59 protein-coding genes (2 of these 59 cut by a window edge) are annotated in these 55,430 nt (G+C 66.2%); 30 read left to right on the top strand and 29 right to left on the bottom strand.

The features are described 5' to 3' along the window. Positions 1-905, top strand: partial view of a quinone-dependent dihydroorotate dehydrogenase gene (locus G510_RS0101760; protein ID WP_029152191.1) — the 3' portion only. The gene continues 109 nt to the left of window position 1, outside the view; 905 of the gene's 1,014 nt are visible here — the last part of the coding sequence; the start codon falls outside the window, past its left edge; it ends in the stop codon at positions 903-905. A 6-nt stretch (positions 906-911) separates the two neighbouring features. On the opposite strand, the gene G510_RS0101755 is transcribed toward G510_RS0101760, so the two are convergent. Continuing rightward, positions 912-1,478, bottom strand: a complete 567-nt coding sequence (locus tag G510_RS0101755; RefSeq protein WP_029152190.1) for a DUF3043 domain-containing protein — start codon at positions 1,476-1,478, stop codon at positions 912-914. Between the two features lie 48 nt (positions 1,479-1,526). On the opposite strand from G510_RS0101755, the gene G510_RS0101750 reads away from it, so the two are divergent. The 6 genes from G510_RS0101750 (at position 1,527) to G510_RS0101725 (ending at position 7,092) form a co-directional block, all read left to right on the top strand. Then, positions 1,527-2,948 carry a dipeptidase gene (locus tag G510_RS0101750; protein ID WP_029152189.1) on the top strand — a complete coding sequence of 474 codons (1,422 nt, stop codon included), beginning with the start codon at positions 1,527-1,529 and terminating at the stop codon, positions 2,946-2,948. 68 nt (positions 2,949-3,016) lie between these two features. After that, positions 3,017-3,382: an iron-sulfur cluster insertion protein ErpA gene (erpA, locus tag G510_RS0101745; protein WP_029152188.1), complete on the top strand. Its 366-nt coding sequence runs from the start codon at positions 3,017-3,019 to the stop codon at positions 3,380-3,382. 158 nt (positions 3,383-3,540) lie between these two features. Further along, on the top strand, positions 3,541-4,446 hold the full coding sequence (gene ctaC, locus G510_RS0101740; RefSeq protein ID WP_029152187.1) for an aa3-type cytochrome oxidase subunit II: 906 nt from the start codon (positions 3,541-3,543) through the stop codon (positions 4,444-4,446). A gap of 2 nt (positions 4,447-4,448) precedes the next feature. After that, entirely contained in the window at positions 4,449-6,167 is a 1,719-nt protein-coding gene (ctaD, locus tag G510_RS14995) for an aa3-type cytochrome oxidase subunit I (RefSeq protein WP_051216154.1), read from the top strand. Continuing rightward, positions 6,168-6,587, top strand: coding sequence for an aa3-type cytochrome oxidase subunit IV (gene ctaF, locus G510_RS0101730; RefSeq protein WP_029152186.1), 420 nt, complete (start codon positions 6,168-6,170; stop codon positions 6,585-6,587). It begins immediately after the preceding gene. A gap of 166 nt (positions 6,588-6,753) precedes the next feature. Continuing rightward, positions 6,754-7,092 (top strand): DUF6804 family protein, encoded by a 339-nt coding sequence (locus G510_RS0101725; RefSeq protein WP_029152185.1) that lies wholly within the window; start codon positions 6,754-6,756, stop codon positions 7,090-7,092. A gap of 4 nt (positions 7,093-7,096) precedes the next feature. Here the strand turns inward: G510_RS0101725 and G510_RS0101720 are convergent, their stop codons facing one another. Both G510_RS0101720 and G510_RS0101715 read right to left on the bottom strand, forming a co-directional pair. After that, entirely contained in the window at positions 7,097-7,885 is a 789-nt protein-coding gene (locus G510_RS0101720) for a PaaX family transcriptional regulator (protein ID WP_036321472.1), read from the bottom strand. Next, positions 7,882-8,472: a GNAT family N-acetyltransferase gene (locus G510_RS0101715; RefSeq protein ID WP_029152183.1), complete on the bottom strand. Its 591-nt coding sequence runs from the start codon at positions 8,470-8,472 to the stop codon at positions 7,882-7,884. The genes G510_RS0101720 and G510_RS0101715 overlap by 4 nt, the downstream gene beginning before the upstream one ends. A 29-nt stretch (positions 8,473-8,501) precedes the next feature. On the opposite strand from G510_RS0101715, the gene G510_RS0101710 reads away from it, so the two are divergent. After that, entirely contained in the window at positions 8,502-9,524 is a 1,023-nt protein-coding gene (locus G510_RS0101710) for an alpha/beta hydrolase family protein (protein WP_245563208.1), read from the top strand. 111 nt (positions 9,525-9,635) lie between these two features. Here the strand turns inward: G510_RS0101710 and qcrB are convergent, their stop codons facing one another. The 4 genes from qcrB to ctaE are packed head-to-tail and all read right to left on the bottom strand — an operon-like array spanning position 9,636 to position 13,845. Then, positions 9,636-11,303 carry a cytochrome bc1 complex cytochrome b subunit gene (gene qcrB, locus G510_RS14990; RefSeq protein ID WP_084644145.1) on the bottom strand — a complete coding sequence of 556 codons (1,668 nt, stop codon included), beginning with the start codon at positions 11,301-11,303 and terminating at the stop codon, positions 9,636-9,638. Continuing rightward, positions 11,300-12,358 carry a cytochrome bc1 complex Rieske iron-sulfur subunit gene (gene qcrA, locus G510_RS0101700; protein ID WP_084644156.1) on the bottom strand — a complete coding sequence of 353 codons (1,059 nt, stop codon included), beginning with the start codon at positions 12,356-12,358 and terminating at the stop codon, positions 11,300-11,302. The genes qcrB and qcrA overlap by 4 nt, the downstream gene beginning before the upstream one ends. A gap of 35 nt (positions 12,359-12,393) precedes the next feature. After that, a complete protein-coding gene (gene qcrC, locus G510_RS0101695; RefSeq protein ID WP_029152180.1) occupies positions 12,394-13,194 on the bottom strand; it encodes a cytochrome bc1 complex diheme cytochrome c subunit in 801 nt (266 codons plus the stop codon). Positions 13,195-13,215: 21 nt separating this feature from the next. Continuing rightward, positions 13,216-13,845 (bottom strand): aa3-type cytochrome oxidase subunit III, encoded by a 630-nt coding sequence (gene ctaE / locus G510_RS0101690; protein WP_029152179.1) that lies wholly within the window; start codon positions 13,843-13,845, stop codon positions 13,216-13,218. Positions 13,846-14,059: 214 nt separating this feature from the next. Here ctaE and trpD point away from each other — a divergent pair, with 214 nt between their 5' ends. The 4 genes from trpD to ilvA all read left to right on the top strand — a co-directional run bounded on the left by trpD (position 14,060) and on the right by ilvA (position 18,238). Beyond that, positions 14,060-15,121 (top strand): anthranilate phosphoribosyltransferase, encoded by a 1,062-nt coding sequence (trpD, locus tag G510_RS0101685; protein ID WP_029152178.1) that lies wholly within the window; start codon positions 14,060-14,062, stop codon positions 15,119-15,121. 66 nt (positions 15,122-15,187) lie between these two features. Beyond that, positions 15,188-15,754, top strand: coding sequence for a LemA family protein (locus G510_RS0101680; RefSeq protein ID WP_029152177.1), 567 nt, complete (start codon positions 15,188-15,190; stop codon positions 15,752-15,754). A 40-nt stretch (positions 15,755-15,794) separates the two neighbouring features. Next, positions 15,795-17,000, top strand: coding sequence for an AI-2E family transporter (locus G510_RS14985; protein WP_084644144.1), 1,206 nt, complete (start codon positions 15,795-15,797; stop codon positions 16,998-17,000). Further along, positions 16,997-18,238 carry a threonine ammonia-lyase gene (gene ilvA, locus G510_RS0101670; RefSeq protein ID WP_029152176.1) on the top strand — a complete coding sequence of 414 codons (1,242 nt, stop codon included), beginning with the start codon at positions 16,997-16,999 and terminating at the stop codon, positions 18,236-18,238. The genes G510_RS14985 and ilvA overlap by 4 nt, the downstream gene beginning before the upstream one ends. 67 nt (positions 18,239-18,305) lie before the next feature. Here the strand turns inward: ilvA and greA are convergent, their stop codons facing one another. Together greA and G510_RS0101660 are read right to left on the bottom strand one after the other, a co-directional pair. Then, complete coding sequence (gene greA, locus G510_RS0101665) at positions 18,306-18,791, bottom strand: transcription elongation factor GreA (protein ID WP_029152175.1); 486 nt, start codon at positions 18,789-18,791, stop codon at positions 18,306-18,308. A 55-nt stretch (positions 18,792-18,846) separates the two neighbouring features. Continuing rightward, the gene (locus G510_RS0101660; RefSeq protein ID WP_029152174.1) at positions 18,847-19,239 is read right to left on the bottom strand and encodes a DUF4307 domain-containing protein; all 393 of its coding nucleotides are present in this window, start codon (positions 19,237-19,239) and stop codon (positions 18,847-18,849) included. Positions 19,240-19,310: 71 nt separating this feature from the next. Here G510_RS0101660 and G510_RS14980 point away from each other — a divergent pair, with 71 nt between their 5' ends. Next, positions 19,311-19,613 (top strand): hypothetical protein, encoded by a 303-nt coding sequence (locus G510_RS14980; protein WP_051216148.1) that lies wholly within the window; start codon positions 19,311-19,313, stop codon positions 19,611-19,613. Here G510_RS14980 and trhA read toward each other — a convergent pair. Beyond that, positions 19,597-20,286 carry a PAQR family membrane homeostasis protein TrhA gene (trhA, locus tag G510_RS0101650; RefSeq protein ID WP_029152173.1) on the bottom strand — a complete coding sequence of 230 codons (690 nt, stop codon included), beginning with the start codon at positions 20,284-20,286 and terminating at the stop codon, positions 19,597-19,599. The two genes, G510_RS14980 and trhA, sit on opposite strands and share 17 nt — an antisense overlap. 137 nt (positions 20,287-20,423) lie before the next feature. On the opposite strand from trhA, the gene G510_RS0101645 reads away from it, so the two are divergent. Both G510_RS0101645 and phoH2 read left to right on the top strand, forming a co-directional pair. Continuing rightward, on the top strand, positions 20,424-21,209 hold the full coding sequence (locus G510_RS0101645; RefSeq protein ID WP_029152172.1) for an isoprenyl transferase: 786 nt from the start codon (positions 20,424-20,426) through the stop codon (positions 21,207-21,209). A gap of 180 nt (positions 21,210-21,389) precedes the next feature. Then, positions 21,390-22,730: an RNA 5'-3' helicase PhoH2 gene (phoH2, locus tag G510_RS0101640; protein WP_029152171.1), complete on the top strand. Its 1,341-nt coding sequence runs from the start codon at positions 21,390-21,392 to the stop codon at positions 22,728-22,730. A gap of 59 nt (positions 22,731-22,789) precedes the next feature. Here the strand turns inward: phoH2 and G510_RS14975 are convergent, their stop codons facing one another. From G510_RS14975 to xseA, 6 genes are all read right to left on the bottom strand, one after another. Then, positions 22,790-25,183: a PhoX family protein gene (locus tag G510_RS14975; protein WP_084644143.1), complete on the bottom strand. Its 2,394-nt coding sequence runs from the start codon at positions 25,181-25,183 to the stop codon at positions 22,790-22,792. 177 nt (positions 25,184-25,360) lie between these two features. Beyond that, entirely contained in the window at positions 25,361-26,749 is a 1,389-nt protein-coding gene (locus G510_RS0101630) for a class II fumarate hydratase (RefSeq protein ID WP_029152170.1), read from the bottom strand. Next, complete coding sequence (locus G510_RS0101625; RefSeq protein WP_029152169.1) at positions 26,746-27,426, bottom strand: carbonic anhydrase; 681 nt, start codon at positions 27,424-27,426, stop codon at positions 26,746-26,748. Before G510_RS0101625 ends, G510_RS0101630 begins: the two co-directional genes overlap by 4 nt. Further along, entirely contained in the window at positions 27,423-28,079 is a 657-nt protein-coding gene (locus G510_RS0101620; RefSeq protein ID WP_029152168.1) for a DUF4245 family protein, read from the bottom strand. The genes G510_RS0101625 and G510_RS0101620 overlap by 4 nt, the downstream gene beginning before the upstream one ends. Then, the gene (locus tag G510_RS0101615; protein ID WP_029152167.1) at positions 28,079-28,300 is read right to left on the bottom strand and encodes an exodeoxyribonuclease VII small subunit; all 222 of its coding nucleotides are present in this window, start codon (positions 28,298-28,300) and stop codon (positions 28,079-28,081) included. The genes G510_RS0101620 and G510_RS0101615 overlap by 1 nt, the downstream gene beginning before the upstream one ends. A 10-nt stretch (positions 28,301-28,310) precedes the next feature. Next, complete coding sequence (gene xseA, locus G510_RS0101610; RefSeq protein ID WP_029152166.1) at positions 28,311-29,603, bottom strand: exodeoxyribonuclease VII large subunit; 1,293 nt, start codon at positions 29,601-29,603, stop codon at positions 28,311-28,313. Positions 29,604-29,656: 53 nt separating this feature from the next. Between xseA and G510_RS0101605 the strand changes: the two genes are divergently transcribed. Both G510_RS0101605 and G510_RS14970 read left to right on the top strand, forming a co-directional pair. Next, a complete protein-coding gene (locus G510_RS0101605; protein ID WP_084644142.1) occupies positions 29,657-30,697 on the top strand; it encodes a 4-hydroxy-3-methylbut-2-enyl diphosphate reductase in 1,041 nt (346 codons plus the stop codon). Next, complete coding sequence (locus G510_RS14970; RefSeq protein WP_051216146.1) at positions 30,694-31,239, top strand: DUF6264 family protein; 546 nt, start codon at positions 30,694-30,696, stop codon at positions 31,237-31,239. Before G510_RS0101605 ends, G510_RS14970 begins: the two co-directional genes overlap by 4 nt. Before the next feature lie 68 nt (positions 31,240-31,307). Here G510_RS14970 and fbaA read toward each other — a convergent pair whose 3' ends face one another. Next, positions 31,308-32,339, bottom strand: coding sequence for a class II fructose-bisphosphate aldolase (gene fbaA, locus G510_RS0101595; RefSeq protein WP_029152164.1), 1,032 nt, complete (start codon positions 32,337-32,339; stop codon positions 31,308-31,310). A 171-nt stretch (positions 32,340-32,510) separates the two neighbouring features. On the opposite strand from fbaA, the gene glpX reads away from it, so the two are divergent. Both glpX and G510_RS17760 read left to right on the top strand, forming a co-directional pair. Beyond that, positions 32,511-33,512, top strand: a complete 1,002-nt coding sequence (gene glpX, locus G510_RS0101590) for a class II fructose-bisphosphatase (protein WP_036321466.1) — start codon at positions 32,511-32,513, stop codon at positions 33,510-33,512. 25 nt (positions 33,513-33,537) lie between these two features. Beyond that, on the top strand, positions 33,538-33,738 hold the full coding sequence (locus G510_RS17760; RefSeq protein WP_084644141.1) for a UDP-N-acetylmuramyl pentapeptide phosphotransferase: 201 nt from the start codon (positions 33,538-33,540) through the stop codon (positions 33,736-33,738). On the opposite strand, the gene G510_RS14965 is transcribed toward G510_RS17760, so the two are convergent. Beyond that, positions 33,719-34,936, bottom strand: coding sequence for a DNA recombination protein RmuC (locus G510_RS14965; RefSeq protein WP_036321463.1), 1,218 nt, complete (start codon positions 34,934-34,936; stop codon positions 33,719-33,721). The two genes, G510_RS17760 and G510_RS14965, sit on opposite strands and share 20 nt — an antisense overlap. Positions 34,937-34,998: 62 nt before the next feature. Between G510_RS14965 and ychF the strand changes: the two genes are divergently transcribed. The 5 genes from ychF to G510_RS0101545 all read left to right on the top strand — a co-directional run bounded on the left by ychF (position 34,999) and on the right by G510_RS0101545 (position 39,784). Beyond that, on the top strand, positions 34,999-36,090 hold the full coding sequence (ychF, locus tag G510_RS0101575; protein WP_029152161.1) for a redox-regulated ATPase YchF: 1,092 nt from the start codon (positions 34,999-35,001) through the stop codon (positions 36,088-36,090). 1 nt (position 36,091) lies between these two features. Beyond that, complete coding sequence (locus G510_RS17360) at positions 36,092-36,526, top strand: DUF3021 family protein (protein ID WP_084644140.1); 435 nt, start codon at positions 36,092-36,094, stop codon at positions 36,524-36,526. Positions 36,527-37,147: 621 nt separating this feature from the next. Further along, positions 37,148-38,695 carry a recombinase family protein gene (locus G510_RS0101560; RefSeq protein ID WP_029152159.1) on the top strand — a complete coding sequence of 516 codons (1,548 nt, stop codon included), beginning with the start codon at positions 37,148-37,150 and terminating at the stop codon, positions 38,693-38,695. Between the two features lie 125 nt (positions 38,696-38,820). Further along, a complete protein-coding gene (locus G510_RS0101555) occupies positions 38,821-39,360 on the top strand; it encodes an antirestriction protein ArdA (RefSeq protein ID WP_029152158.1) in 540 nt (179 codons plus the stop codon). Between the two features lie 184 nt (positions 39,361-39,544). Next, entirely contained in the window at positions 39,545-39,784 is a 240-nt protein-coding gene (locus G510_RS0101545) for a hypothetical protein (protein WP_029152156.1), read from the top strand. Here the strand turns inward: G510_RS0101545 and G510_RS14955 are convergent. Beyond that, positions 39,772-40,017: a helix-turn-helix domain-containing protein gene (locus G510_RS14955; protein WP_051216143.1), complete on the bottom strand. Its 246-nt coding sequence runs from the start codon at positions 40,015-40,017 to the stop codon at positions 39,772-39,774. The two genes, G510_RS0101545 and G510_RS14955, sit on opposite strands and share 13 nt — an antisense overlap. Before the next feature lie 148 nt (positions 40,018-40,165). On the opposite strand from G510_RS14955, the gene G510_RS0101535 reads away from it, so the two are divergent. Further along, positions 40,166-41,056: a hypothetical protein gene (locus G510_RS0101535; protein ID WP_029152155.1), complete on the top strand. Its 891-nt coding sequence runs from the start codon at positions 40,166-40,168 to the stop codon at positions 41,054-41,056. 62 nt (positions 41,057-41,118) lie between these two features. Here the strand turns inward: G510_RS0101535 and G510_RS0101530 are convergent, their stop codons facing one another. The 3 genes from G510_RS0101530 to G510_RS0101520 form a co-directional block, all read right to left on the bottom strand. Next, positions 41,119-42,462, bottom strand: a complete 1,344-nt coding sequence (locus tag G510_RS0101530) for a plasmid recombination protein (RefSeq protein WP_029152154.1) — start codon at positions 42,460-42,462, stop codon at positions 41,119-41,121. A 319-nt stretch (positions 42,463-42,781) separates the two neighbouring features. Beyond that, entirely contained in the window at positions 42,782-44,227 is a 1,446-nt protein-coding gene (locus G510_RS0101525) for a P-loop NTPase family protein (RefSeq protein WP_245563206.1), read from the bottom strand. Between the two features lie 393 nt (positions 44,228-44,620). After that, positions 44,621-44,926, bottom strand: a complete 306-nt coding sequence (locus G510_RS0101520; RefSeq protein ID WP_029152152.1) for a helix-turn-helix domain-containing protein — start codon at positions 44,924-44,926, stop codon at positions 44,621-44,623. Between G510_RS0101520 and G510_RS19050 the strand changes: the two genes are divergently transcribed. Continuing rightward, positions 44,925-45,503 (top strand): hypothetical protein, encoded by a 579-nt coding sequence (locus G510_RS19050; RefSeq protein ID WP_342664714.1) that lies wholly within the window; start codon positions 44,925-44,927, stop codon positions 45,501-45,503. The two genes, G510_RS0101520 and G510_RS19050, sit on opposite strands and share 2 nt — an antisense overlap. 6 nt (positions 45,504-45,509) lie before the next feature. Here G510_RS19050 and G510_RS0101515 read toward each other — a convergent pair whose 3' ends face one another. The 6 genes from G510_RS0101515 to G510_RS0101490 form a co-directional block, all read right to left on the bottom strand. Next, complete coding sequence (locus G510_RS0101515) at positions 45,510-46,094, bottom strand: acyltransferase (protein WP_036321457.1); 585 nt, start codon at positions 46,092-46,094, stop codon at positions 45,510-45,512. A gap of 94 nt (positions 46,095-46,188) precedes the next feature. Next, positions 46,189-47,157 carry an NAD-dependent epimerase/dehydratase family protein gene (locus G510_RS0101510; protein WP_029152150.1) on the bottom strand — a complete coding sequence of 323 codons (969 nt, stop codon included), beginning with the start codon at positions 47,155-47,157 and terminating at the stop codon, positions 46,189-46,191. A gap of 31 nt (positions 47,158-47,188) precedes the next feature. Further along, positions 47,189-49,897 (bottom strand): alpha/beta fold hydrolase, encoded by a 2,709-nt coding sequence (locus G510_RS0101505; protein ID WP_051216141.1) that lies wholly within the window; start codon positions 49,895-49,897, stop codon positions 47,189-47,191. Further along, positions 49,894-50,967, bottom strand: a complete 1,074-nt coding sequence (locus G510_RS0101500; protein WP_211219136.1) for a 3-oxoacyl-ACP synthase III — start codon at positions 50,965-50,967, stop codon at positions 49,894-49,896. The genes G510_RS0101505 and G510_RS0101500 overlap by 4 nt, the downstream gene beginning before the upstream one ends. Positions 50,968-51,124: 157 nt before the next feature. Continuing rightward, on the bottom strand, positions 51,125-51,334 hold the full coding sequence (locus G510_RS0101495; RefSeq protein WP_029152147.1) for a helix-turn-helix transcriptional regulator: 210 nt from the start codon (positions 51,332-51,334) through the stop codon (positions 51,125-51,127). Positions 51,335-51,336: 2 nt separating this feature from the next. Continuing rightward, complete coding sequence (locus tag G510_RS0101490; RefSeq protein ID WP_029152146.1) at positions 51,337-51,810, bottom strand: hypothetical protein; 474 nt, start codon at positions 51,808-51,810, stop codon at positions 51,337-51,339. 194 nt (positions 51,811-52,004) lie between these two features. Between G510_RS0101490 and G510_RS0101485 the strand changes: the two genes are divergently transcribed. Together G510_RS0101485 and G510_RS0101480 are read left to right on the top strand one after the other, a co-directional pair. Continuing rightward, positions 52,005-52,217 (top strand): hypervirulence associated TUDOR domain-containing protein, encoded by a 213-nt coding sequence (locus G510_RS0101485; protein ID WP_029152145.1) that lies wholly within the window; start codon positions 52,005-52,007, stop codon positions 52,215-52,217. Positions 52,218-52,229: 12 nt separating this feature from the next. Beyond that, on the top strand, positions 52,230-52,784 hold the full coding sequence (locus G510_RS0101480; RefSeq protein ID WP_029152144.1) for a DUF488 domain-containing protein: 555 nt from the start codon (positions 52,230-52,232) through the stop codon (positions 52,782-52,784). 3 nt (positions 52,785-52,787) lie between these two features. Here G510_RS0101480 and G510_RS0101475 read toward each other — a convergent pair whose 3' ends face one another. After that, the gene (locus G510_RS0101475; protein ID WP_051216139.1) at positions 52,788-53,993 is read right to left on the bottom strand and encodes a N(5)-(carboxyethyl)ornithine synthase; all 1,206 of its coding nucleotides are present in this window, start codon (positions 53,991-53,993) and stop codon (positions 52,788-52,790) included. 236 nt (positions 53,994-54,229) lie between these two features. Between G510_RS0101475 and G510_RS0101470 the strand changes: the two genes are divergently transcribed. Both G510_RS0101470 and G510_RS0101465 read left to right on the top strand, forming a co-directional pair. Then, positions 54,230-55,114 (top strand): SIS domain-containing protein, encoded by an 885-nt coding sequence (locus G510_RS0101470; protein ID WP_029152142.1) that lies wholly within the window; start codon positions 54,230-54,232, stop codon positions 55,112-55,114. A gap of 81 nt (positions 55,115-55,195) precedes the next feature. Continuing rightward, positions 55,196-55,430, top strand: the beginning of a protein-coding gene (locus G510_RS0101465) for an ABC transporter substrate-binding protein (protein ID WP_051216137.1). Its footprint extends 1,103 nt past the window's final position; the window shows 235 of its 1,338 coding nt (coding positions 1-235); its start codon is at positions 55,196-55,198; its stop codon lies beyond the right edge, outside the window.

The following is a 55,430-nucleotide window of genomic DNA, read 5'->3' as shown; positions in this document are numbered from 1 at the left end:
TCGTCCGCGCGCTCACGAAGCCGGATCCGTCGCTGCGCGTCGAGGCGCTGGGGCTCACGTTCCCGACGCCGTTCGGCATCGCCGCGGGCTTCGATAAGAACGCCGTCGGTGTGCGCGGGCTCGACGCGCTCGGCTTCGGCCACGTCGAGATCGGAACGGTCACCGCGATTCCGCAGCCCGGCAACCCCAAGCCGCGCCTGTTCCGCCTCGTCGCCGACCGCGGGCTCGTCAACCGGATGGGGTTCAACAACCTCGGCGCCGCGCAGGCCGCGAAGCGCATCGCGAAGCTGCGACGCAGGGGAGCGGTCGTCGGGGCGAACATCGGCAAGAGCCGCGTCGTCGAGGTGGACGATGCGGTCGCCGACTACGTGACGAGCGCCCGCAGTCTCGCGCCGCTCGCCGACTACCTGGCGGTCAACGTCTCTTCGCCGAACACCCCCGGGCTGCGCGGGCTGCAGGCAGTCGAGACGCTGCGCCCGCTGCTCGAAGCCGTGCGCGCAGCGGCCGGGGCGACGCCGCTGCTGGTCAAGATCGCGCCCGACCTGCCCGACGACGAGGTCACAGCCGTCGCGCTGCTCGCCGCAGAGCTGCGCCTGGACGGCCTCATCGCCACCAACACCACGATCTCTCGTGACGGCCTCGCGACCGATGACGCCGAGGTGGATCGCATGGGGGCGGGCGGGGTCTCCGGGCCGCCCGTGAAGGAGCGCTCGCTCGAGGTCCTGAAGCTCGTGCGCGGTGCAGTTGCGGATCCGTCGTTCTGCGTGATCTCGGTCGGCGGCGCGGAAACGCCGGACGACGTGCAGGAGCGGCTGGATGCGGGCGCAACGCTCGTCCAGGGGTACACCGGATTCATCTATCGCGGCCTGTTCTGGGCGCGCGAGATCAACCTCGGGCTGCGCTGAGCCGCGTCAGCCGCGCGGGTACTGACCGCGCTTGACCTGCGCCTTGGGCATGCGCATGAAGCGCATCTGGATGGAACGCATCGCCGCGTACCAACCGAGGCCCTTCTCACGACGGTCGCCCCACTTCTCGGCGGCCAGCTTCTTCACCCGACGGCTGAGGAAGAACATGTCGACGACCGCGAAGATGATGTACACCCACAGGCCGATGAACGCCCAGAACTGCATCGAGGCGGCCGGCATGAGCGAGAGCAGCAGCACGAGCACCATCATCGGCATGAGGAACTCCGACAGGTGCCAGCCGGCGTCGGTCCAGTCGCGCACGAAGCGGCGCTGCGGCCCCTTGTCGCGCGGGCCGAGGAAGCGCTCCTCGCCGTTGGCCATGCCGACGCGGGCCCGCTCCTGGCGCTCGCGCATCTCGCCGCGCGCGGCCTTCTTCGCATCCTTCGTCGTGGCGACGAGGGGACGCACGCGCTTCGCCTCCTGCTCGGCACGCGTCGGAGTGGCGCGTCCCTTACCGGTCTTCTGCGCCGGCGTGGCTGCGTCGTCGCTGGAAGGAGAAGCGTTCTTGGCCATCGGTAACCTCGGGTCGGGGAGCGTGAAGATCCCCCTAAGATTACCCGCATGAGTTCCACGGCACCTGACGGCACATTCTCCGCTGAGGACGAGGCCCTGCTCGAGGCGGTCGCGGGCGGCTTCCCCGCCGCGACCGGCGACCTCGGATCCCTCGTCAAGATCCCCGGCATCGCCTGGCCCGCGTTCGACCAGTCGCAGCTGGTCGCCAGTGCCGAGCGCGTCGCCGCGCTCGCTCGCGACACCGGGCTGTTCGACTCGGTCGACATCCACCGGGAGCCGGTCGACGACGGATCCGAGCTCGGCCAGCCGGGCGTGCTCGCCGTTCGACGCGCGCAGCCCGGCCGCCCCACGATCATGCTGTACGCGCACCACGATGTGCAGCCGCCCGGCGACGACGCGCTCTGGGAGACGCCTCCGTTCGAACCGACCGTGCGCGATGGGCGCATCTACGCGCGCGGCGCCGCCGACGACAAGGCCGGCATCATGACGCACATCGCGTCGCTGCGCGCGATCGCCGAGACCGTGGGATCCGACGACCTCGGGATCGGCATCGTGCTGTTCGTCGAGGGCGAGGAGGAGTACGGATCGCGCTCGTTCGCGAACTTCCTCGACGCGCACGCCGACGACATGCGCTCGGACGTGATCGTGGTCGCCGACTCCGGCAACCTCGACTCGGAGACCCCCGCGCTCACCGTGTCTCTGCGCGGGAACGCGAAGTTCCACCTCACGGTGCGCACGCTCGACCACGCCTCGCACTCCGGAATGTTCGGGGGAGCGGTGCCCGACGCCATGATGGCCGCGACGACGCTGATCGCCACGCTGTGGGACGAGAACGGATCCGTCGCCGTCGACGGTCTCGCGGTGCGAGACGCGGAGACGGCCGACTATTCCGAGGCGCAGCTGCGCGAGGAGACCGGGCTGCTCGACGGGGTGCGCCCCATCGGCGACGGGTCGCTGCTCGGGCGCATCTGGAACAAGCCCACCGTGACCGTCACCGGCATCGACTTCACCTCGGTCGCCTCCGCAAGCAACACCCTGTCGCCCGAGGTGACGATGGTGCTGAGCTGTCGCGTCGCGCCCGGCCAGTCCTCGGCCGGCGCGTACGCCGCCCTCGAGCGCCACCTGCGCGAGCACGCTCCGTTCGGTGCGCACCTGAGCTTTACCGACGTCGACCTCGGCGACAGCGTGCTCGTCGACACCGGCGGATGGGCGGTCGAGGCCGCGCGCAGTGCGCTCGCAGACGGATACGGGCGCGCAGCCGTGGACTACGGCATCGGCGGATCCATTCCGTTCATCTCGGACCTCGTCGAGCGATTCCCGGGCGCGCAGATCCTCGTCACGGGCGTTGAGGATCCGCATTCGCGGGCGCACAGCCCGAACGAATCGCTGCACATCGACACGTTCCGGAACGCCATCCGGTCGGAGGCCCTGCTCCTCGCACGACTGAACCGTCGCGCGCTGAGCCTCTGATCGGTGAGCACACGTAGGATGAAGACAGACCGCCGCACGCGGCGTACGACGCGAGAGGGAGCTTCACAATGACTGACACCACACTGACGGCCTCAGAAACCGACCACGCGCACGGCGTCAGCCTCACCGACGCGGCAGCCGGCAAGGTCAAGAGCCTGCTCGAGCAGGAGGGCCGCGACGACCTGCGTCTGCGGGTCGCCGTGCAGCCCGGCGGATGCTCGGGCCTGATCTACCAGCTCTATTTCGACGAGCGCTACCTCGACGGCGACGAGACGGTCGACTTCGACGGTGTCGAGGTCATCATCGACAACATGTCGGTGCCGTACCTCGACGGCGCGTCGATCGATTTCAAAGACACGATCGCCGAGCAGGGCTTCACGATCGACAACCCGAACGCGGGCGGCAGCTGCGCGTGCGGTGACAGCTTCCACTGATCAGCGATGAGAAACGCCCCGCATGCCCCGGCATGCGGGGCGTCTTTCGTTCCCGTGAATTTCGACGGACTGTCGAACTCGCTGGGCAAGTGGCATGAACTGCGTGTGCGCTTGCCATAGGATGAAGGAAGCCACATCCCTGTTTGAAAGGTGAGTTCGTGCCCTCGAAACGCCGAATCCGCTGGGCAGCGATCCCCGTGATCGCTGCCGCTGCAGTCGCACTTGCCGGCTGCACGCCCACCGAGCTCCATGGTTATCTCCCCGGCTTCGAGGAGTCGGGACAGCCTGCCACGGACCAGACCGAAGGAATCGCCTCTCTATGGGTCGGTTCCTGGGTCGTGCTTCTGCTGGTGGGAGTGATCACCTGGGGCCTCATGCTGTGGGCGATGGTCGTGTACCGCCGCCGCAAGGGGCAGACCGGCCTGCCCGTGCAGATGCGCTACAACATGCCGATCGAGATCTTCTTCACTGCGGTGCCGCTGATCCTCGTGATGGGCATGTTCGCCTTCACCGTGCGGGAGCAGACCGAGATCGAGCGGCCCTGGGCTGACGACGAGGTCGAGGTCGAGGTCTCCGCGATCGCGAAGCAGTGGGCGTGGGACTTCCAATACGACGGTGCCACCGCAGACGGCGAGCCCGTCTACACGATGGGCACGCAGGCCGAGGCGGCCGCGAACGGAGACGTCGATCAGGACGCGCTCCCGACGCTCGTACTGCCCGTCGACAAGAAGGTCACGATCGACCTGCAGTCGCGCGACGTCGTGCACTCGTTCTGGATCATCGACTTCTTGTACAAGAAGGACATGTACATCGGGCACGACAACTCGTGGTCGTTCATCCCGACCCGCGAAGGCCACTACGACGGCCGCTGTGCGGAGCTCTGCGGCGAGTACCACTCGCGCATGCTGTTCAACGTCGAGGTCGTGAGCGAGTCCGAGTACGAGCAATACCTCGCCGATCTCGAGGCGCAGGGCAACGTCGGCGACGTCAACGACGCATATGACCGTCTCCAGAACCTCACCGGCACTGACGGGGTTGCATCTGAGACCGAGGAAGGACACTGAGCATGGCCAGCCAGACGGCTTCGGCCCCGCTCCCTCCGCGGCAGGCTGCTCTTCTGAGCGGCTCGCGCACGGGCGAGAAGGGCAACATCGTTGTTCGGTGGATCACCTCCACCGACCACAAGACGATCGGGTACATGTACCTGATCTCGTCTGTGATCTTCTTCCTGCTGGGCGGAGTGATGGCGCTGTTGATCCGCGCCGAGCTCTTCGCCCCCGGGATTCAGATCGTCCCCACCGAGGAGCAGTACAACCAGCTGTTCACGATGCACGGCACCGTGATGCTCCTGATGTTCGCGACGCCGCTGTTCACGGGCTTCGCGAACGCGATTCTGCCGCTGCAGATCGGTGCGCCGGACGTCGCGTTCCCGCGCCTGAACGCCTTCGCGCTGTGGCTGTTCCTCTTCGGTTCGCTCATCGCGGTCGCCGGATTCCTCACGCCCCAGGGCGCGGCGTCCTTCGGCTGGTTCGCGTACCAGCCGCTCGCGAACGCCTCGTTCTCGCCGGGCGTCGGCGGCAACCTCTGGATGGTCGGCCTCGGCATCTCCGGTTTCGGAACGATCTTCGGTGCCGTGAACTTCATCACGACGATCATCACGATGCGCGCACCCGGCATGACGATGTGGCGCCTGCCGATCTTCTCGTGGAACACGCTCGTCACGAGCCTGCTGATCCTGATCGCGTTCCCGGTTCTCGCGGCGGCAATGCTGGCCGCGGCCAGCGACCGCATCTTCGGATCGCACGTCTACGACCCCGCGAACGGCGGCGTCCTGCTCTGGCAGCACCTGTTCTGGTTCTTCGGTCACCCCGAGGTGTACATCATTGCGCTGCCGTTCTTCGGCATCGTCTCGGAGATCTTCCCGGCATTCAGCCGCAAGCCGATCTTCGGGTACAAGACGCTCGTGTACGCCACGATCGCGATCGCGGCCCTGTCGGTCTCGGTGTGGGCGCACCACATGTATGTGACGGGCGGCGTCCTCCTGCCGTTCTTCGCCCTCATGACGATGCTCATCGCTGTTCCAACGGGTGTGAAGATCTTCAACTGGATCGGCACGATGTGGCGCGGATCGCTGACGTTCGAGACCCCGATGCTGTTCTCGCTCGGATTCCTCGTGTCGTTCGTGTTCGGCGGTCTCACCGGCGTGATCCTGTCGTCGCCGGCGCTCGACTTCCACCTCAGCGACTCGTACTTCGTCGTCGCCCACTTCCACTACGTCGTCTTCGGAACCGTCGTGTTCGCGATGTTCGCCGGGTTCTACTTCTGGTGGCCGAAGTGGACGGGGAAGATGCTCAACGAGCGCCTCGGATACGTGCACTTCTGGCTGCTGTTCATCGGCTTCCACATGACCTTCCTCGTGCAGCACTGGCTCGGCGTCGACGGCATGGTTCGTCGCTACGCCGACTGGGAGGAATCGACCGGTTGGGCGTGGGAGAACGAGCTGTCCACGGTCGGTTCGATGATTCTCGCCCTGTCGATGATTCCGTTCTTCCTGAACGTGTGGATCACGGCGCGCAAGGGCGCGAAGGTCACGGTCAACGACCCGTGGGGCTACGGAGGCTCGCTCGAGTGGGCCACGAGCTGCCCGCCGCCGCGACACAACTTCACGTCGATTCCGCGCATTCGCTCCGAGCGTCCCGCCTTCGACCTGAACCACCCCGAGTCGCTCGACGATTACGACCCGACGCGCGTTGCCGAGCCGGTTCTCGAGGGAGAGGCTAAGTAGATGAAGACCAATATCGTCATCTGGTGGATGCTCGCCGTATTCTTCTTCGTATGCTTCGCCGGGTATGCGGTGTGGAACATCGTCGACCACGGCGGCGTCGAATGGATCGGTACCGTCGTCTTCCTCTTCGCCGCCTTCATGACGGGCCTCATCGGCTTCTTCGTCACGGCACTGCACCGCGGCCAGAAGGGCGTTGAGCTGCCCGAGGACCGCCTCGACGTCGGCATCGACGACGCTGACCCCGAGGTCGGCGAGTTCGCCCCGTGGTCGTGGTGGCCGATCGTGCTGGCCGCAGCGCCCGCCGTCGGCGTGCTGGGGCTCGCGACGGCGCACTTCCTGTTGCCGCTCGCTGCCGCTCTGCTGGTCATCGGCCTCGTCGGATGGGTCTTCGAGTACTACCGCGGTAACTTCGCACGCTGAGTCATCGACGTCAGATTGACGGCCCCTGGGAATCACTCCCGGGGGCCGTTTTCTCTTGCCGCACACGGGCACGCCCGACGCCAGGGTGGGCAACGACGGACGGCCACCGCACGGGCGAGCGTGATGGAATGGAAGCAGAAAGAGCACGCAGCATCGACGGAGAATCATGGCTACACGCGCACCCAAGCCCGCCCAGTTCCAGCGCAATGCGCTCGCCCCCGGCCTGCTCGCGGCGATCGTGTTGTTTCTCGCACCCGTGCTGTTCCAGACGGAGTGGGCGAGCGTCGTGCTGTACGTCGCCGCGATCGGTGCTCTGATCGTCGCGTGGTTCGCGCTGCAGGCAGGTCAGTGGTGGTGGACGATTGTGTTCGCCGCTGTAGCTGTGCTGTGGAACCCGGTGTTCCCGTTCGCCTTCGACGGTGCCGCCTGGACGATTGCGCAGTTCGTCGCTGCCGTGGCGTTCCTCGCGGCGGGAGCGCTTGTCAAGGTGCCCCGCGAGTCCTAAAAGCTCAGTCCCTCAACCATCCCTGATAAACCTGCGGTCCCTCGGCTGAGCTGATCGCGTCGTGCCAATGGGTGAGCCAGCGGCGTCGGATCTCGGTTGGCGGCCATGGTGTCCGGCGGAGTTCGGGAGGAACGAGCGGGTCGTTGCGTAGTGCTGCGTCTAGGGCCCCGGCAAGGAAGAGCTGCCGAGCAAGCGGATCAGTCTCGTCATCGTCTGCGTCGAGCGCTGCGTCGAGCGCTGTATAGGATGTGACCGTGTCGTGGGCGGGCCAGAGCGCTTCGGTGATGGCGCGAGGTTCGGTCATTCCCCGCACGCTCATCGTGGTGGCTGTTGCGGTGACGAGGTAGCGTCCGACCTGTTCCGGGAGGAGTGGGGCGACGTCGTGGGGTGTGAGATAGAGGCCCGTGGAGATCGACGCGGCGCCGAGCGCTTGGACGTCGCGGCGGAAGGCGTCGCGGATCGCCCGTTCACTCTCGGGCGCGCCGAGCGCGAGCAGGTGCCAGTTGCCGTCCCATCCCGCGAGATCGGAATCTTGGCTGAAGGCGAGTTGGAGCCCGACCCGATCACGAGAGAGGCGCGCTCGCCCCGAGCTCGTCAACGCGATCGTGCCGCCACGTCCGCGTCCGACCTGCACGATGTCACCGGCGGCGATGAGGCGGCGAAGTGCAAGGCGAACGGGTTGGTCCTTGATGTGTACGAGGTTCGCGGTGTCGTACACGACGCCCAAGCTGGCATCCCCGTCGAAGGGTAAGAGCGCCTCAAGCAGTGTTCGGGGCGAGATGTGCGATGTCACCGGGCCAATTCCTTATCCATGACGATGTACTTGTCGAACCCGTAGACGAAGCCAAGGAGGCCAAGTGCCCCGCGGTCGACGGGCATATACCCGCGGCGGCGATAGAGCTTCTCGGCGCGGGGGTTGCGGTCGATGACTGACAGGCGCACCGCGGCGAGTCCACGATCTCGTGCGTACTGTTCTGCGGCATCGAGGAGCGCGGTACCGATGCCATCGCCTCGATGCGCCGAATCAACACAGATGCCGTCGAGAACGAGCAGCCGGTCCTTTTCTTGCCGGGCGAGAACGCTCAGCGCCAGCGATGCGCGCACCGCCTGCCCTCGAGGGAGTACCTGGCGCAGTGCCCGCCAGGAGAGATCCGCAGCGCCGGATCCGCGGTCGTAGTACCCGCAGACTCCGGCCACCGTGCCATCCACGCGAGCAACGAGCATCCGGTCCGCGCGCATCGCGGCGCGAACGACTCGCAGCCCTATGGCCTCATTGTTGAACGCTGGTCGGAGCTTCTGGTGGAACGCTTCCCAGTAGAGCGAACCAACGCGGGCGCGCTCGGCCTCGTTGAATCCGATGGCGATATCGCGTGCTTTCACAACTAAAGAGTATCATCTAAAGTACGAACGTGAAGAAAAAGAAAGTTTCTCGACGGGCTCTGACTATCGTCAGTATGATCGCCGCACTTGCTCTTGTTTCTGTGGGCGTGACAGTGGTGGGGAACGACTACCGTTTCGTGCAGGCGCCGATTCAGATTCCGGTCGGGCCTGGCCAACTGGAGGGCGTCCTGACCACGCCGCGCGACGGCGATGCCCGCGGCCTGGTGGTCATGGTGCACGGGGACGCCGCTGTCCAAGCAAACCCCGACGAGTTGTACTCGCCGTGGTTCGAAGGCGCGGCGGATGCGGGCTTCGCGACGCTGTCGTGGAGCAAGCCTGGGATAGGCGGATCGACCGGGAACTGGCTCGACCAGTCGATGGTCGACCGTGCCAACGAAGTCGCCGCCGTGGTCGACTGGGCTCGTCGCCAACCCGGGGTCCCGACCGAGAAGATCGTGCTGTGGGGTGCCAGCCAGGCCGGATGGGTTCTGCCGAAAGTGGTGGCTGAACGCGATGACATCGACGCAGTGGTCGCGGTCGGCACCGCGATCAACTGGCTCTCCCAAGGTCGCTACAACCTGCTCGCCGAACTCGACCACGACGGCGCAACCGGCGCGGAGCGAAAGCAGGCCAGCGCTGACAGCGATGCGATACGTAAGCTGCTCGAGCGCGGCGCGAGCTACGAGGAATACCGCATCGTTACCACCGAGGAATCACCGATGACGCCCGATCGGTGGGCCTTTGTGGCCCGAAACCATAACGTTGATGCCACCGCCGACCTGCGCGACGCTGCAGTCAGGAACATCCCTATCTTCTTGATGGCCGGTGAGTATGACCGCAACGTCGACATCATCGAGACCGAGACGGTGTATCGAGAGATGTTCGGGACTGACCTCACCGTCGAACACTTTGACGCCGTGCACTCGATGGCGCGGCCCGTCGTCGACGACAGCGACTTCGTCGGCCTGATCGTGGGAGTCTTCTGGCCCCGCGCGCTTCTCGCCCCGGGCGTCATCGACACCTATACGGCGTTCCTCAATGAGCTCGAGTAGGCCTCTTGACGCTGACGTCGCAGCTACTGCCCTGTGACGACGACCTGCACACAGAAACGGCTGTGGGCCCCGATCCTTTCGGATCGGGGCCCACAGCCGTAGGGGAGCGGGTCAGTGCTTGGTGTCGCCCGACTCGATCTCCGGGTGGCCACCGTCGCCGTGCTCGTGGAGCGCGTGCCGCTGGTGCTCGATCGCGGCCAGGTACTCCGCGTTCGTCAGGGGCTGCAGGCGGTCCTCGAAGAACCAGCGCGACATCGCTGCGCGGAACTTGCCCTTGATCTTGCCCTGGTCGTTCGGGCGCGGCACGTGCGGCTCGAAGGTCTCGTCGGCGACGAGCTTCCAGCGCTCGTACTCGTCGACGGGCTTGTGGACCTCCTGGTACTCACCGCCCGGCAGTCGGACGATGCGGCCCGACTCGAAGCCGTGCAGGACGATCTCGCGGTCCTTCTTCTGCAGTGCGATGCAGATGCGCTTCGTGATGAAGTACACGAACACCGTTCCGATGATCAGCAGGAACTGCAGCGCATGGATCACACCCTCCATCGTGAGATGGAAGTGCGTCGCGATGAGGTCGGACGAGGCCGCTGCCCACAGGACCGCGTAGAACCAGACGCCGGCGGCGCCGATCGCGGTGCGCGTCGCGGCGTTGCGCGGACGCTGGGCGAGGTGGTGCTCGCGCTTGTCGCCCGTGACCCACGCCTCGATGAACGGATAGATCGCGACGAGGATGATGAAGACCACCAGGACGACCAGCGGGATGAGCACACCCATCGGGTAGACCTTGCCGAAGATGGTGAAGTCCAGGTGCGGCGGCGCGAGGCGCAGCGCACCATCCGCGAAGCCGATGTACCAGTCGGGCTGCGTACCGGCCGAAACGGGGGAGGGGTCATACGGCCCATAGCCCCAGATCGGGTTGATCTGAACGAGAGACGCGATCAGCACGAGCGCACCGAAGACGATGAAGAAGAACCCACCCATCTTCGACATGTACACGGGCATCATCGGGTAGCCGACGACGTTCTTGTTCGTGCGGCCGGGGCCGGCGAACTGCGTGTGCTTGTTCACGATCATGAGCACGAGGTGCACCGCGATGAGTGCGATCACGATGAGCGGCAGGATCAGGATGTGCAGCGTGTACAGACGCCCGACGATCGCATCGCCCGGGAACTCTCCGCCGAACAGCATGTACGAGATCCAGGGGCCCGCGACGGGAACCGCCTTCACCATGCCGTCGATGATGCGCAGGCCGTTGCCGGAGAGCACGTCGTCAGGCAGCGAGTAACCGGTGAAGCCCTCGGCCATCGCGAGCACGAACAGGACGAATCCGACGACCCAGTTGAGCTCGCGCGGCTTGCGGAACGCGCCGGTGAAGAACACGCGCAGCATGTGGATGCCGATGCCCGCGACGAACGTCAGAGCAGCCCAGTGGTGCAGCTGACGCACGAGCAGGCCGCCGCGCAGGTCGAAGCTGATGCTCAGCGTCGACTCCATCGCAGCCGACATCGGGATTCCGCGCATGGGCGCGTATGCACCCGTGTAGTGCGTCTCGACCATGGATGCGTCGAAGAAGAACGTCAGGAAGGTGCCCGAGAGGAGCACCACGACGAACGACCAGAGCGCGATCTCGCCGAGCATGAACGACCAGTGGTCGGGGAAGACCTTACGGCCGAGCGCCTTGACGAGCCCGGACAGGCTCGTTCGCTCGTCGAGGTAGTTCGCCGTTGCGCCGACGAAGCGTCCGCCGAGCGGTGCCTTCTTCTCTTCGGTGGCGGTACTCAATGCATCTCCCAGAAGCTCGGGCCGACGGGCTCTTTGAAGTCGCTCTGCGCGATGAGGTAGCCCTCATCGTCGACGGCGATCGGCAGCTGCGGCAGCGGGCGCGACGCCGGACCGAAGATGACCTTCGCTTCGTCGGTGACGTCGAACTGCGACTGGTGGCAGGGGCACAGCAGGTGGTGCGTGTGCTGTTCGTACAGGGCGACAGGGCAGCCGACGTGCGTGCAGACCTTGGAATAGGCCACGATGCCGTCGTAAGACCAGTCCTTGCGCTCCTCGCGCTCGGTGAGGAGCTCAGGGCGCATGCGCACCATGAGCACCATGGCCTTCGCCTTCTCCTCGAGCAGACCGTCCGAGTGCGACAGTGCCGCCAGCTTCTCGGGGATCACGTGGAAGGCACTGCCGAGCGTGACGTCCGACGCCTTGATGCGCGTGCCGGAGGGGTCACGGGTGAGGTATTCGCCCTCCTCCCACATCGTCTGCTTGAGCAGCTCGGCGGGGGAGTAGTCGGGGTTGTGCGGCGCGAGGCCGCGGAAGAGCGTGACGCCCGGAATGATCGATGCGACGAGCGCGGCGAAGAGCGAGTTGCGGATCATCTTGCGACGACCGAAGCCCGACTCCTGGTCCGCCGTGCGGAACGCCTCGACGACCGCCTCGCGGGTGTCCTCGGATCCGCGCGTCGTGTGACGCTCCTCGACGTACTCCTTGTCGCTCATCAGCGTCTTCGACCAGTGGATCGCGCCGATGCCGATCGCGAGCAGCGCGAGAGCGATGCCGAGGCCGATGAACAGGTTGTTCTGACGGATCGAGACGAACTCCATGTCCTCGATCGGGAACAGCATGTACGCCGCAACGGCCCAGATGCTCGCCGCGACCGAGATGTAGAAGAGCGTGTAGATCGTGCGCTCAGCGCGCTTCTCCGCCTTGACATCGACATCCGTCAACCGCGCGCGGTGCGGGGGGAGACCCGGGTTCTGAATCGGGTCGTCGATCGATACGGCGAGACCCGAGGAAGGCTCATACGCCTTCACGGCACCCTTCGAATCGTCGTGTTCCATCGTGCTCCTTGTCACGTCATCCTCGTGCGACATGGTCAGTTCGACTTCGCTGTGATCCAGACGGCGACGGCGATGAGTCCGCCGATGCCGAAGATCCAGATGAACAGGCCCTCTGAAACGGGGCCGAGCGATCCGAGGGTGAACCCGCCGGGCGACGCCATCTCCTGCTGGTACAGCAGAGCCGAGATGATGTCGCGCTTGTCGTCCTCAGTGAGGTTCATGTTGCTGAACACCGGCATGTTCTGCGGGCCGGTGACCATTGCGGCGTAGATGTTCAGCGCGGACGTGTCCATGATGTCCGGCGCGAACTTGCCCTCGGTGAGGGCACCGCCCGCTGCGGCCACGTTGTGGCACATCGCGCAGTTGATGCGGAACAGCTCGGCGCCGTGCGACACGTCGCCCCGGCCGTCGAGCACGGTCTCTGCCGGGTATGCCGGGCCAGGTGCGATCGACTCGACGTACGCGGCCAGCGCCTGGGTCTGCTCGTCCGTGAACTGGACGGGCTTCTCGGCGGCCTGCGGGCCCTGCATCTGCATGGGCATGCGGCCGGTCGACACCTGGAACTCGACCGCGAGCGCACCGACGCCGTGAAGCGCGGGGCCAGCGGAGGATCCTTCGAGATCCATGCCGTGGCAGGTAGCGCAGTTCGCCTGGAACAGCTTCTCGCCCTCGTCGACGCTCGCGGTGATGGGCGTGGCCTCATCGGTGGCGGCGACGGCGGCTGATGCTCCTGCGTAGATTCCGCCGGTCATCAGGAGTCCGACTCCGATGAGGATCCCTGCTGCGAGCGGGCTGCGACGACCTCGCGCGCGACGCTTCAATTTCTCTCGTGCCATGACGGTGGTGTTGCTCCGCTCTTACTGAAGGAAATAGATGACGGCGAAGAGGGCGATCCAGACGACGTCGACGAAGTGCCAGTAGTACGACACGGCGACGGCCGTCGTTGCCTCCTTGTGCGTGAACCGCTTGACCGCGAACGCGCGACCGAGCGTCGTGAGGAACGCGATGAGGCCGCCCGTGACGTGCAGGGCGTGGAAGCCCGTCGTCAGGTAGAAGGCCGAGCCGTACGGGTCACTGCTGATCGAGATGCCCTCGGCGACGAGCTGCGCGTACTCCCAGACCTGGCCACAGACGAAGATCGCGCCGAGCGCGAACGTCATCCAGAACCACGGGATCATGCCGAGCGACTTCCAGCCCTGACCCTTGATGGTGTGGGGCTGCAGGCGCTCTGCCGCCCAGACGCCGAACTGACACGTCACCGACGAGAGAACGAGGATGACAGTGTTGACGAACGCGAACGGAACGTTGAGGAGCTGAGTCTGCTCTTCCCAGAGGCCGGGGGAGGTGCTGCGGATCGTGAAGTAGATCGCGAACAGTCCCGCGAAGAACATCACCTCCGAGCCGAGCCACACGATCGTGCCGACGGCGACGGAATCGGGGCGCTTCACCGTTCTGGGCGCAGGGGTGTAGGTAGCTGAGGTCGTCACTCTTCCATTATGGCCGATAAACCCGCAGGATTTTTGCACGAGCGCCCGAGGCAGAGGGGCGGCGCACCTATGCTCCTGCCGCGAATGTCCGATGTCCGGAGTGAGAAAGGGCAGGTCAGCCCACGAGAATTGAACACTCCGCGGCGCCGCGGCGGAGGGCCGGTGTGACTTCTACAGCGTGTCGATAAATGTGGTCTGCTCTAACCTGGCGTGTATGACGCAACCGACTTGGCCTGAAGTTCTTTCCGCCGCGGTGTCCGGCACCGACCTGACCGTCTCGCAGGCGGCGTGGGCGATGCGACAGGTCATGCGGGGCGAGGCGACGGGCGCGCAGCTCGGCGGACTGCTGATGGCACTTCGCGCGAAGGGCGAGTCGGTCGCCGAGGTCATCGGCTTCCGCGACGCGATCCTCGACGCTGCGGTGCCGCTGTCCGTCGATCCGAACGTGCTCGACATCGTCGGCACGGGAGGCGATCGGTACGGAACGGTGAACATCTCCTCGACCGCGTCGATCATCGTCGCCGCCACCGGGATCCCGGTCGTCAAGCACGGCAATCGCGCGGTGAGCTCGAAGGCGGGCGCATCGGACGTCCTCAGCGAGCTGGGGATCGACCTGCGGCTCTCGCCTGAGGCGGTCGCCCGTGTGCTCGACGAGGCGGGGATCACGTTCGCGTGGGCCGCGGCTTTCCACCCCGGCTTCAAGCATGCGGCGCCGGTGCGTGCCGAGCTGGGCGTGCCCACGGCGTTCAACTTCCTCGGCCCACTCGTGAACCCGGCCCGCGCTGAGGCGAACGCAGTCGGCGTCGCATCTCTCGATGTGGTGCCCATCATCACCGGCGTGTTCCGCACGCGCGGTGCGACGGCCCTCGTGTTCCGTGGCGAGGACGGGCTCGACGAGCTCACCACGACGGGTTACAGCCGGATCTGGCAGATCACGAACGGCGACATGCACGAGTTCGACATTCACCCGCGCGACCTCGGCATGCCTACGGCCACGATCGACGACCTGCTCGGCGGTTCGCCCGCCGAGAACGCCGCGACGCTCCGCCGCACCCTCGCGGGCGAGTCGGGGCCCGTTCGTGACGTGGTACTGCTCAACGCGGCGGCGGGCATCGTCGCGTATCGCCTCTCACAGGATCCGGCGCAGGCCGATCGCAATATGATTCAGCGGCTCGTCGAGGCCCGCGATGCCGCGGCCGCGGCTATCGACGAGGGGCTCGCCACGGCGAAGCTCGACGCGTGGGTCGCGGCGTCGGGTCGTGCCGGGCAGGAGTAAATCCACCTCCCCGTCAGATTCGGATCGTACGATGGGCGGCAAGCTGATGAGGGGACACCGCGAATGATGGCTTGGCTCGTACCTGTTCTGATCGTCGTTGCGGTCATCGTGATCGCCGGCATCTACCTGTGGGCGACATATAACTCGCTCGTATCTCTCGGCACGCGCGTCGAAGAGGCATGGAGCGGCATCGACGTGCAGCTGAAGCGCCGCGCCGATCTGATCCCGAACCTCATCGAGACGGTCAAGGGATACGCCGCGCACGAGAAGACCGTGCTCGAGAACGTCACGAAGGCGCGCTCCGAGGTGCTGGCCGCGGATGGACCGCGCTCCGCGGGCGCCGCCGAAGGCCACCTGCAGCAGGCGCTCAAGGGGCTCTTCGCGGTTGCCGAGGACTACCCGGCCCTGCAGGCGAGCCAGAACTACCTGCAGCTGCAGCGCGAGCTCGTCGACACCGAGGACAAGATCCAGGCGTCGCGCCGGTTCTACAACGGCGGCACCCGCGAGTTGAACATCAAGATCAAGCAGTTCCCGAACAACCTGTTCTCGCGCGGGCTCGGGTTCGAGGAGCGCGACTTCTTCGAGGCCGACGACGCCGCGGCGCTGCGTCAACCGCCGCGCGTGCAGTTCTGATCGTCGTTCGCAGGCACGGCGCGGGAATACAATCGCAGAGATGAGCGAGCACACCGGCAGGCGACGCGGTCTGTTCGGGGGCGCGCCGCGAGCCGCGGAACCCGCGCAGGTCGAAGTTCCAGTGCGCTCGCAGGTGCCGCGGCCGCTCCGGATCGCCGCCGCGTACGGGTGGCGCCTGCTCGTGATCGCCGCCGTCGTCGCGCTGTTCGTCTGGCTGGTGATCCAGTTCAAGATCATCGTCGTGCCCGTGCTTGTTGCGATTCTGCTCACCGCGCTGCTGTGGCCGAGCTTCGAGTGGATGCTCGCGAAACGCGTGCCGAGGTTCGTCGCGATCGTGGTGTCGCTCGTGGCGACGATCGCGATCGTCACCGGACTCGTCTGGCTCGTCATCTGGCAGGTCTCCGAGCAGTGGATGGTCGTTCGCGACCGCGCGATCGATCGCTGGGCCGAGCTGCAGGAATGGGTCCTGACCGTCGGCATCCTGCCGGACGAGGTCGTCAACGAGGTCGTGGGCTTCGTGTCCGACTTCGTGAGCACGCAGAGCGATCTGCTGCTGAGCGGCGTCGTCTCGCTCGGATCGACGATCGGCCACGTCGGCGCGGGAGCGCTGCTCGCCTTCTTCACGCTCGTCTGCCTGCTCTTCGACGGCGAAGGGATCTGGCGCTGGACCACGAAGCTCTTCCCGCGCCAGGCCCGCGTCGCCGTCGACCGTGCCGCGCGCAACGGCTGGGCCACGCTGATCAGCTACGCCCGCACGCAGATCTTCGTCGCCTCGATCGACGGCATCGGCATCGGTGTCGGCGCCGCGATCCTCGGCGTGCCGCTCGCGATTCCGATCGGCGTCACCGTGTTCCTCGCGTCGTTCGTGCCGTTCCTGGGCGCGATCGTCTCGGGCGCCTTGGCGGTGCTGATCGCGCTCGCGTACAACGGGCCGTTCATCGCGCTGTTGATGCTGCTCGTCGTGCTGCTGGTGCAGCAGGTCGAGAGCCACGTTCTGCAGCCTCTCATCATGGGCGCCGCCGTGAAGGTGCACCCGCTCGCGGTGGTGCTCGTGGTGATGGCCGGCACGATGGCCGGGGGCATCCCGGGCGCCCTGTTCGCGGTTCCGCTCGCGGCGTTCGTGAACGTCGTCGCCGTCACGCTGACGACGGGATCCTGGCGTACGGGCCACGTTCCCGAGAACGACTTGATATGGAAGACCGAGCCCCGTTCGATCGGGCGCTCTGATCCCGAGGAGAATGAATGACCCACGCCGAGATGCCGACGCTCGCCGAGTTCGAGGAAGCAGCGGAAGGGCTCGCGCCCGTCATTGAGCGCACGCCGATTCAGCAGTCGCAGCACCTCAGCGACCTCCTCGGCGAGAAGGTCGTCCTGAAGCTCGAGAACCTCCAGCGCACGGGATCGTTCAAGGTTCGCGGGGCGACGCACCGTCTGTCGCGTCTCACGGCCGAGGAGCGTGCCCGCGGCGTCGTCGCGGCATCGGCGGGCAACCACGCGCAGGGCGTCGCGCTCGCAGCGCAGCAGCTCGGTATCCGCGCGACGATCTACATGCCGCTCGGCGTGCCCGTTCCGAAGCTGCTCGCGACGCGCGGTTACGGCGCGGAAGTGGTGCTCGCGGGTGACGGCGTCGAGGTCGGCCTGCAGATGGCGCAGGAGCACGCGGAGCGCGACGGCGCGATCCTGATCCACCCCTATGACCACCGCGACATCATCGTCGGACAGGGAACGCTCGGCCTCGAGCTGATGGATCAGGCGCCGGAGATCGAGACGATCGTCGTCGGCATCGGCGGCGGAGGGCTCATCGCCGGCGTCGCGGCAGCGGCGAAGGCGAAGGCACGCGCTCAGGGCGAGGGCCGCGACGTGCACATCATCGGCGTGCAGGCCGAGAACGCCGCGGCGTACCCGGTCTCGCTCGAGGCGGGGCACCCGATGACCATCACGGTCGAGCCGACGATCGCCGACGGCATCAAGGTCGTGCGCCCGGGAGATGTGCCGTTCGAGATGATCCGCGACCTTGTCGATGAGGTCGTGACGGTGTCGGAGGACGACATCGCGCGTGCGCTGCTCGCCCTGCTGGAGCGCACGAAGCTCGTCGTCGAGCCGGCGGGTGCGGTCGGCGTCGCGGCGATCATGGCGGGCAAGATCCGCGCCAAGGGCCCGGCCGGCGTGATCCTGTCGGGCGGCAACATCGATCCGCTGCTCATGCAGCGCATCGTCGCGCACGGCCTCGCGGCCGCGGGCCGATACCTGACGGTGCTCATTCCGCTGCCGGATCGTCCGGGGCAGCTCGTGCAGGTCTCCGAGACGCTCGCCCAGGCGGGTGCGAACGTGATCGAGGTCATGCATACGCGCCACGGGCAGGGGATCCAGATCAGCGAGGTCATGCTGCAGGTGTCGGTCGAGACGCGCGGCGAGGAGCACCGTCACATCGTTCTCGAGGCGCTGCGCTCGGCGGGATTCCGCCCGCAGGTCATGCAGGACTGACCGCTCGCACCACGGACGAAGAAGGGCCGGCCGAGAGTGATCGGCCGGCCCTTCGGTGCGTCTGTGTTCAGCCCTCGAACGTCTCCACGGCGACGATCTCGACGGGGATGCTCTTGCCGTTCGGGGCCTCGTAGGACCCCTTCTCGCCGACCTTCATATCGATGATGGCCGAGCCGAGCGGGCTCACCTCGCTGTAGACGTCGAGGTCGGTGCCGCCGGCGATCTCTCGACTGCCCAGGAGGAATCGCTCTTCGTCGCCGAGGATGAGGGCGGTGATGACGGTGCCGGGGCGCACGACGCCGTCGGCCTCGGGCGCCTCGCCGATCTCGGCGTCGCGCAGGATCGCGGCGAGCTGTCTGATGCGCGCCTCCTGCTTGCCCTGCTCGTCCTTCGCGGCGTGGTACCCGCCGTTCTCCTTGAGGTCGCCCTCTTCGCGTGCGGCCTCGATGCGCTTTGCGATCTCCTCGCGGCCCACCGTCGACAGCTGCTCATGCTCGGCAGCGAGTCGGTCGTATGCTTCCTGCGTCAGGAAGGGCACATTCTCGTCAGACACGTTGATTCTCCTTACACAGATCACGGGGATCCGAGAGGTCAGTATCCGACCTAACTTACCGGAGCACGCAGCTGTTCACGTAACCCGTCGTCGCCGTGTCCAGGGTGCGCACGGACCGCACGTAATCATTCGTGACGGATCCCGTCGGCGGCAGCTCGACGACCTGCCAGCCGACCTTCCCGAAGTCTTCGTCCAGGGCCTCGAGCACGCATACGACCGGCTCATCGTGGGCGGAGGTGATGCGGAAGCTCACCTCGGTCTCGCTGTCGGAGACGACGGTGAAGCCCAGGTCGTCGACGTCGACGTTCTTGCCCGTCTCGCTGAAGTACGACCAGAAGTACAGCACCGCGACCAGGGCCGCGACCGCGGCAACCACCGAGATCCAGATCCGGACAGTGCGCCGACTCGTGCGACCGTATCGGTCGTCGAGCTGCTCCTTGGTCGTCACGAGGACCTCTCAGGCAGGGGAGGAATAGGGTGGTGGTTCAAGGTTAGCCGCCCAATCTCGGGAGAAGCTCGATGCACATCCTCGCCGCCGTTCGCACGGGACTCTTGGAAACCCCGGTTCCGACGCCGACGGTCAAGCCCGAGGACGTGACGCCGGGCCCGTACGGATTCCTCATCGTGGCGCTGCTCGCGGTCGTCGTGGTGCTGCTCGCCATCGACATGCTGCGGCGCATCCGTCGGGTCAAATACCGCGCCGAGGTGCAGGAGATGCTGGACGCGGAGGAGGCGGCGGCATCCGAGTCCGACGCTGGCGCCGATGGCGCACCCGCGGCCGACGCGGAGCCGAACGAAACGGGTCCTACAGACCCGCGTTGAACGGCGGGTCGATCGCGAGCAGCAGCGCGCCGGCCCAATGGCAGAGGAATGCCATCACGGTGCACACGTGGAAGAGCTCGTGGAACCCGAAGTGATTCGGCCAGGGGTTCGGCCGCTTCATCGCGTACATGACGGCGCCGAGAGAGTAGAGCAGGCCGCCGACGACAACGAGGATCATCATCGCGAGGTTCGCCCGGAACAGCGCCGGCATGTACATCACGGCCGCCCAGCCGAGCGCGAGGTAGAGCGCGACGTACAGCCAGCGCGGCGCGCCGATCCACAGTACGCGGAAGAGGATCCCGAGGATCGCGCCGCCCCATACGCAGGCGAGGAGGATCGCGCCGTCGCGCGGGGGGAGGGCCAGTACTCCGATCGGCGTGTAGGTGCCCGCGATCAGGAGCAGGATGTTGGCGTGGTCGATCCGCTTGAGCACGCCCTTCACCTTCGGCCCCCAGTCGAAGCGGTGGTATACGGCGGAGTTGCCGAAGAGCAGCAACGACGACAGCGTGAACACGGCGGAGGCCCACTTCGCTGGCGCGCCCTCGGCGAGGACGATCAGTACGATGCCCGCCACGAGGGCGACGGGGACGGTGCCTGCGTGGATCCAACCGCGCCAGCTCGGCTTCGCCTCGGCGAGGGGCTGTTCCGCTTCGATGAGGGGGAGTCGCGGCATGGGGGCGTCGGTGTCCGACGGGTGATCGGAGGATCGGGGGGCCATTCGTCGAGCCTACGCGGCGAGGTATTCTCCCTGCGACACATGACGCCTCAGTTCACGCGTCGCGCATGCGGGCGCGGTATCGTCTTCGAGTGATGAACAGCTCGCGATCGAATGAGGGGACAGGGCCTCTTTATCGCCTCTATGCGTCGCGTCTGCGTCGCCAGATCGATCTGGAGCGGGTGCCGAACCACGTCGCGATGATGATCGATGGCAACAGGCGCTGGGCGCGGCAGCTGGGATTCGAATCGCCGGCTCACGGCCATCGCGCGGGCGCGAGCAAGATGGTCGAGTTCCTCGGCTGGTGCGACGACATCGGGGTCGACATCGTCACGCTCTACCTGCTCTCGAACGACAACGTCGTCAAGCGTGACCAGGCCGAGCTGCAGGATCTCATCGAGATCATCGCGGGGCTCGCGGGTCGGCTGTCGCGCCGCGGCGATTGGCGTGTGCAGCATGTGGGGCGCGAGGACAACCTCCCCGAGCATCTGCTCGAGGCGCTGCGCGATGCGGCGGATCTCACGCGCGACAACACGGGTCTGCACGTCAACCTCGCGGTCGGATACGGCGGTCGGTACGAGATCGTCGACGCCGTGCGCAAGATCATCCAGAAGCATGATGACCGGGGCGGCACGCTCGAGGAGCTCGCTTCGAGCCTCACTCCCGAAGTCATCGGCGAGCACCTCTACACCGGCGGGCAGCGGGATCCGGACCTCGTGATCCGCACGTCGGGCGAACAGCGGCTCAGCGACTTCCTGCTGTGGCAGAGCGCCCACAGCGAGTTCTATTTCGTGGAGGCGCTCGGTCCCGACCTCCGCGAGGTCGACTTCCTGCGCGCGATCCGCGACTACGCGACGAGAGACCGCCGCTTCGGCAAGTGAACGCCGAGTGAAATCGGCGGCGGCTCCTTCCGAATGGCACCGATGTGATTTACCGTCGAGTCATCGGGCAGAGCGCTCGATCGGGTCGGCCTTCGGATCGCGACTCGTGGCCCACAGGTCGACTCGAGAAAACGGGCGGCAGCCCGGTGAACGGGAGTGTGGGTCGTGACCGACGTCACCATGAAGGCCACCGAAGCGGGCGAGAACGCGAGCTCTGAGAGCGACACGGCGCTGCGCACGTACGTGCTCGACACCTCCGTGCTCCTGAGCGATCCGCGGGCGCTGTTCCGCTTCGCCGAGCATGCGGTCGTCATCCCGATCGTTGTGATCACGGAGCTTGAGAACAAACGTCACGACCCGGAGATCGGCTACTTCGCGCGACAGGCGCTGCGCTATCTCGACGAGATGAGGGTCGAGCACGGGCGTCTCGACTTCGCGGTGCCGACCGCATCGGGCGGCACCGTCCGCGTCGAGCTGAACAGCAGCGACGCGTCGGTTCTGCCGTCCGGCATGCGCGGCGGCGGCAACGACACGCGGATCCTCGCAGTCGCCGCCAACCTTGCGGACGACGGCAGCTGGGTCACGGTCGTGTCGAAGGATGTGCCGATGCGCGTCAAGGCCGCGGCGCTCGGGATCACTGCGGAGGAGTACCTCGCCGAGCAGGCCGTCGACTCGGGGTGGACGGGGCTCGCCTCGCTCTCGGTATCGGGTGACGAGATGAGCGACCTGTACGAGGCGGAGGTCGCCTCGCACGAGGACGCGATCGGGCTGCCGACGAACACGGGACTGGTGATCGAATCGGAGCGGGGATCGGCCCTCGGACGGGTAACCGGCGGCGATGGCGAGTTCCGCCTCGTGCGCGGCGACCGAGACGTGTTCGGGCTGCGGGGTCGGTCGGCTGAGCAGCGGCTCGCGCTCGACCTCCTCCTCGATCCCACTGTCGGCATCGTGTCGCTCGGCGGACGCGCGGGCACCGGCAAGTCGGCGCTCGCGCTGTGCGCGGGCCTGGAAGCGGTGCTGGAACGGCAGCAGCAGAAGCGGATCATCGTGTTCCGCCCGCTGTTCGCCGTCGGCGGCCAGGAACTCGGCTACCTGCCGGGCGACCAGGGCGAGAAGATGAACCCGTGGGGCCAGGCCGTCTACGACACGCTCGGATCCGTCGTCTCCGAGAACGTGCTCGACGAGGTGATGCAGCGCGGGATCCTCGAGGTTCTACCGCTGACGCACATCCGCGGGCGCTCCCTGCACGACGCATTCGTCGTCGTGGACGAGGCGCAGTCGCTCGAGCGCAACGTGCTGCTGACGGTGCTCAGCCGCATCGGCCAGAACTCGAAGGTCGTGCTGACCCACGACGTGCAGCAGCGCGACAACCTGCGTGTCGGGCGCCACGATGGGGTCGCGAGCGTCATCGAGACGCTCAAGGGCCACGGCCTGTTCGGGCACGTCACGCTCACACGCTCCGAGCGCAGCGAGATCGCGGCGCTCGTCACGTCGCTGCTGGAGGGTGACGAGCTGTCGTAGGAACGAAACGGTGGGGGCGGCGGATCCGATGATCCGCCGCCCCCACCGTCGTTACGAGGTCAGGCCTCCTCGGCAGGATTCTCCCGCTCGCGCTTGCGGCGCGTGAGGATCGCGAATCCGCCGGCGACGAGCGCGCCGGCGCCCGCCAGCAGGCCGCCGACGACGCTGCCGCCCGTGGGGCTCAGGGGCCCGCCGGGAGCAGGGCTTCCGGTCGGAGACGGGGTCGGTGCGGCGGTCGGCGACGCGGTGGGCGAGGGAGCGGCGGGCGCGGCCGTGGGGGAGGCGCTGGGGGTCGCACTGGGCGAGGGCGCGGGGCTCGCTGTCGGCGATGCCGTGGGCGTCGGAGACGGCGCCTGCGTCGGGCTCGGCGTCGGCGTGGGTGTCGGCCGGGCGATCGGCAGGACCTGCACGACCGCGGGGCGCGGCACCGACGCCGAGCCGCCGACCGATGCGAGCGGGGCGTCCTTCATCGCATCGGGGAACTGCGAGGTGGGCGCCTCATAGGATCCGTCCTCGCCCGGGTGCTGAACGGCGACGAAGACGTGCCACTCGTCGTCGTGGATGACGGGACCGCAGGTCTCCGCCTCGCGCGGCACGGAGAGGAACTGCTCGACCTTGCCGCGCTCGGGCCCCTCGAGCGCGACGCGGAAGAGGCCATCGTTGTAGCCGATCGTGCCCGGCTGGCCGTCGGTGGAGATCCACAGGTTTCCGACGGAGTCGAAGGCGACGTTGTCGGGGCAGGAGATCGGCGAGACCTGGTCGGCAGGGAATCCCGAGAAGTAGGTCGCGCCGTTCTGAGCCGGGTCGCCCGCGACGAGCAGGAGGTTCCAGCCGAACGTCGTCGCCGTCTGGTCGCCGTGGGCCTCCGTGATCTCCACGATGTGGCCATCACGGTTCTCGGTGCGCGGGTTCACCTCGTCGGCGGCGGGATCGCCATCGACGCCCCGCTGGGTGTTGTTGGTGCACGCGACATACACGCGGCCAGTGATCGGGTTCGGTTCGACGTCCTCGGGACGGTCCATCTTCGTCGCGCCCACCTTGTCGGCGGCGAGCCGTGTGTGGACGAGCACCTCGTCGATCGACATGCCATCGATGACCGACTCGCCGTTGCGCGTGAGCGGGATCCATTCTCCCGTCCCGTCGAATGCGCCGTCGGACGGCACGGCGCCCGAGCCGTCGATCTCGGCCTCGGGGGAGTTCCCCGCGAATCGCGCGACGAAGAGGTCGCCGTTCTCGAGGAGAGTGGTGTTGTGCGCGCGGTCGCCGTCGATGAATGCGTCGCGCGAGACGAACTTGTAGAGGTAGTCGAAGCGCTCATCGTCGCCCATGTAGGCGACGGCCCGGCCGTCAGAGGCGAGGATCACGTTCGCGCCCTCGTGCTTGAAGCGACCCATTGCGGTGTGCTTGCGCGGCGTCGACGTCGGATCCGTCGGATCGATCTCGACGATCCAGCCGAAGTGGTTCACCTCGTTCTCGAAGCCCGCGTTTCGCGCATCGAAGCGCGGATCGAGCTCCTCCCACCCGCGCACGGTCGGTTCGTCCGCGAGGCCGTAGCGCGCGTCCTGCTCGGAGGTGCCAGTAGTGCGGAAGTAACCGTTGAAGTTCTCTTCGCCGGAGAGGATCGTGCCCCACGGGGTCGTGCCGCCGGCGCAGTTTCCGAACGTTCCGAGGGCGGTCGTGCCGTCGGAAGAGACGGACGTGCGCAGCAGCTCGGATCCTGCGGCGGGGCCCGTGAAGGCATATGCGGTGTCGTCGAGGAACCGGCGGTTGAGGGGCGCACCGACGACGGGCGTCCAGGGGGCGGTTTCGTCGTCGCGGACCAGCTCGACCACGCTCAGGCCGTGCGCCTTGAGCCCGACTCCGCGCACGCGTTCGAGGTCGTTCTCGAGCTGGTCGGCGGGGAACATGATCGACTCGTTCGTGTACTCGTGGTTCACGAAGAGGATCGCCGTCGTTGCGGACGTGCGGATGATGTCGGTGTAGTCGACGTTGTAGCCGAACTGGCGCGCCTGTGCGGCGGCCGTCTGATTCGACGTGTCGAACGCCGGGCTGTCGGCGAAGAGCGGGTCGCCCCAGCGCAGAATCGGCGTCCAGTCGAAGCCCTCGGGAACGGCGAACGTGTCGACCGTGTGGGCGACGGGCGCGATCGGCGTGAAGCCGAACGCCCCGGTCTGGCCGACGGGAACCGCGGGAGCCGCGGCGGCTGCGGCGCTGGATCCGCCCGTGAGGGCCGGGGCGAGCACGATGGCCGCGGCGCCGGCCGCTCCGAATCCGAGCAGCGCCCGGCGCGACAGCTGCGCGTCGACGATATCGCGGAAGTAGGAGTTGGAGGAGGTGTTGCACACGCCCTTCGCACAGGCGTTATTGCACTTCAACTGGCACGTGACGGCGCTGCGCTTTCCCTTGACGTGCTGGGCCATGGGCAGGATCGTGCGTCCGAGATTGATCGTCATGCGGGCTCCTAGTCGAGGTCGGTGGCTCCCACGACGCAGCGCGGAGCCCTCGACATCAGCCCATCGACTTCAGGTGTACGGGCGGTGACGTCCGGAGGAACGCGAGCTGACCGCCTGGCGATAACGACGAACGGGCGGAGAGGACCGTTGTCCTCTCCGCCCGTTCGCGTGCGCAGATCAGCCGGCGTGCGTCATGCTCAGAAGGTCGAGCTTCTCGTCGAGCTGGGCCTCCGTCAGGTCGCCGCGATCGACGTAGCCGAGGTCGATGACCGCCTCGCGCACCGTGATGCCCTTCGCCACCGAGTGCTTGGCGATCTTCGCGGCCGCCTCGTAGCCGATCAGCTTGTTGAGCGGCGTCACGATCGAGGGGCTCATGCCCGCGAGCGCCGTGACGCGCTCGATGTTCGCCTCGAGGCCGTCGATGGCCTTGTCAGCGAGCGTGCGCGAGACGTTCGCGAGCAGGCGGGTCGACTCGAGCAGTGCGGTGCCCATGACGGGAATCGCCACGTTGAGCTCGAAGGCGCCCGACGCGCCGGCCCATGCGACCGTCGCGTCGTTTCCGATGACACGAGCGCACACCATGAGCGCGGCCTCCGGCAGAACCGGGTTGACCTTGCCGGGCATGATCGACGACCCGGGCTGCAGATCCGGGATGTGGATCTCGCCGAGGCCGGTGTTCGGGCCCGAGCCCATCCAGCGCAGGTCGTTGTTGATCTTCGTGAGCGACACGGCGATGGTGCGCAGCGCTCCGGACGCCTCGACGAGACCGTCGCGGTTCGCCTGGGCCTCGAAGTGGTCGATGGCCTCGGTGAGCGGCAGTCCGGTCTCGGCGACGAGGTTCGCGATGACCTTCTGCGGGAACCCCTTCGGCGTGTTGATGCCGGTTCCCACGGCCGTGCCGCCCTGGGGCACCTCCGCGACGCGCGGGATCGTTGCCTGGATCCGCTCGATCCCGAGGCGCATCTGGCGCGCATAGCCGCCGAACTCCTGGCCGAGTGTGACCGGCGTCGCGTCCATCAGGTGCGTTCGGCCCGACTTGACGACGCTCTTCCATTCGTCGGCCTTGCGTTCGAACGCCTGCGCCAGGTGGTCGATCGCCGGGATGAGGTCCTGCAGCAGGGCCTCAGTGACGGCGACGTGCACGGACGTCGGGAACACATCGTTCGACGACTGCGACGCGTTGACGTGGTCGTTCGGGTGCACCTCGCTGCCGAGCTTCTCGGTCGCGAGGGTGGAGAGCACCTCGTTCATGTTCATGTTCGAGCTCGTGCCGGACCCGGTCTGGTACGTGTCGACCGGGAACTGGGCGTCGTATTCGCCCGTGACGATCTGATCGGCGGCCCAGGCGATGGCGTCAGCGATGCCGGCATCGAGCGTGCCGAGATCCTTGTTCGCGAGCGCGGCTGCTTTCTTGATGCGCGCGAGCGCGGCGATGTGGCGCGACTCGAGGCCCGATCCCGAGATCGGGAAGTTATCGACGGCTCGCTGCGTCTGCGCGCGGTAGAGCGCGTCGGCCGGGACGCGCACCTCGCCCATTGTGTCGTGTTCGATGCGGTACTCGGTCACGTCGTCGTCCTTTCCGTGGTGGCGGGGGCGGGTTCGTCCGCGATCCCCAGCATGACGTCGGGCACGGCCGTGCCCTCTGCAAGTTTGTAGTTCGCGCCCACGATTCCGAGGCGCCCGGATGCGACGGCGTCGCTGATCATCTCTGACGAGTGGAGGATCGCTGTGATCGTATCGCGCAGGTGCAGCTGTCCGACGCGCCACGCGTCGATGTGCGCGCCGTCCTCGCCTGCGTCGATCTTCTCCTGGCGCGCACGACGTGCCGCCGGAACGATCGGGGAGACCTGGCGCCAGATCGCGGGGGCGAGGAGAGGAGCGTCCGGGCCGAGGCTGTCGACGGCAGCGGCTACCGCGCCGCACTCGTCGTGGCCGAGCACGACGATCAGCGGAACCTCGAGCAGATCGACCGCATACTCGATCGTTCCCATGATCGACTCGCCCGTCACCTGACCGGCGTTGCGCACGACGAACAGGTCGCCGAGCCCCAGGTCGAAGATGATCTCGGCGGCGAGGCGCGAATCGCTGCACCCGAAGAGGACGGCATACGGACGCTGGCTGCCCGCCAGATCGTGGCGGCGCGCGACATCCTGATGGGGGTGATTGGGCTCTCCGGCGACGAAGCGGTTGTTTCCCCGCTTCATGCGCTGCCATGCCTCGGTGGGGGTGAGGGTTTGCGTCATGCCGACTCCTTCTTCAACTGTTCGACATCGTCAGCGACGGACGATGCGATGACGGCGGCCACGTCGGGTTCGGCGCTGCCGTAGACGAGCACGTAGTCGGAACCCGCCTGGATTCCGAGAGCGTACGAAACATTGCCGGTGGATTCGGGATCGCGAATCTCGAACTCGGTCCACTCAAGGCCGTCGATCCTCGTCGTGCCCGACGGCGACGTGCCGCGCAGCACCTGAGACGCCCACACCTCATCGGCGTCGAACGCCTGCTCGAACTTGATGAACCCGCGCTTCGCTTCCGGAATGTCGTTGTAGTTCACCGACCAGACCGAGGGGCTGCCCGGGTTGACCTGGGCGATGTTCTTCCCCCAGTCATCGGGCGCCGTCGGCACGATCACCGTGCGATCGAACTGCTCGGCGACCTCGCTCGCGGTGGCGGCGATATCGGGCTGCGGGGCGTCTGCGATCTCCCCGCGCGGCACGATGAAGTACACCACTGCGACGATCGCGAGGCTGGCGACGAGCGCGATGATCAGGTTGCGGAAGCTCTGGCTCTGCCGATAGTTCTTCGAGTTCTCGGCTTTGCGCGCGGCCTCTTCTGCGGGCGTCTCGGGGCGGCCGAGATGTGCGGCAATGCGAGGCTCGCGCGGAGCGCGCGCCATCACTCTGACGCCTCGGCGTCGGCGCGGGCCGCGTCGAGCCGGCGCTTGGCGCCGAGCAGCCACTCTTCGCACCGATTCGCGAGAGCCTCTCCTCGTTCCCAGAGGGCGAGGGAATGTTCGAGGGTCGGAGAACCCTGCTCGAGCTCGGAGACGACGCGCACGAGCTCATCGCGGGCCTGCTCGAACGAGAGCTCTTGAACGTCGGGGGACTGATCGGTCATCGTGTCTATCCTACTTTTCGTCCGGCATGATCGCGGACGCCGTCTGTCCGTGCGAGGTCGCCGTGAGCGCCCCGCTGTCGAGCGTGAGGGTGAAGGCCGTGCCGTCGGGGGCATCGGCGGCATCGTGGAGGATCGTGCCGCCCGTCGTCTGGGCGATCGCATAGCCGCGCGCGAGCGTCGCGGCCGGCGACAGCGCGCGCAGAGACGCGCGCAGCTCGGCCGTGCGTCTTTCGGCCTTGTCCACGGATCGGCTCATGAGATCGCGGCCGCGTGAGACCGAGAGGAACACCTCCTGCTCGCGGTCGCGGATCAGCGCATCGGGATCGCGGAGCGACGGGCGCGAGCGCACCTGCTCGAGCTGTTGGATGCCGTGCTGCACCTGCTGCTGGAGCCGAGACGTGAGGCGTGAGCGCAGCTGATCGACGATGGCCCGCTGCTCGCCGACATCGGGGACCACGCGCTTGGCGGCATCAGTCGGCGTCGAGGCCCGGACATCGGCGACATCGTCGAGCAGCGGGCGGTCGTTCTCGTGGCCGATCGCGCTCACGATCGGTGTCGTCGCCGCCGCGACCGCGCGCACGAGGCGCTCGTCGCTGAAGCCGAGCAGCGTCTGCGGATCCCCACCGCCGCGCGCGATGACGATGACGTCGACCGTCTGGTCGTCATCGAGCTGCTGGAGTGCGGCGATCACCTCGGGAACGCTGCGGTCGCCCTGGACGGTCGCATGGATCGTGCGGAAGTCCACCTGTGGCCAGCGCAGCTGGGCATTGCGCAGCACGTCTTTCTCGGCGTCGGAGCTCGCGCCCGTGATGAGCCCGATCCGCGAGGGGAGGAACGGCAGCGGCTTCTTGCGCGCGGCCTCGAACAAGCCCTCTTCGCGCAGCTGACGGCGCAGCTTCTCGAGCTTCTCCAGCTGCGCGCCGAGGCCGACGTGGCGCATGGTCGACACCTGGAACGAGAACGAGCCGCGCTTCGTGAAGTAGTCGGCCTTCAGATGGACCACGACGTGATCGCCGACGTGGAAGTCGTCGGTGAGGCGCGCGAGCACGCTCGACCACACCTGAATGTTGATCTGCGCGTCGCTCGAGAGGTCTTTGATGCCGCCGAAGACGTTGCGGCCGCGCACGTTCCACTGAGTGATCTCGCCCTCGGCCCAGATGGCCCCCCAGCGTTCGATCGATGCCTTGATCGTCTGGTTGAGACGGGCGATCGACGTCGGTTGATCGGGGGAGGAATCTCGCGGCGCGACCTGATCACTCGTGGGAGCTGAGTTATCGCCGAGCGAGTTCTGGAACGTTGTCACGATTTCAGGGTATTCGGGACGTCTGACAATAGAAGCCACGTACCCTGGGGAGTATGAGTCAGACCGCGGTCGCACTGCCTGTTCCACGCGTCCCAGCCCGGCGCGAGAGCCTTCGTGACATCCCTGTTGACGGGCCCAAGAAGATCCTGCTCGCCGCGCCTCGCGGTTATTGCGCGGGGGTGGATCGCGCGGTGATCACCGTCGAGAAGTCGCTCGAGCGATACGGTGCGCCGGTCTACGTGCGCAAGCAGATCGTGCACAACATCCACGTCGTGCGCGAGCTCGAGGCGAAGGGTGCGGTGTTCGTCGAGGAGGTCGACGAGGTTCCCGAGGGCGCGCACGTCGTGTTCAGCGCTCACGGTGTCTCGCCCGCCGTCGTCGATTCCGCGTCCGACCGCGGGCTGCAGGCGATCGATGCCACATGTCCGCTCGTCACGAAGGTGCACCGCGAGGCGAAACGATTCGCACGCGACGACTTCGAGATCCTGCTCGTCGGGCACGAGGGCCACGAGGAGGTCGAGGGCACCGCCGGTGAGGCGCCCGAGCACGTGACGATCGTGAACAACCCCGACGAGGCCGACACCGTCGTGGTGCAGGATCCGTCGAAGCTCGTCTGGCTGTCGCAGACGACGCTGTCGGTCGACGAGACGATGGAGACCGTCAACCGGTTGCGCGCGCGCTTCCCCGAACTGCAGGATCCGCCGTCGGACGACATCTGCTACGCGACGCAGAACCGCCAGGTCGCCATCAAGAAGGTCGCGGCGGACGCGGATCTCGTGATCGTCGTCGGATCCGAGAACTCGTCCAACAGCGTGCGCCTCGTCGAGGTCGCTCTGCAGTACGGCGCGAAGGCCGCATACCTCGTCGACTACGCCGACGAGGTGCGGCAGGAGTGGCTCGACGGTGTGCGCACCGTGGGAATCACGAGCGGCGCGAGCGTGCCGGATGTGCTCGTGCAGCAGCTCATGCGCGAGCTCGCGGACGCCGGCTATGCCGATGTCGAAGAGGTGCGCACGGCTGAGGAGGACCTGATCTTCTCGCTGCCGAAGGAGCTGCGCGACGGGCCGCGCGGTGGACGGCGGGCGTCGGCGTGACGAACGACGCCGAGCCGCGACCGCAGTACGGCGCGTACGCGAGTCCCGCCGAGCAGCGTGCGCGCAGCGGGCAGCCGGATCCTGACGTCGATCCGGCGCTCATTCCGCGCGATGTGCCGCCCGAATGGGACGCGGCGCCGACGCGGCAGGCGAGCGGCTCTCCGGCGACGACGGGCCGCCTCGTCGACCGCGTGGTCACGATCGCGCTCCTGGCGTTCGGGCTGTACAGCATCATCACCGGGATCGGTCTCTACACCGACCCTGACGCCCTGCTCGGGGCGCTGCGCCTCGACACCGACCTGTCGGATCCGGGCCTCATCCGCGGCCTCGGCGTGGCCTCGATCATCGTCATGCTCATCGGCTGGCTCGCGACGACCTGGCTGGTATGGCGCCGCGGCGCTGCCGGAAAATCGATGTGGTGGATCGCGCTGATCGCGGGGGTCGTGTTCACGTTCCTGGGGGCGATGCTCGTTGCGGTTCCGCTCGTCATGGATCCGGGAGTCTACGGCGCGTTCATCGAGCAGCAGGGCCTCGTCGGTTAGCACTCTCGCGCACGAAAGAGGCGTCTCGCAGGCCGCGGCCGCGAGACGCCTCTTTCGTGCGGTGCGTATTACGCGGTGATCGACTTGCCGAAGGAGCCGAGCTGCTGCGTGGCCTCGACGACGCGGGCTGCCATCGCTGACTCGGCGACCTTGCCCCACGCGCGCGGGTCGTACTGCTTCTTGTTTCCGACCTCGCCGTCGACCTTGAGCACGCTCGCGTAATTCTCGTACATGTAGCCCGCGATCGAGCGGGTGAACGCGTACTGCGTGTCGGTGTCGATGTTCATCTTGATGACGCCGTTGCCCACGGCCGTCGAGATCTCCTCGGCGGACGAACCCGATCCGCCGTGGAAGACGAGGTCGAGCGGCTTCTCGCCGGTACCGAACTTCTCGGCGATGCCGGCCTGGATCTCGCCGAGCAGCTCGGGGCGGAGCTTGACGTTGCCGGGCTTGTACACGCCGTGCACATTGCCGAACGTGAGGGCCGAGATGTAGCGGCCCTTCTCGCCGAGCCCGAGAGCCTCGACGGCCTTCGTCACATCGCCGACGGTCGTGTAGAGCGCGTCGTTCGAGCCCTCGTGCTGCACGCCGTCCTCTTCGCCGCCGACGACGCCGACCTCGATCTCGAGGATCGCGCCGATCGCGTTCGTGCGGGGCAGGAGCTCCTGGGCGATCTGGATGTTCTCGTCGAGCGGCACGGCCGAACCGTCCCACATGTGCGAGTTGAAGATCGGCTCGCCGCCGGCCTTCACCTGCTCCTCGCTTGCGGCGAGGAGGGGCAACAGGAAGCTGTCGAGCGCGTCCTTCGGGCAGTGGTCGGTGTGCACGGCCACCGTGACGCCGTAGCTGGCGGCCACCGTGCGCACGTACTGCGCCATGGCGATCGCGCCGGTCGCGCGGGCCTTGACCTTCTGGCCCGCGAAGTAGTCGGCACCGCCGGTGGTCACCTGGATGATGCCGTCCGAGCCGGCCTCGGCAAGGCCCTGGAGGACGGCATTGATGGTCTGCGAGCTCGACACGTTGAACGCGGGGAAGGCGAATCCGCCGTCCTTCGCGCGCTTGAGCATCTCGGCGTACTGGTCATTCGTTGCGACCGACATAGCTCGGCTCCTTCGGGATCAGGAAATAGGGGGCGGCTCCAGCCTATTCGGTGGACTGCTCGAGCGGGAACTTCCCGCGCGACACACGGATCAAGAAAGAATCGCGATTCCTTCACGCGAAACGGGGCGATTCCGAAGAGCTGAGAGTGCGAGCGGAGATACGCTCGGCAAATGACTGCCGATCACGAGATCCACAACACCGACGACCTGATCCCGCTGCAGCCGGACCGCAACATTGCGCTCGAGCTTGTGCGCGCCACGGAAGCGGCCGCGATCCGCTCGGTGCCGTTCATCGGCCGGGGGCAGAAGGAGGTGGCCGACGGTGCCGCTGTCGACGCGATGCGCGCGTTCCTATCGACCGTCGAGTTCGACGGTCGGATCGTAATCGGCGAGGGTGAGAAGGACAACGCGCCGATGCTCTTCAACGGCGAGAGTGTCGGTACCGGCCGCGGCCGTTCATACGACATCGCCGTCGACCCGATCGACGGCACCACGCTGACGGCCGAGGGACGCAACAACGCGATCTCGGTGATCGCGATGTCGGATCGCGGCACGATGCTCGATGCATCGAGCGTCTTCTACATGGACAAGCTCGTCACCGGACCGGAAGGAATCGGTGTCGTTGATATCCGCCTGCCGATTCAGGAGAACATTCGCCTGATGGCCAAGGCGCTCGGAAAGCCCGTCGAAGAGATGGTCGTGTCGGTGCTGAACCGCCCGCGGCACGCTCAGCTGATCGAGGAGATCCGGTCGACCGGAGCGGGAACGCGTCTGATGAGCGATGGCGACGTCGCCGGCGGAATCAACGCCGCTCGCCACGACTCGCGCACCGACATGTGTGTGGGCGTCGGCGGCAGCCCGGAGGGCATTGTGACGGCGTGCGCGATCAAGGCGCTCGGCGGTCACATCCAGGGCCGCATGTGGCCGCAGACCGACGACGAACGCCAGAAGGGCATCGACTCGGGGCTGCCGATGGATGATGTGCTGGAGGCCGAGGACCTCGTGAAGGGCAACAACACGATCTTCGTCGCGACCGGCGTCACGGACGGTGCCCTGGTGGCCGGTGTGAAGCGGCGCGAAGGCTACCTGTTCACCGAGAGCATCGTGCTGCGCGGGCACTCGGGAACGCTGCGTCGGATTTCGAGCGACCACCTCGAGTCGAAGTGGCTCTGAGGTTTCGCGTGGGATAATCGTCCCCATGACTGAAGCTTCGGAGAAGTCGCCCTCGGACGGGGCGCGCGCAGTCGTTGCCGACGCACAGGATCCGGCACGTCGCCCCGACGTGCTTTTCCGCGTACGTCGACCCGCCGGTGCCGAGCCGAACGTCTGGTGGTCGGTCGGCGCGTTCATCGTCGTTGCCGCAGGTATTCTCCTTTCGCTCAACTGGCTTCCGGGCTGACCCCGCCCTCGAGCAGCTCGGGAGCAGACGCGCGCCGCACGGGCGAGTCGATGGGTTTCGGCGCATCTGTCGACGCCAGCTTCGAGGCATCGATCCCGGGGAACCTGCGTGCTGTGACGAGAACTCGTGACTCGAGGGAGCCGACAAGGCCGTTGTAGGCATCGACCGTGCGCTCGATCGCGCGTCGCATGTCGCCGGCGTGGCCAGCGAGCGAGCCGAGGCGCTCGTACAGCTGGTTGCCGAGATTGAACAGCGTCTTGGCCTCTTCGGAGACCTCCTGCTGCGTCCACGAATACGCGACGGTCTTCAGCACTGCCCAGAGGTTGACGGGCGAGGCGAGCGCGATGCGCTTACCGAACGCGTACTCGAGCAGTGCGGGATCTTCCGCGAGAGCGGCGGAGAGCACCGATTCGCTCGGAATGAAGCACACGACGAATTCTGGGCTCGCCTCGAGGCCCGCCCAGTAGGCCTTCTTGGCGAGCGCGTCGACGTGCGAGCGGACGGCCTTGACGTGCTTGTGCAGGAGCTCCGCGCGGCGGGCGCCGTCTTCGCCGGTCGCCGTCTCAGGGAAGGCCTGTGCGTCGAGGAACGCGCTGAGCGGGGCCTTCGCGTCGATCGCGATCGAGGTGCCGCCGGGCAGATGCACCAGCATGTCCGGGCGCCCCGATCCGGCGTCGGAGGAGATCGACGCCTGTTCGTCGAAATCGACTCGCGCCAGCAGGCCAGCCGACTCGACGATGCGGCGCAGCTGCGTCTCGCCCCACACGCCGCGCGTCGTGTTCGAGCGCAGCGCTCCGGCAAGGGATTCGGTTGTGGCCCGGAGCTGTTCGTCGAGGGTCTGAGCGTTGCGGAGCTGCTCGGAGACCTGCCCGAACTGCTCTGTGCGCTCGCGCTGCATCTCGTCGACGCGCTGCTGCATGCGCTGCAGGGTCTCGCGCACGGGGGAGAGGGCCTGCATCACCGTGCTATCGCGCTGGGCGCGCAGAGCCTGCTCGCGGCGCTCGATGCGATCGCGCTCGGCAGCGTCGCGCGCACGCTGTTCGGAGGCCTCGAGGGCGTCTCGGAGGGCCGCCGCCTCGGCGCTCGCGCGAGCGGCGTCGGCCTCGGAACTCGTCGCGCGAGATGACCGCGCGAACCAGCCGATGGCGATCCCAGCGGCGGCGCCGACGAACAGCATGACGATCCAGAAGAAGTCCATGGATCCACTGTCTCCTGAACCCCTGACAAACTATGCGGGCGCCCCGGATAGAATCGACTTCCGTGGCTCTGACAATCGGCATCGTGGGACTCCCCAACGTGGGCAAGTCGACCCTTTTCAACGCACTGACCAAGAACGACGTGCTCGCGGCGAACTATCCGTTCGCGACGATCGAGCCGAATGTGGGTGTCGTCGAGCTGCCGGATCCGCGCCTTGACCGGCTCGCGGAGATCTACGGCTCTCAGAAGATCCTGCCCGCGCCGGTGTCGTTCGTCGATATCGCGGGCATCGTGCGCGGCGCGAGTGAGGGCGAGGGGCTCGGCAATCAGTTCCTCGCCAACATCCGAGAAGCCGACGCGATCGCCCAGGTGGTGCGTGGATTCACCGACGGCGACGTGACGCACGTCGACGGCAAAGTCGACCCGCACAGCGACATGGAGACGATCAACACCGAGCTGATCCTCGCCGACATGCAGACGCTGGAGAAGGCGGTTCCGCGGCTCGAGAAAGAGGTCAAGGGCAAGAAGGCCGACCCGGCCGTGCTCGATGCGGCGAAGACCGCGCTCGAGATTCTCGAGACCGGGAAGACGCTGTTCCAGGCGGGCTTCGATATCTCTCCCATCAGGGAGCTCGGGCTGCTGACCGCGAAGCCGACGCTGTTCGTCTTCAACGTCGACGAAGGAGTGCTGACCGATGACGCTCGTATGGCTGAGCTCGCGGTGCTCGTGGCACCGGCGAAGGCCGTGTTCCTCGACGCGAAGGTCGAGTCTGAACTCACCGGTCTCGACAGGGACGAGGCGCTCGAACTGCTGCAGGCGCTCGGCCAGGAAGAATCGGGTCTTGACCAGCTCGCGCGCGTCGGGTTCGAAACGCTCGGCCTGCAGACGTACCTGACCGCGGGCCCGAAGGAGAGCCGCGCGTGGACAGTGCGCAAGGGCGCGACTGCACCGCAGGCAGCCGGGGTGATTCACACCGACTTCGAACGCGGATTCATCAAGGCCGAGATCGTGTCGTTCGCTGATCTCGACGAGTACAACACGATGTCGGCCGCGAAGGCCGCCGGCCGCGTGCGCATGGAAGGTAAGGACTACGTCATGCAGGACGGCGACGTGGTCGAGTTTAGGACAGGACTTACATCTGGAGGTAAGAAGTAGCATGCCTGGATTAGCTCCGACGACGCTCCCTTCTGTGCAGCCGGTGGGCGGCTTCATTCACGGGCAGGCCGCGGCTAGAATCACAGGTATGAGACAAACGCGGCCGTTCGCTATTTCAGGCGTAATAACGGGCACAGTCATGGTGGCAATCTCATTCTTCATCGAGGATGCCGCCCAATCGAAGAGCACGTTGGTTGCGGGGCTTATTGCGGCGGTCACCATTGCTGCGATACCGATTTACGATATCAACTCGTGGTCTCTCACGAAACGCTCACTCGTACATTTTCTTGCGATGCTCGCAACCGTATTTCCGCTACTTCTCTTCAGCGAATGGTTCACTCTGCCAGTGGCCATCAGTGTGTTTTTACTGTTCGGCATCGTTGGCTGGACAATCGGCTACGTCGTCTACCGGGTTCAGGAGAAGAAGCAGGCATAGAGCTGACCCTCAGGGGTAGAATAAGACCGCGCACACGCGCACGATCACGGGTAAGTGCGTTTGGGGCACCTCGGCTAGCCAACAACCACGTAATGCGCGTTCGCCCACGTGCCGGGGTGAACCCGGGCTGGCTCTACCTGTGTTTCGCCAGCTGGCAGGTACAGGCTCAGGTGAAGGCGCAATCGTGCGGCTCAGTGGTCGACGCCGTTTACCCGGGCGACCTGGACGACGTGATCCTCCCGCCGATCGATGAAGTCCGTGGAGACGCTGCGTACCAGTGCTGGAAGGACTTCGCCGAGGCTAACCGGTTGGAGGCCAACGCAATAGACCGGCTTGAGAGTTCAATGTTGGCGAGCGTAGAGGCTTCATAAGCCCCACTCAGCAGGCACGAGTTCGGCTAGTCAACGGGCCCCGAGCATGCCTGCGCCGGCCGTGTGCCACCCGCGAGCCAATTCTGGCCGGTCTGGCCGTTCATGGACCGCTGACTTCTTATGGTGACGCCGCCGAAAGTAGTATTGCCACGCCTGCAGCCCAACGGCGTGATCCTTCCGAGATTGTAGGAGGGGAGCGCATATTCCTGTGTCCCGAACACTGCTTACGTGATGCTGTTATGGTGCACGTATGAGCAGCGCACCCCGCAAGGCAGCCATCTACCTCCGTATCTCTCAGGACCGCGAGATGGATGGGCTCGCCATCGAACGCCAGCGCGAGGATTGTGAGAACCTCGCTCGGTTCCGGCGCTGGGAGATCGTCGAGACCTATGTGGACCAGTCGAAGAGCGCTACCGACCGGTCCGCGATCCGTCCGGACTACGACCGCATGGTCGCCGACTACCTGGTCGGACGGTTCGACCCCATCATCTGCTACGACCTCGACAGGCTCACCCGGCAGCCGCGGCAGCTGGAGGACTGGATCGACGCCGCCGAGCTTCGCGGCCTCGCCCTCGTAACGGCCAACGGCGACGCGGACCTCTCCACCGACGGCGGTCGCATGTACGCACGCATCAAGGCCGCCGTGGCGCGCGCCGAGATGGAGCGCAAGAGCGCCCGTCAGTCTGCGGCGCAGAGACAGCGCGCTATGCAGGGGCGTGCCCCGAAGGGCATGCGTCCGCTTGGTTATGCCGTCGACGGCAGTGTGATGCCTGATGAAGCCGTGGTCGTGAAAGCGATCTATGCCCTGTTCTCGAGGATCGAAAACCCTGAGTCGCTACGCTCGCTCGCCCGGGCGCTCAGTGGTACCGAGAAGATCAAAGGGCTCTCTGCCCTTCCCAAGCACACGCACACAGTCAGCGTCGAGCGCGCCGCCGCCCGCGAGGAGCAGGGCCTCGACCCCCGACCGATCGTCGAAGACGGTCCGTGGTCGCCTTCGACCGTGCTCGGCATCCTGCGCAACCCGCGTTATGCGGCGCTGAGCACTTACACGCCGAAGTTCGCCCAGGCGGACGGGAAGCGTCGCCGGATGTGGAAGGCACAAATCCTCCGCGACGACGCCGGAGAGCCGATCCGGGGCCAGTGGGAGCGGATCGTCGATGACGAAACCTGGTGGAAGGTCCAGGAGATTCTCGACGACAAGAAGCGCGTGACCAACACCAGTGGTGCAACCAAACGCAAGCGCCTCGGGAGTGGACTGTACCGCTGTGGTGTCGTCGTCTCTGTGACTGGAGAGGTCTGCGGCAAGAAAGTCACAGGCGCACCACGCGGGTACACGTGCCCAGGTCACTTGGTCCGCTCTGGTCCCGCCATAGACGAGTACGTCACGAAGGCAATCAGCGCCCGTCTCGCCATGGATGACGCGGCGGAGAAGATCCTCAAGCCCAAGGACAGCTCACAGACCGAGGCCCTCGACGCTGCGATCAGCGACCAACGAGCCAGGATCAGTCGTGCGCAGCACGACTACGACGAGGAGATCATCGAGGGGCGCGACCTCAAGCGCGTGCGCGACGCCGCCGAGGAGCGCATACAGGAGCTGGAGGCCCAAAAGGCACTGCGGGGACGCGCTGGTGTGCTGCGACCAATCCTCGACACCGATGACCCGCCAGGCGCGTTCAGAGGCGCATCGCTTGAGATCCGACGTCAAGTGATCGACGCGCTGGTTACTGTCACGGTGTTTCCACAGCCCAGAGGGCGCAAAGGGTTCGATCCAGCATCGGTCGAGATCGTGTCGAAGTAGGCCGCGGTCCGCGAAGCGGACCCGGGAGGTCTCCCGAGAGCGGCTGACGCGGCATAAGCGCGTCATTTCACTAGAGCCTGACTGCCAGTCGCGCCACCGCTCTCCTCGACACAGAGGAGACCGCTATGACAAGGAGCTTCGACACTACACCCCGCGTTTGGATCGGCTGCCTCCAGTGCTACAACGAAGGGAATCTCGTTGGTGACTGGCACAACGCAACTGATGCAGATGAGATCACGACATCGCAGCTGCACGGACGCGCAATCGACCCTGGTACCCACGAAGAACTCTGGTGCCTCGATCATGAGAACCTACCCATCACAGCGGAGTGCTCACCTCGTGACGCCGCCGAGCTGGCCCGCACCCTCGAAGACGTGCCTGAACGTGAGAGGCCCGCTCTCAATGCCTGGGTCCTGTCCGGCGACTACATCGAAGACGGGGACGGGCTGCCGAGCATCAGCGACTTTGAAGAACGTTACTGCGGGGAATGGTCATCATTTCGCGAGTACGCCGAGCAACTCGTCGAAGACAGCGGCCTGCTGGCCGACGTGCCCGAGGAGGTAGCCCGCTACTTCGACTGGGAGGCATGGACCCGCGACCTCATATACGACTACGCGGTCATGGACGACGGCTCCCACGGCGCCTACGTCTTCCGGAGCCTGTGATGTCGGACAACGAACTGACGCTCTGCCTGTGCTTCGAATGCTCGCCACCCGAGTTCACGGACCGCGCTTATGTCGTCGTACCCGACCGAGGAATGTGGCGCGTCCACACCTGCCCTACCCACGGCCCGGTCTCCGTGGCGGAGGTCCCCGTGAAGCCGGTCAGCACTCAAGAGGAGGAATGAAGATGTCCGCAGAGAGCAATGCCCGTGACCACATCCACGCATTCCGGTGGTGGGTGGGCAACCCCGAGATGACTCGCGCCGAAGCAGAGCTGCGGGACCTCGCCGCACTGCGCGAAGCGGTGGAGTACGAGATCGCCATGCACGCTCACCAGGTCGCCACATACGAGGGCATCTCCTGGGCAACTGTCGCTGATGCCCTCAGCATCAGTCCCGCTGCTGCCCGCCGTCGCTATAAGCGCTGAGTCGTGGTCGAGGCGTCGACGCCGACCGTGAGCAACGCGACGCTGTCCACACGAAGGGCCTCGGCAAGAGCGTCGATCGAGTCGAGCGTGAGGTTGCGCTCGCCCCGTTCGATGCCCGCGAGATAGCGCGGCGTCACATCGAGATCTTCAGCCAGCTTCTCTTGGGTAAGCCCTCTCGACACGCGCAGGGCGCGGAGGTTCCGGCCCAGGCGGTGTTTGAGGGATTCCTTCACCCTTCAAGCCTCAAAGAAGGAAGCGAAGAGTACCAGGTACTCATCGCTTCCACTAGGATTAGTGGCTAGACCAGGACATGTGCACAGAGAGGAACGCGCCTACCCGCGCAAGCGAACGATGAAGAGAACACTGCACCGACCAGCGGCAATGATCGCCGCGGCGATCCTCGGCCTCACCCTTGTGGGATGCGGCTCCGACCCGGCGGAGACGCCTGACAACGAGACCGGGGGTGACACCGCTGCCAGCGTCTACGAGTTTCAGACCAACGGCATCGAGCCGTCGAACGAAGTGACCGTCCGCACACCCGACGACCTCCGAGAGGTCATGGGCGCAGACGCTAACAATCTCGTCATTGACCAGATCGTTGTGACCGGCCACGACCTTGGCGGCGCGCAGGTCTGCGCGGCTGACTTGGCGATCACGTACATGGACGGTCAGCCCGATGGCCTCGTGTCGGCAGGATCAGACGCCGGTCAGCGGTCGCAGGCGGAGGACGCACTTCTGGAACGCTCCGAAGCATCTTCGATCGAAGAGATTGTCGCCGAGGTCGATGGGCTCATCGCCGACGGCGAAGAGCGCGGTCTCACGGCCCAGCAAATCGGAGACCGAATCGAGATGTTCGCCGGGATCCAGGGCACCTTCTACACCGACGGTGCGACCGGCCAAGAAGTGGTGGATGGCTACCTCAGCGGCGGCAGTGAAGGCGAGTCGACGAACGCGGGGATCATCGCCAAGGCGCTGGGACTCACTTCCAGCAAGGAACCCAACGCGCTATCCGACTTCGACGAGTCCGCACCCGAGGCGGGCACGTACATTGCCGCTGACTTCTCGACCCTCACCGTGGTAGGCGACTGCGCCGCCTCCGCGACCGACCCGGACAACGCGATTGAGTTGGAGCTACCCTTGGTTGACGCCGACGGAAAGAGCGACACCACCGCGACCGTCCAGCTGTCGGTGATGGCCGACGGCACCATCGGGGTGGCAGGTGAGGTCAAGGACTACATGCGCGACGCCAACGACAACTGGATCGCGAGCTGACCGCTCCTCACTCGACGCAGAACCCAGCAGCTTGATGGCTGCGGGGTTCTGCGTTTCCAAAGCTATGCCTGCCCACCAAACTGGTGGCCCGCATCCTGCTCCGGCTCCTCTGTGCTGATCTCGGTCGCCAGGTCTCGGATGAGGCGCGACTGTGCAGCGACAGTGCGCTCCTTCCACTTCTCGAAGCTCGGGCCCCGGTACGTTCCGAGCCCGTCAGTCGTGCGCCGCTGATGCTTCTTGAACTCGCTCTTTGCGTGCTGCTCGAACCGATCAAACAGCGTCGTGCCGTCCTTGAACTTCGTCCCCTTGAGGAAGCGTGTCATTACTGCCGACTGCGCAGCGAGAAGATCCTTGCGCACGTCCTCGTAGCTCGGGTGGGATGGCGGAGGCCCAGCCTCCCGCAGTTCGCGCTCAATCTCATCGTGCAGCGCGTGCAGATGCACTTCCCGTGCCCTCGCAGCGGCCCTCGCCTCTTCAGCATCCATGCGAGTCTGTTCAGCTGCGTGACGAGCCTGTGCAGTATCACGCTCGGCCAATTCACGACCTTCGGCGTACCCATCCGTCTTCGCCTTGCTGCGCAGCTTCGGGAGATCGGCCCGCTCAGCCTGGAGGGCATCGCGTTCGGTCTTGGCAGCCTGGCAGTCTTCCCACGCCTTCTTGCTGTTGCGTTCTGTGTCGGCCAGATGCGCGGCAGCCTTCTCCGCGGTGCGCTTGGTGCGCACCGCGCGAGCCTGAAACTCACTACTCGACAGATGCTCGGTCGAGCGCTCGGTCACGGCATGCTCGACTTCATACCCGATCTTCTCCATGTGGGCACGAAGCTCACGATGCTGACGCTTGAGATCGCCCGGACCCTTGAAGAAGTCCTTCTGCGACAAACGACCATCCTGGGTCACCGGCGTGATCATGACCTGCAGCTGCGGTGAGTGCTCATCGAGGTGGATCGAGCCACCTACGACATTGGCCTGTCCGAACTCGGCACTTGCCCAGTTGAGCGCAGCGATCGTGAGGCGGCCAGCCTCCTCGTTCAGACCCTCGTTCCTCCACTCAGGACAGTGATCTTCGAACCACGATGGATCGAGCTGCAGCACGATCCCGCGCATAACCACTGCATCCTTGCGCAGAGACTTGTGTACGGTGGCGAGCCGCGTGTTCAGGTACTCCTCCAACTCGTTGGACGGAGGGTCGCCATCGACCGACTGCACCGACCGGTAGCTGCCACCGCGATCGTTGACGAACGACATATTCAGGTGTGTTCTACTCGTATCGATGTTCGTGTTCGCGTGCTTGAACGAGTACCCGGCAGCCTCATCGGCCTCCCGTGCGATGTGTCGCATGAAACCCTGCACATGCCCTCCCGCGCGACCCACCTTGTGGCTCGCGTCATACGTCATCGTGTAACTCATGCTGATCTCCTCTCGACCTGTTCCAGGGAAGCACCGCCTGTTGACGCTGCTTCCCCGGAGCCCCCGGCGGCTCTCCCGAGGGGCCTTCCAGATCGGAGGTCCCCGCTCCTCCACACCCGGGACCCTGCGCCCGTGTGTGGAGCCTCTGCGGCAACCTCCGATCCGGAAGGTGTAGCCCCATACACTTCGACCGTCGCTTCGCGAGTCGAAGTTCCTGGGGCCCTCCGGGGGCCTCGGTCCTGACGGACCTCGATGCAGCGATCCGCCGTCGCCCCACCTGGGCGACGACGAATCGACTGCAAGGTCGCGGCGACCGCACTCATGCCGTACCCCCGGTGGTGAGCGCCAACGGCACGTCACGGCTGTGCTCGGCGAGCCCATCCAGCAACTCGTCGACAGCAGCGCCAGCGTCGTGAGCGCCACCGCCTGCCGGGCCGTAGCTCAGCGACAACACCTCGAAGCTGGTGTAGCCACTTGCCTGCTTCGTTGAGATGGCGCGCTTGTACGGATCGCCCTTGACTACGGGCTGCACCAGGTACCGGAGAATGTCATCCTCCCGGAAGACCCGCACCACCGACTGCAAGCGGCGGATGAACTGATCGAGCGCTTCATCGACATTGCCCTTCTGACGGGCAAAAAAGAAGAACTCGACCGGCTCGATGGTCGCAGTGATCACGATGAGCCTGGGAGCGACCTCACCCTTGTTCTTGTACCGCGCCCGAGCAGGCGAGGCATTGTGCGGATCGAGCAGAAGTAGCCAGTCGTTGGCATCCATAGCCGAGGCCCGCAGATCATCAAGCAGCATGATCTCCTCGCCCCGCCAGTCATCGAGCGGGTTTGTTGTCGCGGCACGGTAGACCTGCCACCGCTCCCCGTGTCCCTTGGCGCACGAGATCGCCTCCTGGATGAACGCGTTCGCGAACCTGGTCTTGCCGACCCCGGCCTCGCCATGGATGAAGACGACCTGGGTCGAAAAAGCACCGGCACGCAGCTTCGCCGCCGCACGGTAAGCACGGCGCTGCCCGTAGGCCGACAACGCATCATCGATCTCCCGCTGATGCCGTGAATAGATATCGAAGTACTCATCGGTGAGCATGATCTGGTCACGCGTGAGTTCACCCTGGAGCACCATCTCCCGGAACGGCTCGAACTCCAGCTTCGCCCGCTTCGCCTTGACATGAGCGCGGCCCTTCCGCCACGCCGGATACCGCTCGCGGTACACCTGCTGATATTCCATGCCCCGTACCGAGGCGACCTGCTCCGGCGGGTACTGGAACTTGTCGGGGTACTTCACGTGCGTGAGATAGGCCAAGCCGTTGTCGTGCTGCTGGGTGATCTTCTTGCCGCAGACCTCGACAGGCGCACCGCCGCGCGACTTGTCGAGTTCAACGTACTGGACCTCGACTCCCAGAATCGCGGCCAGCTTCTCGACCGCTGCCGAGGTTTCGCGACTCTTGAACTTCAACAGCAGATGCAGGTGCAGGTACTTCAGCACCTCGACCATCGAAGCGGTCGCATCATCCCAGCCCAGCTGAGTATCGTCACCGTGCAGGATGCAGTGAGCCTCTTCGATCACGAGACCGACAGATTCCAGCAGCACGACCAAGTACTGCGAGAACGACGCGGCAGCCGCACGTAGCGCATCGACGCGCGAAGGATCATCCTTCGGGCGACCGTTCGCTGCGTGCGCCTGCTCCAACAGGCCGGCGAACACCGGATCAGTCGAGTGCTGCCAGCACTCGGGCTTGATCTGCTGCACCAGCATGACCAGAGTCGGGTTCGCTGCCTTACGCGCCATAGCGATCACCCCGGAGCCGGGGAGCATCGGCGCTCGCAGGCAGACCGATGTACCCCCGATGTTCCCCCCGCTGTACCCCAGACGGTGAGGTGCCATGAACGGCTGCTCCACGCGGCGGGATCGGCGGGAACACGCTGGTTGCGGCAAGGCGCGGCGAATCTACAAGCCCTTCGCCGCGCCCGTAGGTGGAGTGTTCCTGCTTAAGCTCCACAGAACTCTTAGTCGCAGAGATATCCCACAGCACATCGTTCCCGGTATGTTCCTCACTGGCACCCCAACCGCACTGGCTGCGGCGCTGGGTAAGCACGCGATAACAGGGCTCGCGGTGGACGCCGCCCACGACGGATGCCTGTGCAGTACTCACTTGGCACCGCCAAGGAGAGCGCGCAGACGGCGGACCTGTTCATCCGACAACGGGGGAGCAGACGCTACGATCCGCTCGACGGCGGACTCGATGGACTCGAAGCCGCTGGCGCGTGTCGGTACAGCGAGCGCATCGAGATCAGTGCGTAGGACCTTGACACGGCCGCCGACCTTGACAGCGGGCAGCCTGCCATCGGCGATGTATCGACGAAGCGTTTGATACGCGCCATACCCGAGCTGGACAGCCTCAGTCAGGCTGATGTAGTGGGACAGGTTTGACTTGGGAGGAGTGGTGTACCCCATGAGAACTCCAGACAGAAATATCTGTCCGGAGACGGGGGGAATAGTTGTCCGGCTACTTTCCCGGTCGCCGTGCGCGATGCTCCACTGGGCCCTTCCGGACCTCCGTGCCTTACGGGAGAAGTCACTCCCTGCCGGGTCGTCTAAATCTGAATCTCGACGTGGTTCCCGGTGCTACCCGGTGCTGACTACGCGCTGCTCGACACAGCCCAAGTGGGGTGATCCCCCTTCGTTGATCTTGCTCTCGCGATCTCAGAAGGCTTGTCGCGATCCTATCCGACCTGTCAAGCAAGGTCAAGCCCGAGCATTCGAGACGGTAGTGCTGTCCGGAACGTGGTCGAGTTTCGCTTCAATGTCTGACGCTCTGCCGACCTGCCCGGCGTGCTCTGAAGCCTTCACCTACGAGGATCGTGGGTTGTTCGTGTGCCCGATGTGCGGGCACGAGTGGTCGGCGGATTTCGTCGGCTGCGGCGCGGTGGTTACGGATCCGGTAAGACACCCCGTCGACCATTTCCTCTCGATCGCTGCCCGATGGCAACGGGCGGCAAGATCGGCGGCGGAAGTGAAGCAGACCCGGTAGCCGGTACTAGCCCTCAGGAACCTGTCCCACTTGTTTCGCCGGCACTCCGACCACGATCGCCCCCGCGGGGACGTTTTTCGTGACGACCGCGCCCGCGCCGACGACGGCGCCATCCTCGATCGTCACACCGGGCAGTACCGTCACGCCGGCACCGAACCACACGCCGCGGCCGATCACGACGCGCGCCGGATGCATGTCGCCTCGTCGGCTGGGAGTCATGTCGTGATTCAACGTGGTGATGACCGCGTTGTGGCCGATGAGGGATCCGGAGCCGATGTCGATGCCGCCCTGGTCTTGGAATCGGCATCCGCTGTTGATGAAGACGTCGTCGCCGAAGCGAATGTTCTTACCGAAGTCAGCGGAGAATGGTGGGAAGAGCCGGAACGACTCGGGAACCGCGCGCCCCGTCAACTCGCTCATCAGCGCGCGCACTTCGTCGGGCGAGCGGTAGCTTCCGTTGAGCGCGGCCGTGATACGGAGCGACTCTTGACTCGCTTCGTGCATCGCCGCGTGGTGCGGCGAACCTTCCGGAATCGTCTCCCCGGCGTTCAGCGCGTCGAGGAGGTCGTCAAGTCCTTCAATTTCGGCCATGCGTCTATGGTAGATGCCGCGAATCGCCACCGAGATCCTGTCCGCGCGAATCAGAGAACGGCAGGAGCAAGCAACGTCGATCGGCTGCGAACTGTCACTGCGCGTAGTGCCGAGCCACGGCCGCCATGCCCTGATCGAACGTCACCGCGGGCTCCCACTGCAGTACCTCACGGGTGCGGCGCTGGTCGAACCAGTGTGCGGTGGACATCTGCTCGGCAAGGAACCGTGTGAGTGGCGGCTCGTCGTCGTGCTCGCCGAGGTTCCAGACCGCATCCACCGCGGATCCGGCCGCCAGCGCGGCGGCAACGGGAAGACGCAGGGTGGGCTTCTTCGCGCCCCCCGCAAGCGCGAGCCGTTCGATGAACTCCGCGATCGGCCTCGGCTGCCCATTCGTCACGACCAGTGGTTCGCCGTGCACGCGGGTGACCGCCTCAAGCGCCGCGACGATCGCGTCGACCGCGTTGGTGACATACAGCGTGTCAACGAGCGCGGCACCGGAGCCGAGGATCGGCATGCGGCCCTGTCGCGATCGCTCGATGATCCGCTCGGTGAGCTGGGTGTCGCCCGGGCCCCACATGAGGTGTGGACGCAGCACGAGCACGGGGAAGGCTTCGGAATCGGCGGCCAGGGCAAGGCGTTCGCCTTCGCCCTTCGTGCGCGCGTACTCTCCACGGGCAACCGCCGGATCGGCTGGCGCAGCAGGAGCTCCGACGAGTGAGCTTCCTGCGTTTGCGACGGAGGGCGACGAGATGTGGACGAACCGGGACACTCCTGCGGCCTGTGCGGCCGAGAGCACGTTCCGGGTGCCGTCGATATTGACTCGCTCGAACTCGCGCGGATCACCCGCCATCGAGACCTTGGCGGCCAGGTGGATGACTGCGTCCTGTCCGGCCGTCGCTGTCGCAACGGTGTCCGGTTCGGTCGAGCTGCCCAGAACATCGCGTGCGCCGTCGACTCCGGAGGGGCGACGCTGAAGAGTCGTGACGTCGTGGTTGTTGCTGACCAGTGCTCGCGCGACAGATGAGCCGAGCACGCCAGAGGCGCCAGTGACAAGTACTCTCACGAGGGATCCTTCATGGCCGTGCTCGCCCGCGTCACGGGGTGCCGACGCGCCCGCCGCGCAGCACCGCGTCGGCCCAGACGGCGAGCCGAGTGCGATCGATCTTCGAGTTGTGGCGGATGTCGGTGGGGAACGCGGTCGATACGAGCACCGCGGCGATGTCGTGCGGATAGTGCTCGGCGACGGCGGCACGGATCGCGTCCGCCAGCTCCATCGGCGCGAGCCCCGACGTCATGCGGACGCCCGATCGAGGCTCGACGACGACCACGACCGATTGCGTTCCGGTCGGACCGACGCCGACGACGGCGGAGCGGTACACCTGCGGCACCGTGTCGACGACGGCCTCGATCCCGCCGGGTCCGAGTGGGCCGGACGCAGGGGTGAGCACGTGCTGCACGCGTCCCTCGATCCAGATCCGACCCTCGGGGTCGATGTGGCCGATGTCGTTCGTGCGGTGCCAGATCAGGCCGTCGAGATCATCGCGCTTCGACGAGGCATCCATGTCCCACAACCGGTCGTAGCCCGCCTTGATGTGCGGGGCGGAGACGACGAACTCGCCCAGAACGTCGGTGGCCGCATCATCCGTAAGGACCTCGTCGCCGGGCACGCCCGCGGCATCGAGGGGCGCGACGGCGAACCGTACGCGGGGAACAGGGCGGCCGACGCACACGCCGTGATCGCGCGACTGCTCCTCGGCGGCGGTCACGCCCTCGCGGTTGATGTCGGTGAGCAGCAAGCCCTCCGTCATCCCGTACGGCGAGCGGATCTCTGCGTTCGGGAAGAGCGCCGCGAGCGCGTCGAGCAGCTGCAGCGGCACGGGGGCCCCGGCCGAGAGCACCAGCTCGATGCCCTCGAACGACGCGCGCTGCTCGGTCGTCAGCTCGCCCGCGGTGGCCTGCACGTTGGTGTAGGCGGCGGGGGAGGCGAAGACCATCGTGGACGCGCCCGCGAGGATCGCGTCGGCGAGCGCGGCGGCCGTCAGCGTGCGCGGCTTCGTGACCGACATGTCGGGCGTCACGCTGCTGATGCCGAGACCGGGTCCGAGCAGCGCGAACGGCGCGAAGCCGGCGGCCCAGCCCGTCTCCTCATGCACGTTGAACTGCTCGCGCAGGGTGCGAGCCAGCGCTCCCAATCGGGCGTGCGTGTACCGGACGCCTTTCGCCGGTCCCGTCGATCCGGACGTGAACAGGATGACGGCGTCATCGGTGAGGCCCGGGTGGGAGATGGGGTCATGGGCCGGCGTGCGAGAGAGCTCGGTCACGCTCGTCTCGACGCCGAGCGCCGCGCGTTCGATCGGGTTCAGCGCATAAACCGAGATGCGCCGACCGGGCCAGCCCGCCGCGCGCGCCAGCGCGAGTCCGGGTCTCAGGCCGATGATCCACTGCGGATCGGATGCTCGGATCGCGCGGGTCATTCCGGCCGGGCCGAGACCGGAATCAGCCACCACGGCGACCCCGCCGGCTTTCAGCACGCCGTAGAGCACGGCGGTGAGGTCGTTGCCCGGGGTCACGAGCAACGAGACGCGGTCGCCGCGCTGCAGGCCGAGCCGCTGCAGGCCGCGCGCGATGCCGTCGCTGACCGCGGTGAGCTGTCTCCAGGTGATCGCCTGCGGCGGCGTGCGCGTCATATCGACGCTCGCGACGGATGCGTCGTCGCGGCGCGCGTCGAGCGCCTCGAAGATCATCGGGGCGGGATCGTCATCCACTGCGACATCCGCGTCGCCGAGGGCAGGAACGGCCTCACGAGGGAACTGCTGTCGGAGCCAGCGCAGCACGACGCCGGTGACATCCGCGTCCTCGCTGACGAGGTGCGATGCCTTCTCGACGCGGTGCACGTCGGCGTGCGGCAGGCGGTGGCGCAGATCGCGCAGGAAGTGCTCGACGAACACCGGATCCTTCGGCCCCCACACCAGCAGGGAGGGAGCGTCAATGCCGGCGATGTCCTCGGCGAGCTGCTGCAGCTCGTCGTACGACGGGTGGCCGGGCCGAGCCGGGATGTCGGCGACGAACGCGCCGATGCCGCTTCTCTCGTCGGCCGTCAGATAGGGGGAGCGGAACGCGTCCTTGATCTCGGCGCGGAGCGGCCCCTGGCCGAGCGACAGCGTCGTGCGGAGGAACCCGTCGGTGAGGACCGTTGCCATCGGCAGGACCGGACCACTGAGCGCTGCGCGGAGCGGCGACGGGAGAGGCGTGCCCTCCGACAGGTGCACGCCCGTGTTCAGGCTGATCACGCCGTCCACCACGTCGCGGTTCCGGGCGGCCCAGGTCAGCGACACGATCCCGCCCCAGTCGTGGCCGAGGGTGACGACGGGATGCGGCTGAGCGCCCGCAGCATCCCCCGTGTCCGCGAGCAGCGCGCGCATGACCGCATCGACGTCGCTCACGCGCTCCGCGATGCGGCGGTAGCCGGATCCGTGCGTCGTGGGCAGCGCGTCGTGCGCGAGGCGCTCGGAGTGGCCCATCTCGAGCTGGTCGGGCGCGATGACCCGCCAGATCCTGCCGTCGGTGTCGGCCAACGAGGCCGCCGCGATCCCGCGCCACAGGTACGACCACGTGGGGTTTCCATGCAGCGCGAGAATGGTTCCGGTCGGTTCGAGCCCCCGGGCGCGCAACGCCGGGAGGGTGTCGAGGACATGAAACGTGCGCTCGCCGTCAACCGTATCGACTGTCACGAGGCGTGACCACGCGGCGTCCCATTCGGGGAGCGGGCCGGGAACGGTTGCGGGACGAGCCGCGAACTTCACCAGGTGATCTCCATCATGGCCGTGTTCAGCCCGGAACCCACTCCCAGGCAGAGGATGCGGTCGCCGCGCTTCATACCGGGTGCTCTGCGCGCCAGCGTGATCGGCAGGGAGGCCGGGCCGACGTTGCCGAGCTCCGGATACGTCTTGGCGATCCGGTCCGCGTCGATCTCGATGGCGCTCGTGAGGGCATCGACGTGCACGTTGGAGATCTGATGGGGGATGTAGTGATCCATGTCCCTCCAGTACCAATCGCTCTCGTGCGCTTCGCCCCACGCGGCGGCGATCAGATCCATGCCGTTGCTGAGGAGGCCTTGGGTGTCGGTGAACATGCCCTCGTAGTCGCCGACGCAGAGCTCGTGGTTCCAGGTTGCGGCTCGCGCCACGCCGCCGAGGATCCGGTGCCCCTCGGGGTGCAGGTCCGCGCGGCCGATCACGGCGGCGACGGCTCCGGAACCCAGCGTCAGCGTTGCGAACTCGTTGAGGTACTCCTCGCGGGTGATTCCCGGGCGCTGCAAGCGAGCGACAGTGACTTCCTGCACTCTCGACATGTCTTCGCCCGCGACGATGAGCGCGTAGTCGATCTGTCCCGAGTCGATCATGCTGGCCGCGACGGTCATTCCGTTCACGAAGCCCAGGCAAGCGTTGGTGATGTCGAAGTTCATGGCCGCGGGGCTGAGGCCGATGCTGTCGTGAACCGCTACTGCGACGGACGGCTCAAGCGTCTCGCGCGAGACGGAGGTATTGATCAGCAGACCGATCTGGTGAGCTGCGACTCCCGCCTGCGCCAGAGCGTCGCGTCCCGCGGAGGCGGCCCCCTCGATGTAATCCGTCGGATTCTCCCAGTTGCGCCGAGAAGACACTCCGGCCACGCGCTGAAGGAGCCCCTGCGGAAGGCGCAGTTCCCGGAGCGTGTCGCTGAGTCGCTCGTCGAAGGATCGCGAACTCACCTCGACGGGAGCGATCGCCTCAGCGAGCCCGAGGAGCGCGACGTTCGAATGCCGAGTGGTGGAGTTGCCGTTCGCGATGGCCAGATCGGGCGCGCCAACGGGGGAGGGAGGATCGGATTTCATTTCGAGCAAGCCTAGTCCGGTGGAATTACCCATCCTGCATATACGGCGAGGACGCCGAATGACGGCGTGGTTCCGGCAGTATTCCGAGGTGTTTCGCCCCGCTCGATGCGCGACACGGCTGCGTACACAGTCGGTTCAACGCGGGGTGGCGTTTCGGCTAGCTCGGCTGATCGTCTGTTCCCGGTGTGAAGATGTCCTCAATCGTGCACTCGAAGACTTCCGCGAGGCGGAAGGCGAGCGGCAACGACGGGTCGAATCTGCCTCGTTCGATCGAGATGACTGTTTGCCGGGAGACACCGAGTTCGTCGGCGAGGCGCTGTTGTGACCAACTGCGCTCCCGCCGGCGTGCGAGGAGTGAGTTTCTCATGATCAGCCACGCTTTTTAGCCATGAGGTAGCGCACGAAAGCGCTGAAGAAGGCAATCACGATGACCCCGATGAGTGCCCACATCGCGTCGAACTCGAAGCCCGAGATGGCGAGGGCCGCCAGGGCGAATCCCGTCAGCATGACCGTGTCGCTGAACGCGCCCGACATTGCGGCATCGAGCCACTTCGATTCGATCGATTCATCTGGCTTGTCGATGACTCCGCGCAGTGTGGACCGATCGACGAGGAGCGCCCAGATGAGCCCGATCAGTCCCCAGGACATGATGATCGAGAATACTCCGGCGATGAGGAGCGCTTCGTCGCCTCGTGAGACGCCCGTCAGGAGAGTGAGTGCGCCGACTCCGACCGCCAGGGCCAGCCCGGCTGGAATCGCGACAGACATTGCGGGCACACGCCCGCCGAAGAAGCGGATGCGGCCCCAGCGCGTGCGAGTGTCGGACTTTGGATCAACATTCATCGTCGTCCCCCTGTGAAGTTCGCTTTATTGGACAAGCAACTTTTACATGTATAGCTCGCTTTACGTAAGGGTGAGCTGCTCAGGCATGACGTGGAGAGCGCCGGCGTTCGTCGCGCGGGGACACGCTCCGGACCCCCGATCGGCGCCGAGGCCTACGATGGCCAACACGGGCACCTTGTGAAAGGAAGGCGACCATGAGTAAGGATTTCGCCGTCGGCGATCACGTTCGCTGGAATTCCGAAGTCGGAGAGGTCTCCGGCGTCATCGTCAAGAAGCACACCAGCGACACCGAGTACAAGGGGCATACGCGCCGGTGTTCTCCCGATGATCCGCAGTATGAGATCAAGAGCGACAAGACGAACCACATCGCGATGCACAAGCCCGGTGCGCTGCACAGGATCCGCTGATCGAGCCGCACGATGGATGAACGTCGCGAGATCTGGACGATCGGCCACTGGACGTTGGAGATTCCCGACTTCCTCGCGCCGCTCGACGAGCACGACATCGAGGTGCTCGTCGATGTGCGCGCCCATCCCGGCTCCCGCCGCAGTCCGCAGTTCGGGTCAGACACCATGGCTGGGTGGCTGGCGGAGGACAGCATCGAGTACCGGCGGTTGCCGAATCTGGGCGGCCGTCGCCCTCGCCAGGACGTCGACTCGCAGCTCAACGCCGCCTGGCAGAACGCGAGCTTCAAGAACTACGCGGACTACACCCTCACCGGTGACTACCGCCGGGGGATCGAGGAGCTCACCGCGCTCGCGCGATCGCGACGCACGGTGGTCATGTGCGGCGAGCCCGTTCCCTGGCGCTGTCACCGCCTGATCGTGGCCAATACTCTCGTCGCCGAGGCGTGGATGGTGAAGCACCTGCTGCCTGAAGGCGCTGTTCATGAGCACGTGCTCGGCCAATGGGGAGCGCCGCCCGTTGTCGGCAACGACGGCCTCGTGACGTATCCGGACCAGTCACCGGGCTGAGCTCTACGGTGCGAACAGGTGCGGGTACTCAGCGCCGCGACCCTGGAAGCTCAGGATGCTCGGGTTCCTGATCACGCCGTCGGTTATTTCGATCGCGTTGGAGATCGCGGGATCCTCGGACCACGCTTCCGGGCCTTCGAGAACCGTGCGCAGGAACGGCAGGATCGCCGCGCTGATCTCCCAGGTCGCCGAGTTCCACAGATACGACGGGCTGTGGTCGACGCCGTAGTAGTCGACCCCCGATCCCACGGTGAACATCGGATCATCGAACGTCGTCGGCTTCGCCCACTCGAACCCCATGCCCTCATCGCACGAGACATCGATGATCAGGCTGCCCGGCGCGAAATCGTCCAGATCCTCGGTGCGCAGGTACGTGATCGGTGCCGCGACGTCCTGCAACGTGCAGTTCACGACGATGTCGTGCAATGCGAGGAAGGCCGGGAGGAGGACGTCGCCGTCCGCGGTGAGGACCGTGCTGAGGTGGGCAGGCCCGTCACCCGTGTTGAGCTGGGTGATGTGCGCGCTGTGGATCGGCGAACCGACGGCCGCGACGCCGCGCTGCGTGAGCACCTGCACGTCGTGGATCCCCTGAGCCTTCAGCGCGGTGACCGCGCCGCGCGCCGTTGCGCCGAACCCGATGACGACCGCGCTGCGGCGCGGGCCGTAGTCTCCCGTCGTTCCGGTGAGGCTCAGGGCGTGCAGCACCGAGCAGTATCCGGCGAGCTCGTTGTTCTTGTGGAACACGTGCAGGTTGACATCGCCCTGCCCCGTCCAATGGTTCATCGCTTCGAAGGCGATGAGGGTCAGTCGACGATCGATCGCCGTCTGCGTCATCGCCGCATCCTGCACGCAGTGGGGCCATCCCCACAGCACGCCGCCCTCCGGAACGGCCGCGACGTCGGCCGCCTGCGGCTTCGGCAGCAACAGCACATCAGCAGAATCGATCACTTCGGACCGTTCCGCGACCCTGCCGACGCGCGCCTCGATATAGCCGGGTCCCAGATGGAAGTCCGCGGCATAGCCGCGCTCCACGATCATCCGTGCTCGCACGTCGGCGTCGATGTAATCGAGGTGATGAGGGTGAATCGGAAGTCGGCGTTCGTTCTCCATCGACGAGCCTGCGAGCAGCCCGAGGGTCAGGAGCCCCGCGCTCGGGGCAGGCGCTGACGTGGCATTGACGTCGAAGGACGGTTGAGCAGTGCTGGACATCCAGCCTCCCATCATTGGGAACCAAACAGCTCCGCTGTTAAACATACGCGTCGCAGGCTTGTCGCTCGCTCTGCGAGCGCGGTGACTGCACGAAATGTCATTAAAACGCTCAACAAGAATGATCGAATCGAGCAGTTATCGTGACACTCGCGCGGAAACTGTGCACGATGAGTTCACGTGGTTCGCCGACAACGAAGCGGGCGGACCTCACCACCGAGTGAGAAAGACAGGACCCATTGACTACGAGCACCGTGACCCAGCAGGAGATCCTCAGCCAGCCCCGGGTGTGGCGACAGGCGCTGAGCATGACGCTCGACGTCCCCGCATTCGGGGAACCGGGGGAGCGGGTCCTCTTTCTCGGATGCGGGACGAGCGCATTCGTCGCGGAGTCGATCGCCGAGTTGCGAGAGCGGGCCGGATACGGCGTCTCGGATGCGGGCTACGCATCCGAATGGTCTCCGGGGAGAGAATATGATCGCGTCGTCGTCATCAGCCGGTCCGGTACGACGAGCGAAGTGCTCGCGGTGCTCTCGCAGATCCCCGACGGCACCGCGACGACCGCCATCGTCGGCGTCGGGGCATCGCCGGTCGCAGAGGCCGTGGACAGCGCGCTCGTGCTCGACTACGCCGATGAAGAATCGGTTGTGCAGACGCGCTTCCCGACGACGGTGCTGCTGCTCGCTCGTCGCTCATTCGGAGAGGACGTCACCCATCTTCCGGCTCAGGCCGAAGACGCGCTCTCGCGCGAGACGGCGGTCCGCGCATCCGACTTCTCGCACTTCGTCTTCCTGGGACGCACGTGGACCTATGGACTCGCGCAGGAGGCCGCGCTCAAGGTTCGCGAGGCCGCGCAGGCATGGTCCGAGTCGTACCCCGCGCTCGACTATCGGCACGGACCGATCGCGGTCGCTCACGAGGAGACCCTCGTCGTCGTGTTCGGCGAGCTCGCACATGACCTCGAGCACGATATCCGGCGAACCCGCGCGACAATCGTGTGCGAGGAGTTCGATCCGCTCGTGCAGCTCGCACGCGCGCAGGCGCTCGCGGCTGACCTCGCCTCGGCGCGCGGCCTCGATATCGATTCGCCGAGACACCTCACCCGATCCGTTGTCCTGGGCTGAGGAACTCTCATCCATCGACGGAATCACGGTCGACGACAGGCACAGTCAATGTATGCACCATTCTGCAAGGAGGCAGAGCTCATGAGTCATCTCGGTCACCACATCTCCCACACGCGTCGCGCCGTCGTGCGGGGCTCCGCTGGCGCGCTCGCGATGGGCCTCGCGGTAGGCCTCGCCGCGTGCTCGTCGGGCTCGAAGCCTGCGACGGAGCTCGATCCCGACGCCGGCGTCACGATCACCTGGTGGACGGGGCAGGCCGACCAGGCGCAGACGATCCTCGAGGGCCTCGTCGACGAGTTCGAGGAGGATCACCCGA

The sequence above is a fragment of the Microbacterium gubbeenense DSM 15944 genome, from assembly GCF_000422745.1.
Lineage (GTDB): Bacteria > Actinomycetota > Actinomycetes > Actinomycetales > Microbacteriaceae > Microbacterium > Microbacterium gubbeenense.
This window is presented reverse-complemented; position numbering and strand designations above follow the sequence as displayed.

Excerpts from the sequence above, each read along its gene's own strand:
- G510_RS14965 (WP_036321463.1), bottom strand. The coding sequence starts at position 34,936 with ATGGACTTCTTCTGGATCGTCATGCTGTTCGTCGGCGCCGCCGCTGGG.
- ctaF (WP_029152186.1), top strand. The coding sequence starts at position 6,168 with ATGAAGACCAATATCGTCATCTGGTGGATGCTCGCCGTATTCTTCTTC.
- qcrC (WP_029152180.1), bottom strand. The coding sequence starts at position 13,194 with ATGGCACGAGAGAAATTGAAGCGTCGCGCGCGAGGTCGTCGCAGCCCG.
- G510_RS14980 (WP_051216148.1), top strand. The coding sequence starts at position 19,311 with ATGCACATCCTCGCCGCCGTTCGCACGGGACTCTTGGAAACCCCGGTT.
- G510_RS0101645 (WP_029152172.1), top strand. The coding sequence starts at position 20,424 with ATGAACAGCTCGCGATCGAATGAGGGGACAGGGCCTCTTTATCGCCTC.
- ilvA (WP_029152176.1), top strand. The coding sequence starts at position 16,997 with ATGACCCACGCCGAGATGCCGACGCTCGCCGAGTTCGAGGAAGCAGCG.
- G510_RS0101615 (WP_029152167.1), bottom strand. The coding sequence starts at position 28,300 with ATGACCGATCAGTCCCCCGACGTTCAAGAGCTCTCGTTCGAGCAGGCC.
- G510_RS0101625 (WP_029152169.1), bottom strand. The coding sequence starts at position 27,426 with ATGACGCAAACCCTCACCCCCACCGAGGCATGGCAGCGCATGAAGCGG.
- G510_RS17760 (WP_084644141.1), top strand. The coding sequence starts at position 33,538 with ATGACTGAAGCTTCGGAGAAGTCGCCCTCGGACGGGGCGCGCGCAGTC.
- erpA (WP_029152188.1), top strand. The coding sequence starts at position 3,017 with ATGACTGACACCACACTGACGGCCTCAGAAACCGACCACGCGCACGGC.
- G510_RS14985 (WP_084644144.1), top strand. The coding sequence starts at position 15,795 with ATGAGCGAGCACACCGGCAGGCGACGCGGTCTGTTCGGGGGCGCGCCG.
- G510_RS0101475 (WP_051216139.1), bottom strand. The coding sequence starts at position 53,993 with ATGTCCAGCACTGCTCAACCGTCCTTCGACGTCAATGCCACGTCAGCG.
- G510_RS19050 (WP_342664714.1), top strand. The coding sequence starts at position 44,925 with ATGAGAACTCCAGACAGAAATATCTGTCCGGAGACGGGGGGAATAGTT.
- ctaD (WP_051216154.1), top strand. The coding sequence starts at position 4,449 with ATGGCCAGCCAGACGGCTTCGGCCCCGCTCCCTCCGCGGCAGGCTGCT.
- G510_RS0101725 (WP_029152185.1), top strand. The coding sequence starts at position 6,754 with ATGGCTACACGCGCACCCAAGCCCGCCCAGTTCCAGCGCAATGCGCTC.
- G510_RS0101490 (WP_029152146.1), bottom strand. The coding sequence starts at position 51,810 with ATGAATGTTGATCCAAAGTCCGACACTCGCACGCGCTGGGGCCGCATC.
- G510_RS0101515 (WP_036321457.1), bottom strand. The coding sequence starts at position 46,094 with ATGGCCGAAATTGAAGGACTTGACGACCTCCTCGACGCGCTGAACGCC.
- trhA (WP_029152173.1), bottom strand. The coding sequence starts at position 20,286 with ATGCCGCGACTCCCCCTCATCGAAGCGGAACAGCCCCTCGCCGAGGCG.
- G510_RS0101525 (WP_245563206.1), bottom strand. The coding sequence starts at position 44,227 with ATGCTGGTGCAGCAGATCAAGCCCGAGTGCTGGCAGCACTCGACTGAT.
- glpX (WP_036321466.1), top strand. The coding sequence starts at position 32,511 with ATGACTGCCGATCACGAGATCCACAACACCGACGACCTGATCCCGCTG.
- G510_RS0101520 (WP_029152152.1), bottom strand. The coding sequence starts at position 44,926 with ATGGGGTACACCACTCCTCCCAAGTCAAACCTGTCCCACTACATCAGC.
- G510_RS0101500 (WP_211219136.1), bottom strand. The coding sequence starts at position 50,967 with ATGAAATCCGATCCTCCCTCCCCCGTTGGCGCGCCCGATCTGGCCATC.
- G510_RS0101755 (WP_029152190.1), bottom strand. The coding sequence starts at position 1,478 with ATGGCCAAGAACGCTTCTCCTTCCAGCGACGACGCAGCCACGCCGGCG.
- G510_RS14975 (WP_084644143.1), bottom strand. The coding sequence starts at position 25,183 with ATGACGATCAATCTCGGACGCACGATCCTGCCCATGGCCCAGCACGTC.
- G510_RS0101750 (WP_029152189.1), top strand. The coding sequence starts at position 1,527 with ATGAGTTCCACGGCACCTGACGGCACATTCTCCGCTGAGGACGAGGCC.
- G510_RS0101555 (WP_029152158.1), top strand. The coding sequence starts at position 38,821 with ATGACAAGGAGCTTCGACACTACACCCCGCGTTTGGATCGGCTGCCTC.
- trpD (WP_029152178.1), top strand. The coding sequence starts at position 14,060 with ATGACGCAACCGACTTGGCCTGAAGTTCTTTCCGCCGCGGTGTCCGGC.
- G510_RS0101495 (WP_029152147.1), bottom strand. The coding sequence starts at position 51,334 with ATGAGAAACTCACTCCTCGCACGCCGGCGGGAGCGCAGTTGGTCACAA.
- fbaA (WP_029152164.1), bottom strand. The coding sequence starts at position 32,339 with ATGTCGGTCGCAACGAATGACCAGTACGCCGAGATGCTCAAGCGCGCG.
- G510_RS0101620 (WP_029152168.1), bottom strand. The coding sequence starts at position 28,079 with ATGGCGCGCGCTCCGCGCGAGCCTCGCATTGCCGCACATCTCGGCCGC.
- G510_RS0101605 (WP_084644142.1), top strand. The coding sequence starts at position 29,657 with ATGAGTCAGACCGCGGTCGCACTGCCTGTTCCACGCGTCCCAGCCCGG.
- G510_RS0101530 (WP_029152154.1), bottom strand. The coding sequence starts at position 42,462 with ATGAGTTACACGATGACGTATGACGCGAGCCACAAGGTGGGTCGCGCG.
- G510_RS0101535 (WP_029152155.1), top strand. The coding sequence starts at position 40,166 with ATGATCGCCGCGGCGATCCTCGGCCTCACCCTTGTGGGATGCGGCTCC.
- G510_RS0101480 (WP_029152144.1), top strand. The coding sequence starts at position 52,230 with ATGGATGAACGTCGCGAGATCTGGACGATCGGCCACTGGACGTTGGAG.
- qcrA (WP_084644156.1), bottom strand. The coding sequence starts at position 12,358 with ATGGAACACGACGATTCGAAGGGTGCCGTGAAGGCGTATGAGCCTTCC.
- G510_RS0101680 (WP_029152177.1), top strand. The coding sequence starts at position 15,188 with ATGGCTTGGCTCGTACCTGTTCTGATCGTCGTTGCGGTCATCGTGATC.
- G510_RS17360 (WP_084644140.1), top strand. The coding sequence starts at position 36,092 with ATGCCTGGATTAGCTCCGACGACGCTCCCTTCTGTGCAGCCGGTGGGC.
- G510_RS0101485 (WP_029152145.1), top strand. The coding sequence starts at position 52,005 with ATGAGTAAGGATTTCGCCGTCGGCGATCACGTTCGCTGGAATTCCGAA.
- G510_RS0101560 (WP_029152159.1), top strand. The coding sequence starts at position 37,148 with ATGAGCAGCGCACCCCGCAAGGCAGCCATCTACCTCCGTATCTCTCAG.
- phoH2 (WP_029152171.1), top strand. The coding sequence starts at position 21,390 with ATGAAGGCCACCGAAGCGGGCGAGAACGCGAGCTCTGAGAGCGACACG.
- G510_RS0101545 (WP_029152156.1), top strand. The coding sequence starts at position 39,545 with ATGTCCGCAGAGAGCAATGCCCGTGACCACATCCACGCATTCCGGTGG.